This is a genomic window from Vibrio sp. 10N.261.52.C11 (genome assembly GCF_041471405.1).
Taxonomy (GTDB): Bacteria; Pseudomonadota; Gammaproteobacteria; order Enterobacterales; family Vibrionaceae; genus Vibrio; species Vibrio crassostreae_C.
This window is the reverse complement of sequence record NZ_JBFROI010000004.1, coordinates 57529-115185: the sequence shown is the minus strand read 5'-3', so window position 1 is coordinate 115185 and position 57657 is coordinate 57529. Positions and strand designations below refer to the sequence as shown.

Genomic DNA, 57657 nt, shown 5'->3' with positions numbered 1-57657 from the left:
GCTCTAAGCTCTAAGCTCTAAAAGCAAATAGCACACAAATAAAAAGGGAAGCATTCGCTTCCCTTTTTTGTTGTCTTGGTTTTCTAGATTACGGTTAGAAGATATATAGATTTATAGCTTCATAGATTTATAGATTTATAGCTTCAGTCATTCTTGTCTAACTCATCAAAGCTAACCAACACGTTTTAGTGGTTGCTTTTCCAGCTTGGATCCACTGCTGCCTGACTGAAGTCTAGAGAGTTAGGGCTTGCTTCTTTGTTATGCGTTGCTTGATCGCTGGGTGACCCTTGATTCGCAGCACCGCTTGGCGTCGCCTGCTGGCTGTAATCGACGTTAGAACCTTGCTCACTCGACGCTTTGGTCTCTAAATGACTACCATCGACATTTAACTCCTCACCTTCTTCATCAGACGCTTCTTTCACTTTCTTAGGGATCGGTATATTGCGCTTGTAGAGCTTATTGAGCGCTTTAATGATTGAATGCTTAGTGATCGCTTCTTGAGTCAACTTAGTCATGATCGGCTTAGTCAGAGCTTGTAAGCCCACGACGGCATCGACACCCAGTTCACCACCAACTTTATCCCGCAAATGCTTCGCTTCTGAGTAGCCAAAATGAGCAGACAAAAATAGCCAGATATAAGCAATCGCGTTGCCGTGTTCACCATGGTCAATCCAAGCTTCGCCAGCTCTAAACATGGCTTCTGCACTGTTCTTTTCTGCGGCAGTTTCAAACCAGTACACCGCTTCGCCGTGATTCGGTTCAACACCAACACCGTTCAAATAGCTCATACCCAGTTTGATCTTGCCGTCTAGGTTGTTTTTTTCAGCGGCCTTTTGGTACCACTCGACAGAGCTTTCAGCCGAGTAATCTGGATTCTCTTTATCTAGACACCAGTCACCGATAAACAGCATCGCTTCGGTATTACCACCAGCCGCAGACTCTTCAATATAGGTATAACCCTTAGGGATGTTCTTATCGGTTCCACGACCAAAGACGAGCGCTTTGCCCATCTCGAATTTCGCCGATACGTCATTGTCTAAAGCAGAGATTGCTAGCTGCCAAAAGTTGGCTTTCTCTCTTAAAATGAGGTCTTCTTTACGCTTCATGCTTAGGCGCACAATGCCGTACATGCCATTGATATTATCGAGTTGCGCCGCTTTGTCGTACCAATACAGAGCTTCCTTTATTTTGTTACGTTCAGCTTCTTTTGCCAAATACAGAATCGACGGTACATGACCGGTTTCGGCTTTGAAGTGACGCTCTTTTTGCTCTTGTATGCGCGCTTTTTCAATCGCTTTTCGGTAAGCGACAGCACGAGCCTTACGTTCTTGTTCCAAGCGCTGCTTTCTTAGCGATAAAGAGATCAGCCACACGGCGACAAGTATTAACGAAAGAGCCGTCGCACCAATTGCGATTCCCATTGTACTCATAAAATATTTAACCTAACTCGGCAGATACAAGACTCGACGTTGAGAGTGTGTTCTACCCATAGTGAATGTTATGTTTCGAATTACAGGGAAAAGTGCAGTTACTGGCACGTTCCGCCTTAAAATGAACTTAGTTCAGTATCTCAGGAATACATAGCGATAAAAAGTCTACTAAGACCTATCCTTATGCACTCCATAAATGGTGTGATCTTGCTTCAATAGAGTTCGATAATGAAGACCACCTTTGAGCAAAATAATCTTAAAAAACGACAACGAAATTGATGAATACCTATCAGCAATTTCATGTCGCTGTAGTTAGTTCAGTTGGCCGTATATGTAAGCCAGTTCAGCAACCGTTCTAGCAGAAAATTTCTTCATTAAACTCGCTCGGTGTACTTCTACCGTTCTCATTGCAATGCACAATTCATCGGCTATTTTCTGGTTACGCTTACCGTCGATAATTTGTTTGAGGATGTCTATCTCACGCTCGGTTAACGACGCGTACGCTTGGCGATACACATTCATGTGTAAGTGCTTTTCTGAAGCGTCCAAACCTTGCTTGATCGCCTCAGCTAACTCATTGCCTTTAACTGGCTTTTGAAAGAAATTCACCGCGCCGGCTTGTAAGGCTTCAACCGCCATTGGCACATCACCGTGCCCCGTCAGGTAAATCACCGACAGTGGGCTCTGCGCTTTTACCATCAACTCATGAACTTGCTGCCCTCTCATCTCTGGCATTCGGCTGTCTAAAACCACACAACCCGGCGCACTCAAGTCCACTGAGTCTAAAAAACTGGGGCCATCTTCAAAAGCTGACACAGTGAAATCATGCTCTTCTAATAAGAACACCAACGAATCGCGCATCGACTCATCGTCATCAACCACATAGACAGGAAGCCTTTGATGAAGTTCAGACATAACAAGATTCCTTATGAATCATTTGAAAGAGAGAAAGGCAGTGTCACCGCAACATGACATCCATGTGGGGTGAGTGACGTGATCGTCATTTGACCACTGTGATCTTCAATAACATCTTGGCAAATCGCGAGCCCAAGCCCCAAGCCATTTTCTTTGCTGCTCACAAAGGCTTGAGTCACTTCTTGTTCAGTGAAATCTAAGCCCGTTCCGTTATCGATAATCGACAACATTATTTTATCCGGTTGATACTCGGTAATCACTTTAATTGTCGATGGTTCGTTGTTTTTGTTACCAATATCAGACGTAGCGCTTTGTTCGCGATGCATCTGAGCATTACACGCATCAGTCGCATTGTTGATCAAATTTACAACCACCTGCTGCAATCCGACGGGGTCAACATGTAGCGTGATAGGTTTACCCACGACATAACGTTCAATGGTTATCTTGTGTTTCTGTAATCGAAATTGCAGTAGCTCGATGGTATCTATAAGAAGAGCTTCTATATCAGTTTGAGATTTATCTGATGAGCGTTTTTTGATCATGTTTCTTAAGCGCTGGATGATCGCATCAGCACGGTCCACTTGCGACTGGATCTTCTCAAATACAGGCTCTATGTCAGTCAGCGGTTTGTTCTTCGAAATCCGCAGTAAACCACCTTCGCTATAATTCCGAATAGCTGCCAAAGGCTGATTAATCTCGTGTGCCAAGCTACTTCCCAGTTCACCAACTACCGCGATTCGTTGTGAGTGCTCTAGCTGTTCACTCTTACTTTTCAGCTTATAAAGCGTCGCTTCTAGTTGCTTTTTGCTGCGACTGAATTTGTATTCTAGCCAGAAGTGGTAAGCATTCAGAGACACCACGAGAATAAAGAACGCCCATGCCCACTGTTGATTGTACTTGAGCCAGATTAACGCTTCTTTCCACCAAGGTTGTTGCAGTGGATGCATGTCGAGTTGTTGATATAGCTTGTCGATCGCCAGCAAGCTTGTCGGTGACGTCCAACCCGATGCATTCGCTGCAATGGCCGGTGCGCTGCTCTTAGGCATCGCAAATAATACCTGACTCATCTGTTTGGCCAGTGCCGAAGAAGCCCGCTCTGTTTTGGCGAACGACCAGTTGGGGTACAACGGCGTAGACACTTGGCATCGGAATCCTTCTGGCGCTTGATTCTCGATAATTCGATATTGCCCCGCCACCAGCAAACCTTCACTGATCATGTTCTCAACTAAACAGCTTGGTACGACAGCCGCTTCAATGTGCCCTTCACGTAGTTGATACAAGCTGGCGTCGATCGGGAAACCTAAAAATTGGGTGTTAGAGAAAAAGTGGTTGGGATTAAGCCCTTGTTGCATCACTTGGTAACGCATAGTGAGGTAACCACCAAAAGCATTTTCAGAGACAGCAGCAATCGGCTTTCCACTAAGTTGCTCAAACGAGATATACGGTGACATTCTTCTGACCACTAATGCAGAACCGATACTGCGCGTGCTGCTCACACCTTGATCGTCGTAATTGTGACTGGTCATGGTCGCCATCCAAGAGAGCGCGTATTGACGTCCTAAACGCACTGCTTGGCCGGGATTGGTGACAACAAAATCGACCGTGACATCTTTCACAGCTTCCGCCATCTCTTCTAAGTTGAAAGGCTTGAGAACAAAGTGTTTGCCGGGAATGCGCTCCGACAACCAATCCATCGTCGGCTGCCAACGCTGCTGCGCGGAAAGCTTGCCTCGAATAGCCAGCACACCGACCTCAATCACCTGTTCCGACTCAACAGTGTTTGATGTTGTAATCTCTTGCTCCGCTTGAGCGGCTAAACAGATTCCTGCAGTTAGACTCAACCAACAAAGGCTAACGATTGATATTAGGTTTCGGACTGTCACTAAAATCTCTTTCTCCACACTGATGGCATGTTCACACTCGAATAACGCATTGACGACACGTTAAATAGAGCCTTTAAACAAAGCATAACAGCTAGATTGGTAAAACCACATTTGTTCTAGATCAACTTTGATCTGGGTATGTGGAAATCCACAATACCTCGTGAACGGTCAAAAACTGACAATGAGCCTAACAGATCGAATACCCATTTATAGGTACCTCTATGGACTCATTGAAAAGACGGTTTCTCAGCCAATTCGGTAAAGTTTCCGCCGGCGCTGCGCTCATTCCCATTGCCGGAATCAACACCGCAGTCGCCAGCACAGCCATTCGCAATAACAACCAGCCTGACCGCAAGGGCGAAGTAGGTAAACGCTACGCCATGGCGATTGATTTGCGTAAGTGCGTTGGCTGTCAGGCATGCACTGTTGGCTGCAGCGTTGAAAACCAAGCACCAATTGGCCAATTCAGAACCACCGTAAAACAGTATGAAGTCTCCCTTGATGATGGTTCGACTGCTCAACAAGACGTGAAATCTTTCATGTTACCTCGTCTCTGTAATCACTGTGACAACGCTCCCTGCATCAAGGTTTGTCCAGTTCAAGCGACCTTCCAACGCGAAGACGGTATTGTCATGGTCGACAACGAACGCTGCGTAGCCTGTGCTTACTGTGTTCAAGCTTGTCCTTACGATGCTCGTTTCATTAATAACGACACCCTTACCGCAGACAAATGCACCTTCTGTGCACACCGCCTTGAAGACGGCTTACTGCCTGCTTGTGTAGAAACCTGTGTCGGTGGCGCGCGTGTCATTGGCGACCTTAAAGATCCAAACAGCGAGATCAACCGTCTGCTCAATGAAAACCAAGACGACATCAAGGTGCTTAAGCCAGAGCAGAATACCAACCCACATGTTTTCTATATCGGCATGAATGAGCGATTCGTTAGCCACATTGAAGGCCAACCTGCGATTTATGATCCAGCCGCCATCGATAACTCATCCTCTAGCAAACAAGAATTGGCAATCGCGACACAAGGCAAACAAGGAGAGACAGCATGAATATCACTGAGGTGTTAGTTCCCGCTCAAGAGATCGCTTGGCTACCGTGGGCGGTTCAATATTTCTTCTACATTGGTTCGGCTTACGCGGCCGCTATTCTGTTTTTGATTGCACTGATATTCAAGAACTCAACCAGCCACCAATTTCGTTCTGCCCTTGTGCTTGTGATGGCCATCGGCGCGATTGTTGGGCCATTAGCACTTACTGGTGACTTGCATCAACCCGGACGTGCGTGGCACTTCTATGCTCACATCACACCTTGGTCATGGATGTCATTGGGCTCTCTGTTTCTACCTTTGTTTTCTGGTCTGGCTGTTGCGACTGCTTGGGTTTACCTGCGTGATGACATCGCACAGCTCAAAGAGAGTGAAAACCCACTTCTAAAACGTTTGTCTTGGCTGACGCTAGGTAAATGGCAAATATCATCAAAGCTGATGATTGCACTCGCTGCTGTGACGGCTATTTCGGGCCTAAGCATCGCGCTTTATACAGGCGCAGAGATTGCGATTTTGGCGAGCCGACCGCTTTGGCATCAACCGGCTTCTCCACTACTTTGGTTCACGACCGCATTCTTTGCTGCAACGGGTTTAACGCTGTTGATTTGGGCTCTTCTGCCTTCAAGCAAGCCAAGCTTAAAACCAACAGACCTAGCTCTGATACAAAGAACCATTACCTTAACGGGTGGCCTTGCCATCATTTTCACGTCGATTTGGGCATCTAACCATGGTCACTTCAGCCTGTATGAGAATGACGCTTGGGCCATCAATTTAGGCATCATGACCACCAGCATTTTGCTGTGCATGATCTTGGTTCTACCACTGCAACGCCTATCGCAAAGTAAGCTAGGAATTATCTGTGTTGCGCTTGCGACCATAGTTTCTGCATGGGCGGTACGTTGGGTCACCATGATGGAAGTTCAAACCATTCCACGTTTCGATGTTGGCCCATTCCCTTATGAACTGCCGATGGGTAGCGCAGGATTACTCGGCATTGTTGGTATGTGTGGTCTTTGGTTAGCACTTGCGTTGTTCGCCTCTGAGATCGTGTCTACTGGTTCTACACGAACAACTGGTTCTGCACCAAAGACAACATCGAAGCCAAACCAAAATACACCTTCACCACTTAACCGCTCACATAGCTTGTAGTCTGAGGAATCATCATGGATAACAAACGTCGTCAATTTTTGAAAACAGGCCTTGCTGCCGGTGGTGCTGGAGCTTTTGCTGCAGGTTATGCGACAACCACAAAACACATGGTTCACGGTGCTATCGATGGCACCGCGGGTAAGAAAACCAACCACATCCATCACGGTAATTCGCTAGAGACGGAATACAGTGTTGATGAGCAAGGTAAGATCTCGCCGAATCCAAACCAACGCGTTGCACCATCAATGTGTTTTGGTTGCTGGACACTGTGTGGCTTGCGTGTACGTATCGATAATCGCAATGACGAGATCTTGCGTATCTCAGGTAATCCGTATCACCCACTATCAAGTGATCAGCAGATCCCGTTCAAAACACCGGTAAAAGACGCCTACATTGGCTTGTCTGGTGAGTCAGGCATCAATAACCGCTCGACAGCCTGTGCCCGTGGTAACGGCATGTTGGAGATTCAAAACAGCCCATACCGAATCACTCAACCGTTAAAACGTGTTGGTAAACGAGGTGAAGGCAAGTGGGAGCCGATCAGCTACGAACAACTTATCTCTGAGATCACCGAGGGTGGTGACTTATTCGGTGAAGGTAAAGTTGAGGGCTTACGATCGATTCGTGACATCGAAACACCACTCGATCCAAACAACCCTGAATACGGACCAAAAGCCAACCAACTGCTTGTGACCAATGCCGGTAATGAAGGCCGTGACGACATCTTGAAGCGCTTTGCATTTAACAGCTACGGCACACGCAACTTTGGTCACCACGGCTCTTACTGTGGTTACGCGTTCCGTGCGGGTTCAGGTGCGATCATGAACGATCTAGACAAGTTCTCGCACTTAAAACCAGATTTCAACAACGCAGAGTTCATTCTTTTCATCGGTATGTCTCCGGCTCAAGCGGGTAACCCGTTCAAGCGTCAAGCAAGACAATTGGCTGAGGCTCGTACCAACGGAAAACTCAGCTACACCATAGTGACACCAAGCCTTCCGGCAGGATCGTCAAGCCTTGCGGCGGGCGATCGCAATAACTGGCTACCGATCAAACCGGGCACCGATTCAGCATTAGTTCTTGGCATGATCCAATGGATCATCGAAAACCAACGATACAATCACGACTTCTTGTCTCGCCCAAGCGCACAAGCGATGCAAAAAGCAGGCACCACACACTGGTGTAATGCATCTCACCTTGTGATCAGTGACGAGTCGCACCCACAAAATGGGCGTATGCTTCGTGCATCGGATATAGGGTTGCTAGAAACAGGCGAACCGATGTCTGACGATGACGGATTCATCGCACTCAATGTGACAACTTCACTATTATCATCGCATATTCAGGTGAATGAAGCGGCTCTGTTCGTCGATCAAGATGTAGAAATCGATGGTCAGACTGTTCGCGTTAAATCTTCTCTGCAAAGATTGAAAGAAGAAGCCTTCAAATACGACCTTGCTTACTACAGTGAGCAGTGTGAGATCCCACAAGACCAGATTATTGCACTGGCAAAACGCTTCACCAGTTACGGTACAAAAGCAGTCGTGGATACTCACGGTGGAAACATGCACACCAACGGCTTCTACAACTCGTTCTCTATTCTGATGCTGAACGCGCTGATCGGTAACATCAACGCGAAAGGCGGTGCGATGGCGAAAGCGGGCGGCTACCCGACTTCGGTTGCTGGTCCACGTTACGACTTTACCAAGTTTAAAGGTAAGACTAAGCCTCAAGGTGTATTCTTGTCCCGCAGCAAGTTCCCGTATCAAAAAACTAGCGAATACAAACGTCGCGTTGCCGCAGGCGAGTCACCTTACCCGACCCGCGCGCCGTGGTACCCAATATCAGCTCCGCTTTTAACTGAGCACTTATCAGCTGCGATTGACGGTTACCCTTACCGTGCAAAGGCATGGATCAACCACATGGCGAACCCACTTTATGGTGTTCCGGGGTTAGATAACTTGTTGGGTGAAAAGCTTAAGGATCCAAAACAGCTTGGCTTGATCATCTCTATCGATGCCTTCATCAATGAGACCACAGCGTTATCGGATTACCTAGTGCCAGACACGGTGACCTACGAAAGCTGGGGCATGGCAACCCCGTGGCATGGCGTCGCGACCAAAGCGATCACCGCTCGCTGGCCGATTGTTGAGCCTAAAACCTCACGCACTCAAGACGGGCGCGCCATTAACCTAGAGAACTTCTTTATTGATCTGGCGAAAACACTGGGGTTAGGTGGCTTCGGCGACAACGTAATCAAAGACAATCAAGGTAACTGGCACGGTATTCATAGCGCTGAAGACTTCTACCTGCGCTCGGCTGCTAACTTAGCGTTCGTAAAAGGTGGCGTGCCGAATGTGGATGCGGAAGATATTGTTTGGTCTGGTCTTGAGCGCCTAGTGCCTGTGATGAACAAAACGCTCAAGCCTGAAGAGATGCTCAAAGTAGCGTACATTTTTGCGCGTGGCGGTCGTTTTGAAGACGCAACCAATGCCTACACCAATGAAACCATGAAGTACAAATGGACCAAACCTTTGGCTATCTGGAATGAGAAGCTGGGGACCTCTCGCAACACCATCAGTGGCGAACAGTACATGGGTTGCCCTACATGGTATCCACAAAAACTCGCGGACGGAACGCCACTAGCAGAGCAGTTCCCAGCAAAAGAGTGGCCGTTCACCCTAACCAACTTTAAATCCAACATTCACAGTGCGGTGTCTAACTTATCACCACGCTTAGAGTCGATCAAAGGAGTGAACCCAGTTTACATTCACCCGCAAGACGCCTCTTCTTCTGGTATCAAAACAGGCGACGTATTTGCCATTGAAACACCGAGTTCAACCACACACGCGTTGGCGATGGTGATTGATGGCATCAAACAAGGCACATTAGGCTTTGAACACGGCTTTGGACACAAAGAGCTCGGTGAACGCGCACACTGGATTGGTGACGCACAACAACCAGTGAAGATGAAGTCGAACGATGGCGTTAACATCAATGATATAGGCTTGATTGACCCGACGAGAGAAGGCAAAGGCGTCATGTTAGATTGGGTTGTAGGAGCAGCAGCCAGACAAGCGCTTCCGGCTAAGATCTACAAGGTCTAGCTTAAACTCAGCAAGCTATAACTTAATCACTGATCAAAACTCTTCCTTATCTGATTTGCAGATGAGAACACAACAGGGCAACTTCGTCATTCGAGGTTACCCTGTTTTTTCGTCCCCTTGATCTAGAAAAGCACCCTATTTGGATAAACGTCCAATCTACATAAAGTACCCAATCTACATAAAGCATCCGCTCTAGATAGAGTAATCAACCCAAAACCATTAGGTAATCTTCATTTCACCACAACTTTTTTAGCCCGCATCCATAAAGCAGCTATGCTTATACAATCGGTGCCATAAAAGAGCCTTAACAAGCAGTTATACCGAGGCGAACATGGCAGTTCCCTTGCATTTCATAAACGGCAGTTGGATCAACCTATAGAAGTTCACATCAATACCATTATGGTAACTGAGGTTATTAATGTGAGACTCACCTCAAGTTCCAAGTGAATTAATGTGGAAATCCACAATAGCGCGAACAACCAATTATGTCGAAAATGCGTGCATTACAACCAATAGCGACGCCTCATGACTAAGCTGACAATTAAAACTCAAACTGTAACGCTTTGCATCGCTGCTCTAGGAAGCCTTTCTTTATCCGCTTTTGCACAAGCAGCACCCAATCCAATGCCAGAAGCCGCAGAAACTTGTAGTGGCTGCCATCAAGCCGACGGTAAAGGCATGCCCAACATTGCCCCTATGCTTGCAGGGCTCAATGCTGACTATCTAGAACATCAACTGGTTCTGTTCTCAAGTGGTGAGCGTCAAAGCGCGATCATGAAGGGAATGGCTGACGGTGTATCTGATCCCGCAGTTCGTCGTGAGGTCGCAGAATACTTTGCATCACTACCTTCATACGAATTTACCGATTTAGAGCAGCGCGGCTCACAGGCTGATATCGATAACCCCTATCGTAAACTTGTATTCCAAGGCGATTGGGATAGAAACATTCCAGCCTGTGCAACCTGTCATGGGCCAAGCGGTATGGGCGTAGACAAATTCCCGCGCCTAGCAAGCCAGCATGCCGACTACATTCAGACTCAGCTCAATGCTTGGAAAAACGGCACTCGTAAGGGTGATGATTTAAACATGATGGGCAATATCGCCGGCAAGTTGACCGACGATGAGATCAAAAACCTCTCTTACTATTTCGCATCTTTCCGATACTAAAGGGCTCGCATGAAAACATTACTTCTAATTACCGCAACCCTTGCCTCTGGAATCGCTTATGCCGAAGGTGAGTTGCCCGATCGCCAAACCGAACTGCCCGCCGTTGAAAAACCACAAGATAATAAATATCTGGTGCCACGCGACTTGGTAGATATTCCTGATGGGGAATTTGGTGACAAAGTAAAACTGGGCTATTCCCTGTTTGTCGATTCACAACAGATGCGTGGTACGTTCGTCGGCAATGAACAAAACTGTGTCAACTGCCACATGCAAGCGGGCATGAAGCCTAACGCAGCACCTCTTTGGGGTGCGTACATGGCCTACCCTGCGTATCGTTCTAAGAATGACAAGGTAAACAGCTACGCAGAACGTATCCAAGGTTGCTTCACCTACTCAATGAATGGTCTGCCACCGGCTGAGGGTTCAAAAGAGATGGTCGCACTAACGGCGTATTCATACTGGCTGGCGATGGGCGGCATCTTAGACAAGAACGGCATGCAAGATACACCCGTTCCTGAGATTAGCGATGCCGACTTACAAGTCGGTGGTAAAGCGGAAAGCTTCCCTCTCCCTGAAGAGCTGTTAAGCAAATACCCAATCGATGGCCGCAGTAAGTTGGTAGGGCGTGGCTATCCTAAGATTGATAATCCTGAACAAGAGCCATCGATAGCGCGTGGTGAAAAGGTTTACCAAACCAACTGCCAAACCTGTCATGGTCAAAATGGTGAAGGTATTAAAGGGGCTGACGGACGTTCATACTTTCCACCATTGTGGGGCGAAAACGCGTATAACTGGGGCGCGGGTATGCACCGGGTGAACACCGCTGCCTATTTCATCTATGAAAACATGCCGCTTGGAAAGAGCCAGCAACTTTCGATTCAAGATGCATGGGATGTGGCTGCATTTGTGAATAGTCATGAACGCCCACAAGATCCTCGATACAAGGGTGATGTTGCTAGCAATGCTAAGCGCTACCACAATCACCAAGGTTACTATGGCAAAGAAGTTGATGGTAATGTACTGGGTTCAAAAGCTTATCCGAGTGGTAAAGAAGTGATTCATGAGCATTAATAGGTATTAGTGAATATGAGCCGTTCACGCCAGCTATAGCTAAGCTTTACATTGTAAATCAGTGATAGCCGGAGGAATAAAAAGGAGCCAGATCGTTCGACGTTCTGACTCCTTTTTTATGTTTGAACGATTAGAGATTCAGCTAATCTTGCTGCATCTTTTCCCAAATGGTCGGAGAGCCAATATAGTCTTGAACCGTAGTGATGAATTCTTTGACTAGTTTGGTTTGCTTACGGTGCGGATAGACAGCGTAGATTGCGGTATCAATCGTAGAGATCGGATAATCCGGCAGTAAAGTGACCAAGCCAAGTTCTTTCATTGAGGCATACAGGTTTGATTGATCAAGGAAGCCATAACCTAGACCATCTTTCACACAAGACACCATAGTACGAACATCACTCACCTTATAGTTGCCACGAATCGTTAGGCTCTGGAAGGTATTACCTCCCGGCTCTTCACTAATGCGCAGATGGTCGACCGTCATATCACCATTGGTATAAATCACCGCAGGTAGAGCGAGTAGATCTTGTGGCGTTTTCGGTTCACCGTGCTGCTTCACAAAATCGTTTGACGCGACCAACATGAAATTACTGTCGGCAATCTTCTTCGCAATCAAATTCGATTCAACAAGCTTACTGAAGCGAAACGCGATATCAAACTGCCCTGCAATGATATTGGCGATCTTATCGTCTAGTGAAAGTACGATCTGAACATCTGGGTACTTTCTCATGAACTGAGTGATGATAGGTTGCAAATATTGCTGCCCAAAATAGATCGGTGAAGTAATTCGTAGCACACCTTTGGGTTCAGACTGGTATGAATCTGCAATTCCTTGGATCTGATTGATAGTGTCTTTCAGCACATAGGTTTGTGCGAGAATATCTTCCCCGGCCGACGTCAACGAAAACGAGCGTGTAGAGCGGTTAAGCAGCTGAACACCTAAATCTTGCTCGAGCTTTTTGATCTGTTTAGAGAGTGATGAGTTGTCCATATCGTGCAAGGTTGCCGCTTTGGTAAACGACCCTTGTTGAACCACATCTAAGAACAATAACAACTGATTGGTATTTGGCACTGCGCCTCTCCTGAAATAAAACTCGACTAGCGTTCGTCTTTAGGGGTATCCATCACAACCATAGTCGTAATAGATTGCACCTGAGCACATTCCCCAAGCACATCGGCATGAAACTTCTTATAGCCCGGTAGATCTTTGGTTTCTACCCTTAGCAAGTACTCGTTGGCACCGGTAATGTTGTGGCACTCCACCACCTCTTTTTCCATACTGACATGCTGTTCAAACTCTAGTTGAGCCGCTTTGCTGTGGCTCGATAAACCAATCGAAACGTAAGCAATAAAGCCAACGCCCATCAGGCCATTATCCAGAACTGCACGGTAACCTTGAATGATCCCTTTACGCTCGAGATCTTGTACTCGCCTTAAGGTCGCTGAAGCCGACAAACCAATTCGTTCAGAAAGCTCAATATTGGAGATTCTGCCGTCCAATTTAAGCTCTTGCAATATCCTTTCGTCAAATCTATCCATAAGTACTTATTATTGTGCATTAAGTGATAATTGAGGAAATAAAAGCACATAATTGCCTCACTTTCCACCTACTATGTTTCTCAACACGTGAAAGTCATGACCGGTCAGTCACTTCGTTCATTTTACTGCTGGAGAACCATAATGCCTTTAGAACAACTTAGCGCACTTGCCTTGTTTGCGTTTGTCTCGACCTTCACACCAGGTCCAAATAACATCATGCTCATGACATCAGGAGCAAATGTTGGCTTTGCCCGTACTATTCCACACATGCTTGGCATTGCTCTAGGGTTTGCAGCCATGTTGCTGCTGGTTGGCTTCGGTTTAATGGGCATTTTCAACGCGTACCCAGTTACTCACCAAATACTGAAATACCTGAGCCTTGCTTACCTCGTGTACCTTGCAATCAAGATAGCATTGAGCGGCAAAGCGAAAAGTACTGAAGCTTTTAAACCAATGACCTTCCTCGGCGCTGCCAGTTTTCAGTGGGTGAACCCTAAAGGTTGGTCAATGGCGCTGACTGCGATTTCAGTTTATAGCAGCGGCAGTTCATGGTGGGAGCTTGCAATCATCGCAGGTATCTTCACGCTAGCCAACTTGCCTTCTGTGACCTTCTGGACGGCAGCAGGCAAGCAACTACAACACTGGTTAACAACACCAGTCCGCATTAAAAGCTTCAACTACGGTATGGCTGGCTTGCTTCTAGCATCGACCATTCCGATGCTCTAGTCGAATAACTTCTGTATTTTAACGGTTGGTACTCCTGTGCTAACCGTTATTCTCTTTATAAATAACCCACAAGTTCACTAAGCCAACGACCAAACATCGTCTGCCCGCTCGGCGTTAACGTCCACACAAACGCCGCAACATTCACTGCCACTGTCACCCAATATATGGCTCTGAACGGCTGCTTCTGCGTTTTATGACGCAGCTTATCTTGAGCAATCAACGCCCCTAGCCAGCCACCAGCAACAGAAAAAATATGCAGTGTTTTCTCTGGCACACGCCAATTGCCATTGATCGCTGCTCGCTTGTCCTTCGCGTACACAAAAAACGTCACGAAACCGATAACCAAATACCACACCAACAGCGCTTTAGAACTTTCCGCAAACAACACAGACACCGCCACCAGAACCAAATAGGTGATAACGATTTGAATAGATGAAGACAACATGACTCCTTTTGAGCAACAGCTCACATACTGTAGCAATTACGCCCTGTAGATTTTGATAAGGATGAGCAAGGCATATTGTAATTCGGTTAGCCTGCAAAGAATAAACAAGCCCTTTCATCCCTACATAACATGATGGAAGTTAAAGGAATTATAAATATGTACAACCAAAAGTACGCCATCTACCAAGTTTTTACGCGTTTATTTGGCAATAAAAACACCCAACATGTTCCATGGGGCACAATCGAGCAAAATGGCGTCGGTAAGTTCAGTGATTTTACCGACAAAGCGCTGTCTGAAATCCGCAAACTCGGTATGACTCATATTTGGTACACCGGAGTGCCACATCACGCCATCATCAATGATTACAAACACATCGGGATTTCAGACGATCACCCGAGCGTGGTAAAAGGCCGTGCAGGATCACCTTATGCGGTAAAAGATTACTACTCAGTCAATCCAGACCTCGCTGAGAATCCTGATCGCCGTTTGGAAGAGTTCGAGGCACTCATCAAAAGAAGTCACGACAATGGTTTAAAAGTGATTATCGATATCGTACCGAATCACGTTGCGCGTCATTATAAAGGCTTAAACAACCCAGAAGGTGTCAGTGACTTCGGCGCTCAAGATGACACAACGCTGGAATACCACAAAGACAATAACTTCTACTACATTCCCAACAGCACCTTTGAATTGCCAGACATAGAGCCCGCTTTTACGCCGCTAGGTGGTGAACAGCATCCCAACCTAAACTCCCCGTTTATAGAGACGCCCGCCAAATGGACAGGTAACGGCTCACGTTTAGCCAAGCCTAGTTTCGATGATTGGTATGAAACGGTGAAAATCAATTATGGCATGCGACCAGACGGTTCAAAAGACTTCCCTGAACTACCGAGTGACTATGCTCAACGCAATTACATGGATCATTTCCGTTTCTGGGAATCTGTTTATGTGCCTAACTCTTGGGCTAAATTCCGAGATATCGCCTTGTTTTGGTTGAATAAAGGTGTTGATGGGTTTCGCTACGATATGGCTGAGATGGTTCCAGTCGAATTTTGGAGCTACCTTAATTCATCTATAAAGATGAAAAACCAAGATGCCTTTTTAATGGCTGAGGTGTACCAACCGGACTTATATCGCGACTATATCCACTTAGGCAAAATGGACTACCTCTATGACAAAGTAGATCTGTACGACGGCCTCAAAGCCATCATGCAAGGCAAGGCTTCAACGGCAATCATCCCTGAAATCCAACATCAAATGCACGACATTGAACATCATATGCTGCATTTTTTGGATAACCATGACGAGCAACGAATCGCCTCACCAGAGTTTGTAGGCAATCCGAATATCGCGAAACCAGCAATGCTCGTCAGCGCGTTATTGAGCAGTTCTCCAACCATGATCTACTTTGGGCAAGAAGTCGGAGAACCGGGCGCGGAGAATGCAGGCTTTGGACAGCCCTCACGAACTTCCATATTTGACTACATCGGAGTCCCACAACACCAAAAGTGGATGAACCACGGCGCATTCGATGGCGGGCTATTAGACGAAAACGAAAAGCAGCTGCGTCACTTCTATCAAAAGGTAATGAACTTTTCGCTAGAGCACTCATCGATAACAGGTGATTACCAAGACTTACACCAGTGCTGTAACTTAAGTGATTCAGTCTACGCATTTCTGCGCTATGACAACCAAGAGTTGACAATAGTTGCTGCGAATTTCAGCCAACATGTCACCGAGAATATTCACTTAACCGTTCCAAGTGATGTTATACAAACGCTCACAATCGCTGATGACAGTTACTTGTTAGATGAACATATTGAAGGCATTCAACAACAGGTATTAAAAGTTGAGGAAAGTATTGGCCGTTTTAGTCTTGATCTAAAGCCACTAGCTTCGTTGGTTTGGGTATTTCCCTTATCTGAATAGGATATTTATTATTAATTCCCAAAAAGCCTGAGTTTTAATTAATTGATAAATAACTTAATTCCCACATTAAATTAACGTCACCTCAATTCGATACCTTCCTCACATTAATAAGGATGAGCTCTCATCCTTATTATCTACTCCCATCCTCTACGCCTTCTACTATTGATATTAAACATATGAGTTATTGATCCAATAAATTTAACTTAAACCAAATACAAAGCGTGATATTGACACTAGGTTTCCTATTTTTATATATTAAAAATAACTTTATACATAGCCATCACAAATAGTTGACCATCGTTAAGACTAGGATATTCATCTTCATAAAAAGTGAAATATGGATATTAAAACGTGAACAACATAAATATTAATAAAATTATCTCTCTACGAAATACCTTCAACAATACCAAAAAGAAGAGCTTCAAACGCTCTACATTGGCCAAAGCAATGTTACCGCTCTTCACCGCTACTTTGATCGCGGGTTGTGGTAGTGATAATGATAGCGACAACGGTACAGCCCCTGGCAACAGTGGTTTATACCCTGCAGCTGAAAACGAAGTCGTTATTTACTACAAACGCGATGTTGCCGCTGCCAGCTCATCTGGCTCAACTTACGACGGTTGGGGGCTTCACCTTTGGAATGGTGAAGGCTGTACCAGCACAGACTTAGTCGGCATGGGGTTGAGTGAAACCGGAACCGATTGGAACAGCCCTTACGAATACGATGGTATCAGCGATACTTACGGTGCCTATTATGTGTTGAAAGTTGACCCAGATGCCTCTGACCCACACAAATGCATGAACTTCATCTTGCACAATGGTGATGAGAAAGCATTTGGCAGTGCGAACTCAAAAGTCGAGTTAACTAAGCTTGGCGATTCACAAGGCGTATTTGGTTTCCATGGCAGCAGCGAGTTGTACTACGACCCTATTTCAGAGCGACCAGTCAATATTGATGGTCAAAAAGCACACTGGCTAGATGCAACCACAATTGGTTGGGAAGCGGCTAGCAATGCAGACTCTGTGAAGCTTTTCTATGCACTAGACAACAGCATCACAATGAACGATGACAAAGAGATTGTCGGTGGAACTGCAATTGAACTAAGCAAAGACGGAGAACTATCTTCTGAATTGAAAGAGCGTTTCCGACACCTTGCAAGCTTACCTGCCCTAGCTATCGATGTTGACGACAGCACACTTCGCACTATTTTAAAATCTCAGATAATTTTTGTTGCCTACAATGCCAATGGCGATGTTATCTCTTCAACTGAGGTTCAAAAACCTGGTGTGCTTGATGCGGTATTTGCTAGCGAAGATGCTGGTAATGCAATGGCTGAAGAACTAGGCGCAATTGTTGAAGGCAGTGCGGCGACCTTCAAGCTTTGGGCACCAACCGCGCAAGATGTAGAACTCGTTCTATACAGTGAAGATCTGCTAAGTTCACAAGTAATCCCGATGACGGAAAACACTGAGACAGGCATTTGGGCGACTGATGCCGTGTCTAATGCAGTGAACAGTTATTACCGTTACCAAGTGAAGGTTTATCACCCAACCACAGGCAATATCGAAACTCGCCTTGTGACAGACCCATACTCTCTCAGTTTGTCAAAGAACTCAGCATACTCTCAAGTGATTGACCTGAATGATTCAACCTTGAAACCAGCGAACTGGGACAACTACCAACGACCAACCGTAGAGAAAGACGAAGACCACGTACTTTACGAATCACACCTACGTGACTTTAGTTTCAGCGATAAGCTCGGCACAGCTAGCCTAAATGGCAAGTACCTCGCTCTTACAGAAGCCGATCGTGAGTCGGTCAAGCACCTACAAGCTCTGCAAGAAGCAGGTTTAACCACGCTGCATATCTTACCGGCATTTGATATCGCTACCGTTGATGAAGATACCGCCAGCCGTGTTGATATCACCGACACCGTTGGCAAACTGTGTGATGTAAAACCGACTGCTACCTTATGTGGAAACGAAGACGAAAATAAAGTCATCGAAGATGTACTCGATGGTTATGACCCTTCAACAGGCGATGCGCAAGCGCTAATGAACGACCTGCGCATGCTGGACAGCTTCAACTGGGGCTACGACCCATTCCATTACACGGTTCCAGAGGGCAGCTACGCGACAGATCCAAACGGTTCTCAGCGTATTCTCGAATTCCGTCAAATGGTGAAAGCCACGCACGACATGAATCTCAAGCTGATCATGGACGTGGTATATAACCATACCAACGCGTCTGGTGTGAACGATAAATCGGTACTGGATAAGATTGTCCCTGGGTATTATCACCGCCTTAACGTCAACACAGGTGGCGTCGAAAACTCGACTTGTTGTGACAACACTGCGACTGAAAACCTAATGATGGGTAAGTTAATGGTCGATTCACTTAAGGTGTGGGCTGACGACTATAAAGTGGATGGTTTCCGTTTTGACTTAATGGGCCACCAGCCAAAAGACGTGATGGTAGAAGCTCTTGCTGAAGTTCGTAAAATCGACGAGAACACACTGTTCTACGGTGAAGGTTGGGATTTCGGCGAAGTAGCGGATAACGCACGCTTCGATCAAGCGAACCAAATCAACATGGCAGGCACTGAGATCGGTACATTCTCAGACCGTCTGCGTGACGCCGTGCGTGGCGGTAGCCCGTTTGATGGTGGCGTCGATTCAGAAGGCAACCACCCACTTCGCTTTAACCAAGGCTTTGGTAACGCAGCGATTGCCAACGAAGAGACCAAAGTTGATCAAGATTCAATCAACGGTCGCTTACACAACCAAGATCTTGTTCGTTTAGGAATGGCAGGTAACCTCGCAGAATACGTATTGATTGATTACAAAGGCGACACCAAACTGGGTAAAAACGTGGATTACAACGGCGCGCCAGCTGGTTACACCAAGATGCCTTCAGAGAACATCTCTTACGTATCAAAACACGACAACCAAACACTATGGGACAACAACGCTTACAAGATCGCCACTGGTACTAGCTCTGCAGAGCGTGCTCGCATGCAGTCTGTATCACTCTCTACCGTGATGTTAGGCCAAGGCATACCATTCATCCATATGGGGTCTGAACTGCTACGTTCAAAGTCTATGCAGCGCGACTCTTACGATTCTGGTGACTGGTACAACCGCGTAATGTTTGATGGTACTAACAACAACTGGAATGTTGGCTTACCACGTGAAGACAAAGATGGTGCCAACTGGGATCTGATCAAAACTATCATTGCTGACAGTACGGCTAAACCAGACGCAGACGACATTGAGTTAACTAAGCAGCAATTCCTAGAGCTATTAAAGATCCGTAGCTCAAGCGAACTGTTCCGCTTAGATACAGCAGACGAAGTTATGAAGCGAGTCGACTTCCGTAACGTAGGCGAAGATCAAGTCGAAGGCCTGATTGTCATGTCGATCGATGATGGCGTGTCTGCGGGCGACGATCTTGACCCTGCAAATGATGCGATTGTGGCAGTTGTAAACTCAACTAATAAATCTCAATCATTCAAAATCACAGGAGCAACCGGCTTTACACTTCATGACGTTCAACAAAACTCGGCTGACGACACAGTGAAAGGTGCAAGCTTCGCCGCTGAAACCTTCACAGTCCCTGCACTAACGACAGCTGTGTTTGTACAAGCACAAAACGGTGCTCAAGGCGCTGGTTTGCCGGTTGATAACTCAGACAAGGATGTATCTAGCATTCCTCCGTACGGTCAAACAACCGTCTACGTTAAAGGTGACATGAATGGATGGGGCGCAACGGATGATTGGGCAATGAGCTTTGTCGCTAATGGTGTTTATTCTGTGACAGGCAACTTGGAAGCGGGTAACTATGGCTTCAAGTTTGCTGATGCTGATTGGGTATCACCTAACTTTGGTTGCGATTCTGTAGAGCTTGCAAGCGGGTCAATCGATATTGGCACAGGTGGCAATTGCCAATTGAGCGTAACGGAAGCGGGCAGCTACACCTTCACCTTGAATGCCATTCACGAGCTTGACGACAATGTAGACAAAGCTGTGGTATCTGTCACTAAGAATTAAGCTCCAAGCTTAGGTTCAAGTAACAGATAATAAAACAAGCGAAAGCTAGCCTTTGGGAGACGTCAGTCTCCCTTTTTTATCCTCAATAAACTCCAATCCCAATGCACCACACCATTGCTTTGCTTCCCATCGATAAATACTCACTGTTAAGTGACAGATGAACCAGTTAACCCTTAGTCCTTAGTCCTTAGTCCTTAGTCCTTAGTCCTTAGTAGAAAGGATAACAACCTCAAGTGAACTGTTAGTTTAATCGAGAGGAGATATCATGAATATAATTTAGAAGCAGTTAATGGAGCAGCAGGTAATCTATAGGATTCATATCTAGTTACTCGAGAACAATAAGAGGGGGGAGCGTATTTTATGTCAAAACCTAGTCATTCAAAGCTATAAATAGCCGGAAACTTCCACTTATATTGGTTATTTATAATTATGCGTAAGTCAGTGGTCACTTTAATTTCAATAATTAAGTGAATATATACTTGTTCATTTATCTCAAACAATAAAAAAGCTCCCTACTAGGAGCCCTTCTCTTTATATCAATCAGTATTTACGAACTAATCGACTACTTTTTATTGACAGATTTTACAAAGACTTCTTGTGCGCCTTCAATACCTAGTGCTTTTGCTTCATCTAATAACACTAACGCTTTATCAATCATCCCAACACTAACCGCACTTTCAATACTATTGAGATAAAAATTTTTCTGCTCTTGACTTAATACTTCATCATCTAAGTTATTTTTAGGTGAATTTGCAACCTTAGCTAAAAGAGCTGATTTTTTTGAGTACCCTTGTAGGGTCTTCGTTTGAACTTCGAGCGAAAATTGTCCAGAATTTGAAGAGGTATATGTTGGATTTGTTGCAATTGGCATAGGTTCCCCACTCTCTTGAGCTCGGAGTATTGCAGGGTGGGGCACTACGACTTTATTTCCGAACGATTTAGAGTCAGCATAAATCACAAAATATGGTGTTTCAATAGCGTTAATTTTAGCTTTAAATTCAAATCTATTTCTAGCAAAAGCATCCGAGAATAGAATATTGAAATCTTCTGGTTCAATAGTTTCAACCAACTCAAATTGGCTATTTAGTAGATCAACCCTTGGTATTACTACATGCCCATCTAACATATTACTTCGAATTAAAAGGTCTACATTTTTGGATTGCTCATTAAAGGCAAAAGCAGAAAAGTAGCTTTTACCTGACACAAATAATCCAACAGGGGAAGACTTATCGATAATAAAGTCTAAAGACTGTGTCCGATCCAGTCGCACCCAAGGATACTCTAGCTCTGAAGCACAACAAACCATGTCATTAATTGGGGCAATACTTGGAGCCTCTATGCTAGTAGAAGCACAACCAAATAAACCGATGCTCGATACGAGTAATAGACTATTTTTCACTTCAATTTCCTTCAGATAGCAATAAAGGCAACCATTGAGATTGCCTTTTAAAATCAAATATTAGGATTCTGTCAAATTAGAACCAAATCTCTGCTTCAATACCAACTCTTGTTTCATCACCTTTCGCGCTCTTAGACCAATCATAATTATCATCAGAAGAAGTCATGTAAGTGATGTAAGGTTTAATTTGTGGACGACCAAAATAATCAGCATTGACTGTAAAAACAGGAGCTAAAGTCGCAGCTATGAATGAAGTATCATCCTTTTCACGTCCCCAACTTGAGCCATCTGCTAACATTTCGTTAGCATAAGTCAGTACGGCTTCTAATCTAAAGTTTTCATTTATTTTGTACGATGGTGTTACACCAATAAATAAGCGTTGTACATCATCTTGTCCCCAAACTTGGCGATCATCTGAGTTATCAAGAGACCAATAGACAACTTCAGAACCAAGTTGAAGATTTTCAGTAATATTCAATACACCATAAGAGGTTAAGAATATAGATTCGTCACTTTCATCCCAACCTCCGTTCCAAGAACCAAAGTTAACACCTTTAGTTCCCGCAAGTCCTTTACCGTAAGTAAGGGCTGTCAGTGACCAACCATCAAAACCGTAATAATCTCTTGAGTATGTTACAGATAAACCAACACCATCTTCAGCAGCGGTACTGCTAGTAGTATCCACATTTTCACGCATCATATATTTAGCGTCAAAATCAAATTTACCACCAAGCGCTTCTACACCATAAAAGTATAGGTCAACAGAGGTCATTGTTTTACTACGACCTTCGTCATCTAAATTATCACCTTTACAATTGTAAGTACCGCTACCGTCTTTGTAGCAAGAACCATCGCCGGCGTCTGCAGAAACAATAGCTAACCCCATATTATTGTATTGAATACCACCACCTAAACCTGATGATTGCTTCCAAAACTCTTTAGTAATGATACCAGCTTGTCGATTAAGGTAACGTTGACCAGCCCAAATACTCGTACCTTCTTTAAAGAAAGAAAGATCACCTAACTCTACATAAGCTTCTTTAAATTCCAATTGGCCTGTTTGAAGATGGCCTTCGTTACCACCAGAAGATGTATAGAAACCTCTACCGCCACTTCCTTCGTGGTTACCATATTCAGTCTTTAAAACATACTTAGACCATGACCCGTTGTCATAGTTATCCCCACGACTTACCGTAAACTCAACTTGGTTTGGGTTTCCAGAGAATGCAGCACCCGCCGCACGATAGTCTCGTCTATGAGCCCATGTTTCACTAGTATCAAGAGATTCACCCACATTATATAAAAGGTGACCATACCCATTCACTTGCCAACCCTGTTGAACTTTATCTTCGGTAGCGAACGCAGAGCCAGCAGCTAGCGTAGTCGCCACTGCAACAGCAATCAAACTTACTTTTTTCATTCTTAACTCCATTAAGGACGATTTATTTTAGGTTTTTATATTTTTGCTCTCTTGCGGCAACCAAAGGCAGTAATGGTAGTCGTAAGATAGAGAGGTTTAGGGTTTCCCCTGATTCGTTTCAACGGAGCCAATATTAAGAGGGGATGACAAGTTTGACTTCCTCCGCCCTGAACTAAATTAAGGGGGATGAGAAGGGAGTAGAATTTATACAGAACGGTGTTTACAGGAGTTAGATCACTTAATCTAGGAGGAGTAGACAGCACACAGATCTAATTATTCAATATAAGTGGGATCTAGTTCAAATATATAATTTGAACCTAATCGGTAAATTATTTTTTTAACAATAATTATTCTGTGAAGTTGCTTGACCTTACTGTGACAAAGCTTTTTACTTATAGTTCACTGATGTCGATAAACGAACAAGAAATCAAGCAATGACTAGAACGCTCGCTCGCCCTTATCCACTAGGCGCAACGCTAGGTAACACTGGCTGTAACTTTTCAATTTATTCTCCTGACTGTAAATCACTCTCTCTCGCTCTTTTTGACGAGAACGACGAATTCACCACTTATAAATTAGAAAATGAATACGCTGATATCAGGTATGTCTTTATTGATGGTATTAAAGCGGGACAAAAATACGGCTTCATTGCCGAAACGGACAATGGCCCTATCCTGCTTTCAGACCCGTATGCCAAAGCAATAAGCGAACCGCTCGATTACGTCACGCCATATACCAATGAAAAAAGCTTTGCTATGGCGAAATGTGTCGTTGTTGATGACACCTTCGATTGGCAAGATGTAGAAAAGCCACGCATTAGCCGCGAAGATACCGTTCTTTTTGAAACGCATGTAAAAGGTCTATCTCAACTGCACCCAGAAGTGGCTGCCAATACTAAAGGACGCTACTTAGGGTTAGTGAGCCCTGAAATGCTTGCGTTCTACAAACAGCAAAATATCAACTCTCTACAGCTTTTGCCCATTGCCGCATGTATGCATGAGCCTCATCTCTTGGACATGGATAAAGTGAACTATTGGGGTTACAACCCATATTTGTTCATGGTGCCAGACCCTCGCTACGCAGAAAAAGACGCTGTTAATGAACTCAAAACTGCAATTCGTGAGCTGCATCGCAATGGCATCGAAGTCATTCTAGATGTCGTGTACAACCACACAGCAGAAGGTGGGGAAGGCGGAACCACCTTCAACCTAAAAGCACTCGATAGCCGCTACTACATTAAACATGGCTGCCATTATGCGAATTTCACGGGTTGTGGAAACACAGTAGATCTCACCCACCAGCCCGCACTCAACTTAGTGATGGATACGCTTCGTTACTGGGTGAGTGAATTCAAAGTCGACGGCTTCCGTTTTGACTTGGCAGCGACACTGGGGCGCGAAGGTGACAACTACAACCCTGAGGCTGCTTTTTTCAAAGCCGTTGCTCAAGATCCTGTGCTCAAAGAGACCAAGTTGATTGCAGAACCGTGGGATATTGGCCCTAACGGTTATCAAGTAGGTAACTTTCCACTAGGCTGGAATGAATGTAACGACAAACTGCGTGATATCACACGTAGCTTCTGGCGCGGTGATCAAGGCTATCTAAAAGAGTTTGCGACGCGCTTAATGGGATCTCGCGATATCTACAGCGCAGCACACTGGCCATACAGACTAACCGTAAACTACATCACGTATCACGACGGCTTCACAATGCAAGATCTTGTCTCTTACAAACACAAGCACAATGAAGATAACGGCGAGAACAACCGAGATGGACACGGTGATAACCGCTCTGATAACTACGGTGTTGAAGGGGAAACCGAAAACCTATTGGTTGTTGCCACACGCGAAAAACAGAAACGTAACTTCATGGCGAGTCTGTTGTTTGCCTTTGGCATTCCACATATTCTGACAGCTGATGTGTTATCTCACACTCAAAAAGGCAACAACAACGCTTACTGTCAAGATAGTGTAACTAGCTGGATTAACTGGGAAGATTCTGAGCGAAAAACTTATTTCAAGACTTGGTTAGCTGAAATGATCTCTGCACGTCAACAATATATGGTGCCTTTTATTAAGGCGTTCAGCGGAGAAAAACGCAACTCGAACCGCATCTTCTGGAGCCGTGTCGATGGCACACTCATGGAGCATGATGATTGGAATCGTTTAAGCTCTGTTGCGCTGCACTTAGGTATTGGCAAAGACGGTGACGAATTGATTTATTTGATAAACCAAACCAACGCACCCGCTCGATTCTCGTTACCGACTGATCGCGACCAAAACTGGGTCACCATTTGTGATACCAACTTACGAAATGTAAAACCAGGTCATGCAGAAGGTGAAATGCTGCTATCGCCGACTTCGATGGCAATTTTGCACTACTCGCCAGATAACACTGATTTGATTGAAGTAAAAGCTAAGCTAGCTTAATAAAACGCCAAAAAACCATAAAAGCCAGTTATATTTATAGCTGGTTTTTTTATTAGCTGAATATCACATAAATCATTCTTTTATATGGAATCATTTGCATTGATGTGATGGATGAAACTGTTTAGTATTGCCGTACTATAAAAATGAATCTATAACGTCTTGGATATCATGGCTTTACCTAAAACACTTATTCGGCTTTTCAAACCATACATACTCTTACTAACCGGAGGAATGCTTTATTTAGCTATCGCTCAACTAGAGAAAGTTGAAACTACAGCAACTAACCAATCATCATCAAATATTCGTATCGCTAGTTCCACTATTCGCTCAAATATCGAAGCCGTTTTCGGCAAGCTTTACTTTCTTGAGACCAGTTTAGGCTTACCTAAGGCATCCAGCTTTGATGACAAAAAATTTCGCGAAATCAGTGATAATATCCTAAAAAGAACACCAAATTTCTCCGATATCGTTCGATACCAACCTAACTCCCAACATTATGTCTCCACTCGTGGCCTTCCTCTTTCCAATGAACAAATCGCCACAATACAATGGCATTCAATAGACGGTGTTGTAGAAGATTTTTACATCTCTTCCGTTTACCAAAAAGCCGATGGACGATGGGTTTTCGCCGTTAAACACACTGCAGAAAAGCTCAACGAAGAAATATGGATTGAGTTTGATTTAATGCATACCACGCAAGGTTTAAGAGATTTAAAAACGCTTAATAATGGCTATGTATTTGTTGTAGACAGAGCAACAGAGCGACTGGTATTCCACCCGGTTCCACAGCGTATCGGTTCTAAATCCATCAGCTTCCATGCAGGGATAAGCCACCAACTATCTCAAGGTGAATTGGCGGGTAAACATGAATACTACTATCAAGATAACTTCAAAATATCGGTATTTGACGCAGACAACAGCTTAAATTGGGTGTTCATTGCGGGCACCGATCGCCACGATATCTTAACCAGCTCACACCAATTTACGCTAACTGGCTTGGTACTTGGTTCACTGCTTCTATTGTGGATTGGCGCAAACTATTTGGCTTATCGTTTGAACGTGTCCTTGTCACAACTGAATAAAGTCGATGACCTTGTAAGCTTTAAACGAGAATTAAAATCCATACTGGATAGTTTCACCTACCAAAAAGGCATTCAATTCTGTCTCTATCAGCCTGAGAACCACGCATTCAGTACCATCGACTATCACGGAAACAAATCAACGGTACATTGTGACAAAGCCCTTGCCGAACGATTTACACCGGACACCATGGCTTACCGAAGCGGAAAGTACGCAGACCCATTAGCTTGTAAACTCAAAATACACCAACGCCATTACTGTATTCCTTTGCACTCTCGGAAGCAGTTGATCGCAGTGTTGTACGTAAACGCAAACTTACCGATCAGCCAGAGTATTCTGCGTATGATCAGAGATTACACGGAAGTCTCACTGTCCAACTTACTGCTTCAGCACCAGTTGAGTAGCAAGGACTTGATGACGCAATTAGACAACAAAAGTAGCTTTAATATTGCACTGGAAAACTACGCCAACCAGCCTGAAACCTATATAGCTCTACTCGATATCGATAATTTTGACCACGTGAACCGTGCTTATGGTGAAGCTGTGGGTGACAAGATGATCAAGCTGACAGCAGAAGCACTACGCTCGTACTTTCCGAAGCCTAAAGGACTATGCCTTGCTCGTATTGGAGGCAAAGAGTTCGCAGTATTATTTAAAGCAAACGACGGCAACGACGCCAAGTTCCAACTAGACCAGTGCCGAATTGGCGTAGCAGAGAAAACTATTGTGACGCCAGACATCAGCCTCTCTTTAGGCGTGAGTGTCGGTTTTTCACAAATAGAGGGAGAGCCAGATACAGCTCTAGCACTGGCGGAGCAAGCAAAGTTGATTGCTCAACAGCTTGGAAAAAATCGAGTTGAAGGCCACATCAGGGCTGTTGCCAAAGCATCGTAAACCTATACTAACAATTCTGTAGCCACTACAAAGCACCTAGGATTCATACCCTAGGTGCTTTTGTTTTTATGGAAAGTCATTACAATGCGCGTTCAACACGACAATACCCCTTTTCTAACGACACGAGCCTTATGAAGCTAAGTAACCGACTGCAAACTCTCCATTCCCTTGTCAGCAATGACTACCAACATATTTGGGACTGTTGTTGTGATCACGGCTTCTTGGGTGTTCAACTGTTGTCGGATAACAAAGCACCTCAGCTTCACTTTGTCGATATTGTCCCGTCTCTTATGAGCGATTTGGAAAGCAAACTTACGCGTTACTTTCCGCAAGGTGCAATAGCAGAACAGAAAGTGACTAGCCAATGGCAAGTCTACTGTATGGATGTCGCCGCTATTCCGCTTGAGAAACATACAGGCAAACACCTAGTTATTATTGCGGGTGTCGGTGGCGATCTTACTCAAAAGCTCGTCGATGATATTCATCGTCAACACCCAGACAAAGCGATCGATTTCTTGCTTTGTCCGGTGCATCAGCAATTCGAGTTGAGAAGCCATTTAAAGGCGATCCATTTTGGTCTTATTGATGAAGTGTTGATTGAAGAGAACCGTCGTTACTACGAGATTTTATTGGTGAGTAATAGTCGCGGTGATTCAGAAAAGAGCCAAACCGTTAGCGAGATATCAAACGTCGGTGACAAGATCTGGACACCAAGTTGTGATGAACAAGTGAAGGTATCACAGCAATACAAAGCCAAAACATTGCAGCACTACTTACGTATCCATCAAGGACAAGAGAAGCAAGGCAAACCTAGCCAAGTAAAGCATATTATTGATGCTTACCAGGCGGTTAAGCCATAGTAAGTACTAACTTAATGGTTTGAATATTAAGAAAGTCAAATTAATAAAAAAGCCGATAGTTCAATGAGCTATCGGCTTTATTAATGCTATCGATTCAGTTTTAGCTTACTGTTCTTGTTTCTTATAAGCCACATCAGGCTCGTCAACTGTCTCTACCTCAGAAGGCTTATCAACCCCATAAACCGTATCAAGGTAGACGTCTTTCTCTTTCCACGTGCTGTTCAACCAATTGTGGAAGCGACGTTTAAAAGCCTTATCTTCAAAGTAATTACCGTTCACGTTCTCATCCATTGGATGCAATTTAATACGCACAACGACCTTAGTCATTTTGCCCTTCAGCATATCTTCAAACGGAGAGGTTTGGTTTTCAGGGTAAGCTAAGGTCACATCCACGATGCCATCCAAAATTGGGCCCATTGCAGATAAAGCAAATGCCACGCCCCCAGTTTTCGGCTTCAATAAGTGGCGATAAGGGGTCTTTGCTGACGCCAGTTTCTCGTGGTTTGCACGAGTCCCTTCAACAAAATTAACCAATGTTGTCGGTGCTAATTTGAACTTAGTACACGCTTTATTGATTGCATTAAAATCATCATTACGGCGTTCTGGGTTGCGTAATAGGAACTCACGAGAGTGGCGTCTCATGAATGGCATATCTAAGCCCCAGCAGGCCAAGCCAACAAATGGTACGTACAACAATTCATGTTTCAAGAAGTACTTCGTCATCGGCATTTTGTCTTTTAGGATTGAAGACAAAATCACAATATCTGCCCAGCTTAGGTGGTTAGACATCATCAAATACCACTGCTTGGTCGAAATATCTTCCCCCCCTTCCACTTGCCATTCGATATCGTTATTGGCGTTCAACATCCATAAATTAAGAGAAGCCCAACACCAGAATGTGAAGTTAGCTAAGCGAGTGCATGATTTTTGAACGACAGAAATTGGCAAAATAAGTTTGATTAGGGCAAACAGGCTCACAGCCAATGCGGTGAATGCAGTATTAATGGTCACGAACAATACGTTCAAGGCCATACGAAGATTATCAAGCATAAAACACAGTTATATTGAGAACGAAAGCCGCCATTATACGCATCTATAAATTATTCTCTTCAGTAATTGATTGAATATCCTAGGGGTCAAACCACTCAACCTATGTTAACGATGTTCAACCAGCTAAAGTCTATTAAAACGAAACCAAAAACACATGTGCGAGTCATTTGGACTCAAATAGTATATTGTCTTTTTGACAACATTCGACCCAATAATTAACCTTCAATCAGTATTGATAAGCATTCTCATTATTGGCGTGGTACATGCAACTCTAAAGTGTAAATAGTTGAGTATCCTTAATGAGATAACTTCTCTTCTTAAAGGTGGATGATATGACAGATATTCCTCATGGTTTAGTTACAGGCAAAGTCCTAAACAAAACAGAATGGACAGATCAATTGTTCTCACTCCAGGTTAGTGCACCTGTCTCTTCTTATCAGGCAGGTCAGTTTACTAAGCTTGGCTTGCTCAATAACGAAGGTGAGTTTGTGAGACGCGCTTATTCTATGGTGAATGCACCAGAGCATGAGCAAGGACATCAGCATCTAGAGTTTTTGATTATTAAGGATCAGAACGGTCAGCTCTCGCCTCAACTTCACGAATTGCAAGCTGATGATGACATCTTTGTCGGGAAAGACCCAAGTGGCTTTATGACATTAGATGAGATCCCAGAGATCGCCGACGATCTATGGATGCTTTCAACCGGAACCGCGGTAGGCCCATTTATCTCAATACTTGAGAGCATGCAGATACAGCAAAATGAGTTGGCTTCAGACAAAGCCTCTTCATTCAAGAATCTGGTTCTAGTGCATGCTGTAAGAACAGAGCAAGACCTGACTTATCGAGATCGTATCACTCAACTCGTTAATCACTTTCAAGGGAGACTTAAATATGTGCCAATTATTTCTAGAGAATCAGTTACCGGAACTTTGCGCGGACGAATCCCAAATTTGTTACTTGGAGGCGACCTCGAGCAAGCCGCGTCTGTCGCTTTCAATCAAACCCGCAGTTTTTTCTACCTTTGCGGCAATCCGCAAATGGTTCGTGACACAAGCGAAGCGCTAACTAGCTTAGGTTTCGAAAAGCACTTACGCAGAAAACCCGGTCAATTCAGCAGTGAGAACTACTGGTAAATAACAACCGCCACTCGTTAGACAGAAGCACAACTTTCAAAGAACAGTTAGAGAAGAGGTTTTATATGAGTCATTTACGTATTCCGTCACACTGGAAAATTCAACGTTCCACACCCGAAAGTAAGATTCATTCAATATTGATGAACTTATAAGCAAGCAACCTCGTAATGTGATTTTTAATGTTCAATAAGTGAAGACAAAAGATCAAATAACCATAGCAATTACAATGACTAATGGTGATAGACAAGAGAAAAAAACTCTAGCACACTGAACAGAGTTGTAGGGCATGTTGACCTATCGAGCTGATTTTTGCAGCCGTTTGTGGGTTATTTATACAAGGCAGAGAATTCGACGTGTAGCTCGCCTACATGAGAATTCGATAACGCTGTAGAAAGGAACCACAAACACTGCCCGAAGGGTTCGGCTAAAATCGTTTTACTCTTTGTTGAGAGGGTTTTGCTTAGAATGACTAGGCGGCAAACCTCTCGTCGCGATTAAAACGATTTTATCTCGAACAAAACTTAACCGCGAAAGGTCAACATGCCCTTGTTTTAATCCCGTTTCAGAGAATGAATCAGTGGGTTATTTATATTTTAGGTAAGAGAGGAAGCCATGCTCAACATTGCTTTTTTTAGCTCAAAATCATACGACGAAAAATCATTTGAACTTGCAAAAGGCGAACTCAACGCCGAGTTCCATTTTCACGATTTTCGACTCACTACAACAACAGCAAAAATGGCGCACGACAACGAAGTCGTTTGTGCGTTTGTAAACGATGACCTATCGCGAGATGTGCTAGAGATTCTAGCAAAAGGCGGCACTAAGCTGATTGCGATGCGCTGCGCGGGCTTTGATAAAGTCGACTTAGACGCAGCCAAAGAGTTTGGTCTGCAAGTCGTTCGTGTCCCTGCTTATTCTCCCGAGTCTGTAGCAGAACACACTGTCGGCATGATGATGTGTTTGAACCGTAAACTACACAAGGCATACCAACGCACTCGTGATGCGAACTTCTCTCTTGAGGGGTTAGTTGGCTTTAACTTCCACGGTAAAACGGTCGGTATGATTGGCTCGGGTAAGATTGGCCTAGCGACGATGCGAATTCTGAAGGGTTTAGGCATGAATATCCTATGCTATGACCCATATCCAAACCCGTTAGCTGTTGAGTTAGGCGCTAAATACGTTGAACTCGACGAACTTTACCAAGAGTCTGATGTGATTTCTCTGCACTGTCCGATGAGTAAAGAGAACTACCACCTATTAGATGCGACTGCGTTTGAGAAGATGAAAGACGGCGTGATGATTGTCAACACCAGCCGTGGTGAACTACTGGATTCCACAGCTGCTATCGAAGCGCTTAAACAGAGTAAGATTGGCGCACTTGGTCTTGATGTGTATGACAACGAGAAAGAGCTGTTCTTCCAAGACAAATCAAATGACGTGATTGTCGATGATGTGTTCCGCCGTCTATCTGCTTGTCACAACGTGCTGTTCACAGGTCACCAAGCTTTCTTAACCAAAGATGCTCTGTTCAATATCGCGAACACAACACTCACCAGTGTTGATGCTTTCTTTGCTGGCAACACCAGCGGCAACGAACTCGTTTAATAACAGATTGAGTTAACAGCAGGCTGAGTTAAAAACAAACTAGGTCTACAGATACAAAGCCACGCTATTCTGAAGTGAACAGCGTGGCTTCGTCGTTTATTCAGTATTCTAAAACCGTTCCTAGACGCAGAAATGACAATCTTCAGTGTCTAAACCATAAACGCCTTTTCTAATAGCAAGGTGCTCTTCACCGGCTTTGACGCCCATCTCGTAACCTGTATTAAGAGTACTTTGATCCATAGTTAAACGCTTAACCGCGAAGGCTTCAGGTGGCGCTATCACTTTAATAGTCGCATCTTTGGGTGGGTTACGAATGAACTCCAGAGACTGGTTGTAGTTTTCAGCACGTACCGCCATCGACTCAGCAATATTCGGGAATTTCTTTAATAGTTTCTTCAGCATCCATTGGTGCTTTTGAGGCTTCATTCGGTAGCTCAATGGGTGAGACAGAATCACGGTAATATCGCGTGCGCCACGGCGATATGCTTCACGAACCGGAATCGAATCGGCTACACCGCCATCGGTATAACAGCCACCAGAGAAACACGGAGTTTCACGGTAAGCGATAGGTAAAGCCGTTGTTGCTTCAACAACATTAGAAAGGTTTTCTGGCTTAATATGGTAGTAGTCTGCACTGCCCGTATCGACATTTGTGACAGCAGCAATGAGTGGGATACTTGAAAACAACTCACCACAATCGAGCGGATAACGTTGATTGGATTCGTTCCATAACCATTTAACATCTACCAAGTTACCGCCTTTGGCAAAGCGAGCAGGATTAAAGAAAGTTTTATCCGTCGCCATCGTGGTGATCACATCATAACTGCGTTTTGGTGCATGAGATAAGTAGCCAACCAGATTCGACACACCTGCAGATACGCCGATGGCAAAATCATAAGGACGGAAATCGTCTTGCATGAAGGCGTCTAAAACTCCAGCAGCAAAAATACCTCTCATTGCTCCACCTTCAACGATTAATGCGCTCTTATTCATCTCAAACTCTTCTACTTTATAAACTGATAGTCGTAGAATAATCCCATCACTCTTACAAAGATAATGGGATAGATTTATCAATTCGATAGGTAAAAACTATCAATGTGGATTGTTAGATTTTTCAATGACTTAGGATTGCTTGATATTCAGCGAGATCAAAAAAGGCCGTTGAGTGATTCACTCAACGGCCTTTCAATTAACGAATCAAGATGATTGATTACGACTTAAATTCGCTCACGTCGATTTCAAGCAGTTTACCAATGCCTTCACCGTATGCAGGGTCAGCTTTGTAACAGTGTCTTAGGTGACGCAATTGAATCTCTTTTGGCACGCCGCCTAGGTTGCGAGCAGTGTTATCAAAAAGAATCGCTTGCTTCTCTGGTGTCATTAGGCGGAACAAGTCACCCGGTTGCGAGAAGTAATCTTCATCTTCGCGGTGATCCCAGTGTGCTGCTGCGCCATCTAGGTTCAGTGCTGGTTCAGCGAAATCTGGTTGCTCAGCCCATTGACCTTCGTTGTTTGGCTCATAACCTAATGTGCCACCGAAGTTACCATCGACACGCATCGCGCCATCACGGTGGTAGCTGTGTACTGGGCAACGAGGCGCATTCACTGGAATGTGCTGATGGTTTACACCCAAACGGTAACGTTGTGCATCACCGTAAGCAAACAGACGACCTTGCAGCATCTTGTCTGGCGAGAAGCTGATACCTGGAACTACGTTCGCTGGGTTGAATGCTGACTGCTCTACTTCTGCGAAGAAGTTTTGCGGGTTACGATTTAGCTCAAATTCGCCCACTTCGATCAACGGGTAATCTGCATGAGGCCAGATCTTAGTCAAATCGAACGGGTTGTATGGAACCTTCGCTGCATCCGCTTCTGGCATCACTTGTACTTTCAACGTCCATTTCGGGAAATCTTGGTTATCGATGCTGTCTAGCAAATCACGTTGGTGGCTTTCGCGATCATCACCGATCACTTGTGCCGCTTCTGCATCAGAAAGGTTCTTAATACCTTGCTGAGATTTGAAGTGGAATTTCACCCAGAAACGTTCGTTATCAGCGTTGATGAAGCTGAACGTGTGGCTACCAAAGCCGTGCATGTGACGGTAAGTCGCAGGGATACCACGGTCACTCATTACGATAGTAATTTGGTGCAGAGCTTCCGGCAAAGAAGTCCAGAAATCCCAGTTGTTTTTCGCGCTACGCATGTTGGTGCGTGGGTCACGTTTCACCGCGTGGTTTAAGTCAGGGAACTTAAGAGGATCACGAAGGAAGAATACTGGCGTGTTGTTGCCCACCATATCCCAGTTGCCTTCTTCAGTATAAAACTTCAATGCAAAGCCACGAATATCACGTTCAGCATCGGCAGCACCGCGCTCACCCGCAACTGTTGTGAAACGTGCAAACAAGTCGGTTTTTTTACCTATTTCAGAGAACAATTTTGCCTTGGTGTATTTTGTGATGTCGTGTGTAACGGTAAATGTGCCGTAAGCACCTGAGCCTTTCGCGTGCATACGACGCTCTGGAATCACTTCACGATCAAAATGGGCCAATTTCTCCAAAAACCAAACATCTTGAAGAAGTTGTGGACCACGTTTGCCCGCCGTTTGAACATTCTGGTTATGAGCGACAGGACAACCCGCAGCTGTGGTCAGTTTTTTACTCATGGTCTATTCCTTAAGGTTAAAGATATCGCATCGTTGCCACATCTTAGATTTAAGTGGATTCAATACTTTAAAAACCACTAAAACAATATGGATAAAGAATAGACCTGAGTTGGCAGAAAATATAATCGTTTATATTTATCGTTGTTATCTATGAAACCTATTGAATTTCACTGCGAATAAGCCTATGTATAACTTCGGTTTATTTAAAAATGGCATGGCCTAACCTCAGAGTTGAGGCAATGTTCCTCGCCGTTCTGGTTAGGTTCAATTCAGCTTCTCGCAGTACTTGCTCGAGTGACTGAGGAGAGCGCACTGTACCAAACAAGCTGTTCATTTCACCATATAAGGCTTCGACTTCTGTACCTAAAGAACCTGCAATCCCTATGGTCGGAATGCCTTGTAAGCTCGCACGTTTGGCAATGCCATAAGGCGTCTTTCCTTGCAGAGTTTGATTGTCCATTTGCCCTTCACCGGTAATCACAAGATCTGCGCCTTTCAATACTTCATCGGCTTGCAAAACATCAAGCACCATCTCAATACCCGGTTTAATCTGCATGTTAAACAACAAACCAAGCCCCATTGGAGCACCACCAGCCGCGCCATAACCAGTACGCTTGTGAACGGGATCATCCCCACGAACACAACCTTGCGGTTCAACTACTTGATTGAGCAAAATTCTCAAGCGCCTTATCAAGCATCACAACTTGTTCTGGGCTTGCGCCTTTTTGTGGGCCGAATATATGGCTAGCACCGTTATCACCACACAACGGATTATCGACATCGCACGCCACAATTAACTCGATATCAGCATAGCGTGAATCTAAACCAGTAAGATCAATCGATGATAAATCAGCTAGTGCAACGCCACCTCGGTTAAGCTCTTGCCCTGCATTATCTAACAGTGTCCCACCTAATGCTTGAACAATACCTGCACCGCCATCATTAGTTGCACTGCCACCCAATCCAAGAATAATCGCTTGAGCGCCCTGCTCTATCGCCTCCAAAATCAATTGCCCCGTTCCGAATGAAGAAGCAATCAATGGATCACGCTGCTCTGGTTTCAACAAGTCCAAACCCGATGCAGCAGCAATTTCAACCAGTGCCGTTTTGTTCGGGTTGCTATTGGATGACTCAAGCATCGCCCATTCAGCATTAACTTGTTGCCCTAACGGCCCTTCGACTTGCCTATGTCGCTTTTCACCAACAAGCCCTTGGAGCAATACATCCACAGTCCCTTCACCACCATCAGCCAAAGGCAATGTTACGTATTCAGCGTCTGGGAAGATTTCACGAAAGCCCTTTTCAATACACGCCGCCACAGATACAGCCGATAGAGATTCTTTAAACGAATCTGGTGCAATAACAATTTTCATAGAAGTAAGCTCCAATGCTTAACGAATATCGACCAAGAAATAATTCCAAAACAACAAAACCACTATATAGAAGACTGCTCAACTGTACGGATTTCCCTCTCTAAATTTGACCCTTCGCTCAGATTTCAACGCCACTATTTTATATTCAGTAAAGTTACTGTTTGCTCGAATTCCATAATTTGACAAGTTTATTCCGCCGAACTTATCGAATTTCATTAGATTTAGTCTTAGAAACCAGATCCTGAACACGCTTTTTGTTTCGCATTACGGAATCATGAAATCTTTTTGTTTCACTTTTTAACCAGTTAACAGTTATCAGAGAAAAACTTAATAAGGAAATATTTCGCAACTTTGCTCACAGAATATTTTCGGAATAACAACAATAATTGATTCCGCATTATGGAATTTAACTTATCGGAGAGCACTGATGCCTTTAGTATCTACAGAGAAACTACAACAAGAATATGAACGAATCCTTTTGGCTAGAGACATGAAACCAGAGATGGCAAGCAAGCTTGCTGCAGGTTTTGTTGAAATGGCAAACGAAGGTACTTACTCACATGGCATCAACCGTTTTCCGGTATTCATTGACCAAGTAGATAAAGGTCAAATCAAATTAAATGCCGAGCCAGAATGTGTTAACAGCATGGGAGCACTAGAGCAATGGGATTGTAACTACGGACCTGGCGTTCTTAATGGTCTTATCTGTGCAGAACGTGCAATGGAATTAGCACGTGACTACGGTATCGGCATGGTCGGTATGCGTAATTCGAACCACTGGATGCGTGGCGGAGCTTACGTATTAAAAATGGCTCGTGAAGGTTTCGCAGGGATTGCATCGACAAACTCAATAGCAGTAATGCCAGCATGGGGTGGTAAAGATCACCGTGTCGGTTCAAACCCTCTAATCATGGCAGTAGCTGGCGATCCACCTGTTGTTGTTGATTGCTCAATGACTCAATTCTCTTACGGCCAACTTCAAAATTTCGTCCTTGCTGACAAAGAACTGCCTGTCGTCGGCGGCTTCGATGATAACGGCGAACTAACCAAAGACCCACATGTACTTTGGGAAAATAAACGTCTACTTCCAATGGGCTTTTGGAAAGGTTCATCAATGGCAATCGTGCTAGACATGATGCTAACTGCCATCACTGGCGGCCACTCAGTACCCGCACTAACTGAAGATATGGGTGGTGAGTTTGGTGTATCTCAATTCCTTATCGCTATCGACCTAAGCAAGACAATGGACCAAAGCACTTACGCACAAGAGATGAAGCGCATTCGTGACTACGTACTTGAATCAGAGCCTGCAGAAACTGGCTCAGTGATGATTGCTGGTTCTGAAATTGAAAACTTCATCAAGAAACACGAAGCAGCTGGCGGCATTGAAATCAATGATGGAATTTGGGAACAGATTACATCTCTGTAATTTGCCAAAGGTAGGGAAAGCTTTATGCAAAGTGTATTTAAGAGTATTTGGAAAAGTATCGATGTCATCATGGCGGTCATTCTGACTTGTATGATTATTCTCGTATTTACAAACGTAGTTTTACGCTACGGCTTTTCTTCTGGTCTTCGTCCCTCTGTAGAACTATCTCGCCTTGGTCTTGTATGGATTGTCATGCTTGGTGCAGCCGTTGTGCTGCGCCGAGGTGAGCACCTCGCGGTTTCGGAATTCTCTGAACGACTATTCCCTAAAGCAGTACCCGTACTAAGACGAATTTGTTGGGTAATTGTATTGATATCAGTTGGCATGCTTTACGTTGGTTCATACCGTCAAATGATGTCCAACTGGTCAGATATTTCTCAACTAACAGGGCTTCCTTCAGCATTATTTTACTTAGCTGGCGTGGTATCAGGCGCGTTAATGGGTGTGATTGCCTTTGTACGAATCTTCAAACCAGACTGGCAGCTAGATAGCTTAGAAGAGGAGAAAGAATAATGACGTTAGCCATTTTCTTATCGGTATTGATTGTCTCAATCTTACTTGGTCTTCCTGTCGCATTTGCACTGTTGTTGTCTTCAATGGCGTTGATGCTTCATATGGACTTCTTTAGTGCAGACATTCTTGCGCAGTCTTTAATTAATGGTGTCGACAGCTTTACTTTGCTTGCCATCCCATTCTTCCTTATTGCAGGAGAAGTAATGGCATCGGGTGGTTTGTCACAGCGTATTGTCCGCTTAGCGACCACTTACGTTGGGCATCGTCAAGGTGGTTTAGGTTACGTCGCAATCATGACGTCGGTATTACTTGCTGGCCTTTCAGGTTCCGCTGTAGCAGATGCCGCAGCCTTGGTAAGTATTCTTTACCCAATGATGAAAGCAGCGAAATACCCAGAAGCACCTTCAATGGGTCTATTGGCATCCGGCGGTATCATCGCACCTGTTATCCCACCTTCAATACCTTTGATTTTGGTTGGTGTTGCTGGCGGTATCTCAATTAAAAACCTATTCCTAGGCGGCATTGTTCCAGGCCTGTTGATGGGTATGACATTGATGTTTGTTTGGCGTTGGACGGTTCGTAAAGAAAATCTAGCGACCTCAGAAAAAGCGACAAAAGCAGAAAAGCGCGCAGCACTGAAAGATGGTGTTTGGGCATTGATGCTGCCAGTCATCATCATTGTTGGTATTCGCTTTGGTATTTTCACCCCAACAGAAGCGGCAGTCGTTGCGGCGGCATACGCAATCTTTATCTCTACGTTTGTGTACAAAGAACTCACCATTAAGAAGTTCTATCACATCGTACTGAACGCAGGTCGTTCGACCGCAATGGTAATGTTCTTAGTAGGTTGTGCAATGGTTGCAGCTTGGCTAATTACTGTTGCTCAACTTCCTCAACAACTCGCAGAAATGTTAGGTCCACTAGTGGATAGCCCTCGTCTACTCATGGCAGTGATTATGTTGCTTGTGCTGTGTGTTGGCATGGTTATGGACTTGAGCCCAACAATTCTGATTCTTGTACCTCTATTAATGCCTGTCATCAAGATGGCTGGGATTGACCCAACGTACTTCGGACTCTTGTTCGTTATTAACTGTTCAATTGGTCTGATTACGCCTCCTGTAGGCACCGTACTGAACGTAGTGTGTGGTGTAGCTAGAGTTCCTATGTCAACGGCTGTGAAAGGTGTATTGCCATTCATCGCTGCGTACATGGCTCTGCTCACACTGTTTGTCATCTTCCCAAGCATTATCACTGTGCCAATGTCGTTTGTCATTGGTTAATCCTCGACGGAGAAAATAATAATGAAATCCCTACTAAAACTTACGTTACTTGCTTCAACGATTGCATTGAGCTCAAACGCGCTTGCAACAACCACTCTAAAACTGGCGCACGCTGCACCAGAGTCAGATTTGCAACAAGACCTATCTTTGTTCTTTAAGAAAGAAGTAGAAGCTCGTTCAAACGGCGAAATCAAAGTAAACGTATACCCACAAGGTCAACTGGGCAGTGATAAGCAAATGATCGATGGCTCACGCGCTGGCATCGTTGATTTAGCGATGGTTGGCCTAAACAACTACAACGGTCTAATGCCTGAATCAGCAGCATTCACACTCCCATTCATGTTTCCAGATCGTCAAACAGCCTACAAAGTACTAGACGGCGAACCGGGTAAAGAAGTGCTAGCGAACTTCGAGAAATTCGGTCTTAAAGGCCTTGGTTTCCCAGAAAATGGTTACCGCAACATGACCAACAACGAGAAGCCGATTCGTCTACCTTCAGATGTAAAAGGCCTACAAATGCGTGTTAACGGCTCGAAAGCACTGAATGACATGTTCAATGAACTAGGGGCTAACCCGCAGCAACTTCCAGTATCTGAACTTTATACTGCACTTGAAACAGGCGTTGTTGACTCTCAAGACCACCCAATTTCTGTAACGCTGTCTTTCAAATTTGATGAAGTACAAAAATACCTAAGCCTTACACAACACGCATACTCGCCACTGGTTCTTACTATGAACCTACGTAAGTTCGACAAGCTAACTGAGGAAGAGCAAAAAATCATCGAAGAGGTTTCTGCTGAAGCCGTGGCAATGCAGCGAGAGCTAAGCATCCAGAAAGAAGACAAGATGATTGCTCAGCTAGAAGCGAACGGTATGCAAGTAAACCGTGATGTTGATGGCGCAGCTTTCCAACAAGCAATTCAGCCAGTATGGAGCGCTTACATCGAGAAAAATGGCGATGTCATGATCAACAAGATCAAGCTAGCCACTAAGTAACGCGATTGAGTGCGATTGCCTAGCGCGTTTTTGGCTAAGAATTTAGCTAGGCAATCAACTCGTACTTCAACTCAATACAACATAGGCAAATACCATGTCTCAAGAACCAAACGCGTATCAAGAATTAAAAGAACGAGTGTTCGCAGCAAACTTACAACTTCCTAAATATGGCTTAGTTACTTTCACATGGGGCAATGTCTCTGAGATTGACCGCGAACGCGGCGTTATTGCCATCAAACCATCTGGTGTGGAATACGATGTAATGACGGCAGACGACATTGTGGTACTGGATTTAGAAGGCAACCGTATTGAAGGCAAGCTAAACCCTTCAAGTGACACAGCAACCCACGTTGAGCTTTACAAAGCCTTCCCAAACATTGGCGGCATTGTTCATACGCACTCTCGCAACGCGACCATTTGGGCACAAGCAGGCCGAGATATTCCAGCACTAGGCACAACACACGCCGATTACTTCTACGGCGATGTCCCTTGTACTCGATTACTCACTAAATCTGAAATTGAGTCTGAGTACGAGAAAAATACGGGCTTAGTGATCATTGAAGAATTCAACCAACGTGATATCGACCCACAAGCAATGCCAGGCGTGATCATCGCGGGCCATGCGCCATTCACATGGGGCAAAGATGGTTCAGACGCAGTGCACAACGCGGTAGTAATGGAAGAGATTGCAGCTATGGCAACCGCCACTCGCTCAATCAGCCCAGAAGTCGCTATTCAACCAGAACTGCTCGATAAGCACTACAACCGTAAGCACGGTAAGAACTCATACTACGGACAGAAGTAAGGTTTCACACATGGATCAGCTGTTTACGCATCAGTCATCTAAGCACAAGCTATTGGCACTCGATCTCGATGGTACCGTTCTTAATTCACAGCACACGATTAGCCAAGAGTTAGTCGAGACGATCAAACAGATCGCTCAGCACACTCATGTGGTTATCGTTACCGGGCGCCACCATGTTGCGGCGAAGCCTTATTACAACCAGCTTGGCTTATCGACCCCAATAATTTGTTGCAACGGCACTTACATCTTTGATTATCAGAACGATACTGTCATTCAAGAAAACGCCATAGACAAGGCCATCGCAGCCGAATTTATTACGCTTTCTCAAGCACATAACTTAAAGATGGTGATGTACGTTCGTGATGCCATGCTCTATTCAAGAGCTCGTCCAATTGAATACATGGAAGCCCTGTTGACGTGGTCTCAAACCTTCCCGGAAAGCCAACGCCCCAATATTCAAAAAGTCGACGATTTCCAGTATGAGGCTCAAAGCTCTGACTATGTGTGGAAATTTGTTGTGGAAGGCGAAGTAAACACGTTTGCCGAGGTTCCTTTCGTAAAAGAGAACTTCAATGGCGAACGGTCTTGGATTGACCGGGTCGATTTCGCCGCAACGGGAAACAGCAAAGGTAATGCGTTGACTCGCTACATCGAACCTCTAGGGATCGATCTAGATGAGTGCATCGCCGTAGGAGACAACCATAACGATATCTCAATGCTTAAGGTCGTTGGGCTCGGCGTCGCGATGCAAAATGCCGACGACACGGTAAAGGGTGCTGCGAACCTGATCACACAAAAAAATAACGATGATGAGACAGGGCTCGCTGAACTCTTACACCGCTTATTTACCTAACCCTGCTCGTTTCTTGATAGCCGTTTATTTTATAAGAGAATTTTATGTTAGTCGGAAATACTCAACTTACTCAAATCAGTAAATCGTATCCTGTCGTTATTCAAAACGTGCTTGAGTACTTGAACAGCATCGACAAAGAACAACTCGCTCTAGGTCGCCATGAACTGCCAGGTTTTGATTCAAAACAGGCATGGTTTGTTGTACTGGAATATGACAAAGAGCCACTAGGTAACTTCCAACCTGAAGTCCATAAATACCATTCTGATCTGCAGATCATTCTGGAAGGTTCTGAGGTGATGGCTTGGGCAATCGATACAGGCGAACACAGCAACGCGCAGCCTTATAACCAAGAACGTGATCTTCAATTCTACGAATATCCGGGAATTGAACTGAGCTTCATCCATGCAAAACGCAATCAATTTTATTTGTTCACGCCAAATATCGTGCACATCACCAATATTGAAAATGATGACAGCCAACCAGTAAGAAAACTGGTGGTGAAGATTCACAACGATTTACTGGAAGCCAAGTAATGAATTACTACATTGGAATTGATTCTGGCGGCACTTTTATGAAAGCCGCGTTGTTTAACGAAAAAGGTGAGCAACAAGGCCTTGCGCGCGTATCGGCGAGCGTCATTAACGAGAAGCAAGGCTGGGTAGAACGCGATCTTGATGCCTTATGGGGAAACGCGGTCGACGTCATTAAACAGCTTCTAGATACCACAAAAGTCGATCCATTAGACATCAAAGGCTTAAGTATTTCAGCCCAAGGCAAAGGCGTTTATCTGCTTGATAAAACGGGACAAAACCTTGGTCATGGCATTATGTCTTCAGACTCGCGTTCGCTACCTATTGTTAAAGAGTGGCTCGAACAAGGCAAAGCACAAGAGATCTACCCAACCACACTGCAAACACTTTGGACAGGTCACCCGGTTTCTATCATTCGTTGGATCAAAGACAACGATGCAGAACGCTATAACAACATTGGCGCAGTGATGATGTCTCACGACTATCTTCGCTATCGTCTAACGGGCGAAGTGGCCGCGGAACTAACCAATATTTCAGAAAGTAACTTTTTCAACTCCATCACTGGTGAGTATGACAAAGCCCTTTTAAAAACATTTGGTATCGAAGAAGTTTGGGATGCGCTCCCTCCGGTTGTGAAACCTCAGCAACAAGCAGGAAAAATCACCGCGGCAGTCGCAACAGAGACAGGTCTTGCACTTGGAACTCCTGTATTTGGCGGGTTGTTTGATGTGGTATCAACCGCGATTTGTTCTGGAATCAACTCTTCTGAAGACACTCTGAATTACGTAATGGGTACTTGGGCGGTCACGTCTGGCATCTCAAAGCAAGTCACTCAAGAGACGCACAACTTTGTCTATGGCCATTACGCTGTCGATGGTGAATACATCATTCATGAAGCAAGCCCTACCTCAGCGGGCAATTACGAATGGTTCGCCGATTACCTTGGTGACAATGGTCAACTCGACCACCAGCAAAACCAAGCATTAGTTGAAGCATTAGACACGGCATCAAGCAGCCTCTATTTCGTGCCATTTCTTTACGGTTCTAACCAAGGTCTCGGCTTGAAGTCAGGCTTCTACGGGCTGCAATCGCACCATACAAAAGGTCACCTGATTCAAGCGATTTGGGAAGGTATTTTGTTCTGTCACAACATACATCTTGAACGTATGCGCCAGCGTTTTCCGAAAGCAAACGTATTGAAAGTGACCGGCGGCCCTGCGTCTAGTCCTGTATGGATGCAAATGCTGGCTGACCTAACCGGTATGACGGTTGAAATATCAGACGTTGATGAAACGGGCTCATTAGGCGCAGCCATGATGGCGATGGTGGGAGCAGGCGAATTCACATCACTAGAAGAATGCACGCAAGCCATTACCAATTCTGCATCACGTGTTGAACCAAATCCTGAACATTACGACCTATACCAAACAAAATATAAGCACTATCAAAGACTGGTGCAGTTGTTCAAACAATTTGAGGATGAAATGAATGTCTAAGCCCTTATTACAAATGGCACTTGATGCCAATGATATCGACACTGCATTAGCCTCAATAGAGCATGTTGCAGATAAGTTAGATGTGATTGAAATCGGGACGATTTTAGCCTTCGCCCACGGCGTAGATAGCGTAAGAATCCTACGAGAAAAATACCCAAGCCACATCATTGTGTGTGATATGAAAATCACCGATGCCAGCGCTATTTTAACGCGTCTAGCAATGGAAGCGGGGGCCAACTGGGTAACCGTGAGTGCAGCGGCTCATATCGAAACAATACGTTCAGCCAAAAAAGTGACTGACGAATTTGGTGGCGAGGTACAAATTGAGCTCTATGGACACTGGACTCTAGACGACGCAAGAGCATGGGTCGACATGGGTATTAAACAAGCAATTTATCACCGCTCACGTGATGCTGAGCTCGCAGGTGTGAGCTGGACCGAAGAAGATTTGATAAAAATGCAGAAATTATCGGATATTGGAATTGAACTATCCATAACTGGTGGTATTGTGCCAGACGATCTGCATTTGTTTAAGAATCTGTCTGCAAAGTCATTTATTGCTGGTCGTGCATTAGCCGGTAGCAATGGCCGTGACATCGCAGAAAACTTCCATACTGAAATAGGTAAACACTGGTAGCACATATATGAGTGAGCAAATTAAATCGTTGTCTAAAGCACTGACTGTATTGGAATTCCTTGGGAACTACCCGAATGGAGTTTCTCTACAAAAAGTGTCTGAAGGGACAGGCTTCAACAAGTCTTCTGTCCACCGTATTTTAGCGACGTTTGAAGCCTCTGGTTATGTTGCTCAAATGTGTTCAGGTAAAGAATATCGCTTAACAATGAAGTTGGTTCAGCTAGGACATGCTGCTATCAACTCTGATGTCACTGGCACGGTTAAGCCATATCTATCTGAACTGCTCGACGATGTGAATGAAACGGTTAACTTTCTCTCTTTTGATGCTGACAACATCATTTTTAAAGACAAGTTCGAACCCGTTAACTCTGCCTTTAGAACTCGAACCTACGTCGGGCTGCATTCACCAATGTACTGCTCTGCTGCAGGTAAATGTTACCTCGCATTCAGCTCAGAGAGCGTTCGAGAAACCTACTGGCAACGCAATGTCAGCACGATGAAGCCGTTAACTGAGAATACGATTCTCGATAAGTCTCAGTTTTTTGATGTTCTCGATAAAATCAAAGCGCGTGGTTATGCGCTTGATGATGAAGAGAACGAAGCGGGTATCTCTTGTGTTGCTGTTCCTATTTTTGACAAGAACAAATCTCCTGTATACGCGGTAAGTGTCTCGTCGCTTACGCCCAAAATGAAAGCACTCGGCTACGAAGAAATTGCTAGCAGAATTCAAGACATTACAACGCGTATAGAACAACAACTCTTTTAAGGAAAAAGAATGTTTGATTCTAAAAACAAATTCAGATTAGGTATTTACGAAAAAGCGATGCCAACTTCCCTTACTTGGGAAGAGCGCCTGATTCACGCGAAAGAAGCGGGCTTCGACTTTGTGGAAATTTCTGTCGATGAGACCGATGAGCGACGCGCTCGTTTGGATTGGTCTGATGAAGAAATTTACGAGCTTCGTCGCCTTTGTGAAAAGCACCAAGTGCCTTTCCAATCGATGTGTTTAAGCGCGCACCGTAAATTCCCATTTGGTTCTATGGATGAAGCTATTCGCACGGAATCGCTGATCATCATGGAGAAAGCGATTTCATTAGCATACAAACTGGGTATTCGTTGTATTCAAATGGCGGGCTACGACGTGTATTACGAGCCGCAATCCGCTGAAACTCACGCTCGCTTCATTGAAGGCATGCAACAAGCCACCAAAATGGCGGAGCGTGCAGGCATCATGTTAGGTGTGGAGATCATGGATACCCCGTACCTTAACTCTCTGAGCAAATTTGAAGTACTTAAGCGTGAAATCCCATCACCTTACTTCATGGCTTACCCAGACGTAGGTAATATTTCTGGTTGGAACTACGACGTGTGTACCGAGCTAAAATTGAGCCGCGATCACCTAGTACAAGTTCACCTTAAAGACACGTTACGAGTTTCAGAAACCTGTAAAGGTCAGTTCAGAGATCTGGTGATTGGTGAAGGCCAAGTCGACTTCCCTGCTATTTTCAAAACACTCGCTGAAATTGATTACAGCGCACCATTAGTGATTGAAATGTGGGCTCAAAATGACAACTGGTTAGACGATATCAAACAAGCAAAAGCAACGTTGAAATCTATCGCTAACCAATCTGGCTTTGAACTGTAAGGAAACGACCATGACAATTTTTCGCACCGCTTTTTTCGAAGCTGATTTAACTGAAGAACAAAAACAAGACTTCTACCAATACATGGAAAACGAAGTCGCGCCTATTATTCGCACGTTTCCGAATAACCAAGGGTTAACGCTGAATAAGCCTGAAGCGATTGAAGCTGAAAGCCATAAGAACCTGCTGCTTATGATGCAACACAGTTACGAGAACGAGTCAGCAATGGCTGCTGCTTTAGATTCTGAGCAACGAATCAAAAGTATGCATGCGACCAAAGTGATAATTGAGAAATACAATATTCATGTTCATCACATCAATTTTGTTCGTGATTAACGGCTGAATAGGCAATACACCGTAAAGTCTCAATCGAAAAGCAGAAGATCATCTTCTGCTTTTTTTATCGCTATTGATAAGGAATCACTATGAAAGTATTCCCGTTAAAAGATGCCCCACTGGTTTTGCTGTCTCTGATATTTTTTATCTGGGGACTCATTACCGTTTCAAGTAACTCCCTCATTCCCTATTACAAAGAAGCTTTCTCTCTCGATTATAAAATGGCGATGCTCTTCCCCATGGCCTTTTTTATAACGCGAATAACAGTTTCGCTTCCAACGTCATTTGTGATGGCGAAAGTGGGTTATAGAAGTACATTGAAGTTCTGCTTGATGTGGTGCCTTTTCGGCTGCCTAACGATGGCATATTTGGTCCGAGGAGAACAACTGGTTACAACCCTGCTTGGTATCTTGTTGATGGCTTCAGGAGTATCGGCCATTCAAGTTGTGAGTTCACCTTACGTATCACTACTCTCGACACCTGATAAGAGCGTTATACGTCAAAGTGTGGCGACAGCATCGAACTCCGTTGGCACTGTGCTTGGCCCGTTAGTACTTACCGCAGTGATCCTCGTGGCGACAAGTTTTAACGTCGACAACACCGCCCATCAAGTGTCGTATCTGTTCTTACTCATCGCCCTGTTCTTTTTCGGCTTGTTGGTATTTTTTAGCAAAATGACGCTTCCAGATATCAAACCAAAACAGATGACCGGCTTTTGGCGAGGGTTAACACTTCTAATTAAAAATCAGCAATTTATGAAGTTAGCGTTGGTACTCTTGCTGTACATAGGTGTCGAGGTCAGTTTTGGAACCTTTACTATTACGTACCTTGCCGATCAGCAATATGGCGGCCTTGGTTTGGTATCCGCAACACAGATCATCGCTCTTTATTGGGTATTCATGTTTGTTGGCAGAGTGCTATTCGCAAAGTTCGGCAATACAGTAAACAAACATTATCTATTCTCACTGTCTTGCGTAATTGCAGCTTTGATTAGTGCCATTGCGATGTATCAAAATCATGTTTGGATAGGCTATTTAATGCTTTTCATCGGGCTATGTAATTCAGCTCTCTACCCTATCATTTACGCACAAGCGCTACATGCGTCCGGTAAGCAAAGCTCACAAGGGGCAGCGATTCTAATCATGTGTTCCATTGGAGGGGTTATTTTGCCATTCGCACAGGCGAGCTTAAAACATCGTATTTGAACCATCGGTTTGATACGTCGCTTGGCTTGAAGAAGTAAAGAAGTTTAGGGGGCAATCGATAGCGAGAAATTCGGCCTGAATGGCCTAGAGGTGAGAAAAAAGATACAGAGAATGGATGTAATGCTTCTGATATTAATTTGTGTCAGTGAGTGGCTAATCACCACCACTGATCACACTTAACGCAGGTTTATTTAAGAAATTAAACCCAAGCAGAAGCAACAAGTAGGATAATTGCACCCATGATAACGGTAGACTTAGCAAAAAATAGAACTTCATTCATTACTGAAGGTTTTGCTAGTGATGCGTTGTTTTCATTTGTGATTACTGTAGCGTTCATACTGTGTTCTCATCGTTGTGTGATCTGAGGTCAATTTTGCGCCATTATGTGACCAAAGTCAATAATAACTGTAGTTTTATTACACAACAATCTAAACTCCAATTGAAGAGCACACCAACCAAACAACGCCTCGAAACCTCTGCTTACTCCACGTAATTTTTCATTCAATCAACATCCATTAGATACAAAAAAAAGCCCGAAGCCTGATACACAGAACACTTCGAGCCTTTGTACGGCAATAGGTACACAACTTAATTCAATTGAGCCAACTCCGAGCGCATTGAACCGATGACTTGTCCATAATCTTCACTATCAAAAATAGCCGAGCCAGCAACAAACATATCCGCACCCGCTTCAGCAATCTCTTTTATGTTGTTAACTTTCACACCGCCATCGACTTCTAAGCGAATATCACGCCCAGATTCATTAATGCGTGATCGGATTGAACGTAGCTTATCAAGCGTAGCTGGGATGAAAGATTGACCGCCGAAGCCAGGGTTCACCGACATCACTAATATCAGGTCAACTTTATCTATGATGTAATCAAGATGACTCAACGGCGTTGCAGGGTTTAATACAACTCCGGCTTGGCACCCGTGCTCTTTAATTAACTGTAAAGTACGGTCAACATGCTCTGACGCTTCTACATGAAACGTAATCATCGTCGCACCCGCTTCAGCAAATTGAGGCACCAGTTGATCAACAGGCTTTGCCATTAAATGCACGTCAATCGGCGCTGTAATTCCAAAATCTCGTAGTGCTTTTAATACTGGCGCACCAAAAGTCAGGTTGGGTACATAGTGGTTATCCATAACATCAAAATGAATAACATCAGCCCCAGCCGCGAGAACACGTTCTACGTCCTCACCAAGGCGAGCCAAATCAGCAGAAAGAATCGAAGGTGCGATAAGATATTGTTTCATTGTTTTCCTAGTTATTTTTGTATCGTTAAATTCTGTTTAGCTAGCTGGAACAAACTGGGTTATGCGCCCATCCTCGACCATATAACAATCCATACCTGCAGCCGTTGCAGCGTGTTGCCCAATGATCGTATCTTCAAATACCACACAATCCGTCGGATCAAGTTCTAGCTGCCTTGCGACTTTCAAGAAAGTATCTGGGTTAGGTTTATGATTTTTTACGTCATCCGAAGTCACTATTGTGCGTATCATTGAAGGGATGTCCGTCGTCTTGAGAATCGCCCTCGCATGCTTTGCCTGCGCACCAGTGCCAATTCCAATTTTTTTCAATTGATACTGTTGCTGCAAGAGCGCATAAGTTTCAGGGATAACATCGCCTTTGTGCTCAATGGCTTCGAAGTTGGCGATTTTATCCGATGTGATTTCCTGGGCATCCAATGTTAGGTCGTAACGCTTTAGGAGCTCTTGCGTGACTTTTCTCGATGGCATTCCACCAAGTTGATCTAACCATTCTTTGTCGTAGGGAATGCCGAACTTCTCACAAGTTTGTTGCCATGCATGAGCATGTGCCACCATAGAATTGACCAGAGTCCCATCGAGATCAAAAATAATTCCTTTATATTTATCTAACTTTGGCATCGTCAATCTCTCATCTGTTTTGAGACTCATAGTACTAATCGCACTAGATAAAACCTATTCATGATCTTCTTAATATGATCTTATTCAACAATCCGACAATTAACCGAAGTGATGCAATAAAAGCCGTTGTTTTACTATTGAAATCATATTTTGAGCACATCTCACCCATTTTTACTTAAACGAACTAGAGATGCATAAATTGAAGATGATATAGTCCACCAAAATCAAATACCTTGGACATGACCATGCATTCTAGCGACATCATCAAATTGGCAAATTTAGGCGTTAATATCGAAATTTCAAAAGACTCTTCCTTGCATCCCTCTGATGCGTTAGAAGTGGTAAAGATTGTTGCTGAAATCGGTAGCCAAATCGTCATCAAAAAGAAGTACCACACAGACTACCTGATTCAGATGGCTGAAGTGGGCCGTGATCATGTGACTATTGCTGTTTAAGAACAGCCACTATTTCGAAATTGACATAACCTCAGCTTCAACAGTTTAGAGCGACATGTTGATATAAAAATGCAGCATATTGGGGGGCAATATGCTGCATTTTCTCTTTTCGTTAGGAGCACCGAGAACGCAAAGAGAAACTAGTTAATAATTCTAAGTAGAGTTAGTGGTCAAACAACATCGGAACACCCGTTTGCACACAAACATCATTCAGTCGTTTTTGTGCCGTAAGTATATTCTCTTTCCAACGTTCATCTTGAGCCCACATCTCAATCACGAGTGGTACGACGCACTCAGTCTCTTTCAACGTTTCAAAAATGGCATTAAAGTCGACTTCACCATCACCAATCACTAAGTCTCGAAATTGACCTTTGTATTCGTCAGTCACTTTATAAGTGTCTTTGAGGTGGATCTGAGTGATATGAGGCTTGCTCAACTTTAGTTCCGTCACTATGTCGTAATTCCAACCGGAGATATTACCCACATCTGGATACGCCGTGAAATACGGTGAATTGACTTCACGACTCAGCACTTCAAACTTGCTCAAAGAGTTCAAGTAATCGGTATCCATGATCTCCACAGCGAGCATAACGCCCGACCTTTCCGCCAACTGCGCAGAAAGCTTCATGCCTTCAATGAACCTCTGGTGAGTCACCCTATCCGCAGGCTCGTAGTAAACGTCATACCCAGCCAATTGGATGGTACGAATACCCAATTTGTAAGCGAGTGAGATCGCTTTTTCCATATGGATAGCCGCTTGTTCACGAATCACCGGATCTGCAGATCCAAATGGGAACTTGCGATGCGCGCTTAAACACATGGATTGCAGCGGTACACCATGCTTTTCACACAGGCGACGTAAGACATACACTTCATCGTCATTCCAATCCAAACGGCTACGGCGCTCGTCTGATTCATCTACCGATATCTCAAGAAAATCAAAGCCGAGCTCTTTGGTTGTTGCCAGTTTGTCTTCCCAGCTGAGTTCGTTAGGTAGGGCCTTCTCATAAAGCCCTACTCGGTGGCGTGATAAGTTTTGGTACATAACGCCTCCTAATTCCAGTAACGGTCGATCTGAGCTTTTAGTGCTTCTGCTGTTTCTTTACCTTTTTCACCCGCAAGTGCGCGACCTGCAATAAAGGTTTTTGCTTTAATGCCTTCAAATAGGTAAAGGTCTTCAGGCACGATGCCACCTGTGATAGAAAGCTCGATGCCCATTTCAGACAATGCACGCATCTTCACAAGATCTTCTTCAGTCCAGCCCACACCAGCTAATTCAGCGTCACGAGAACGGTGATAGATAGCTTGAGAGATACCTAGGTCGACCCAAGATTGAGCATCGTCCATTGTCCAATTGCCGTAAATTTCGATTTGTATTTCACCGTTAAATTCGTCAGCGACTTTCTTACACGCACCAATGGTTGCGATGTGTGCAGCCGCAGAAACGGTTATCCAATCAGCACCCGCTTCGAATGCCATTCGAGCCAAAATTGCGCCGCCATCGGTGGTTTTCATATCGCACACAAGGATATGGTCTGGGTGGTTTTTACGAAGGGTAGAAACCGCTGTCATCCCTTCAGCAAAAGCCAAAATAGTGCCCACTTCAATCACATCAACAAAGCTTTCAACGTTGTTTGCCACTTCAATTGCGGCAGGAAGATTTGTTTGGTCTAGGGCGATCTGAATCATTGGTTTAGTCATGTTGTTATCCTTTAATTTGTTCACGTATTAGACGGGCTAAGCCATCATGGTTGTTATCTGTTGAGCACACGCGTTGAACGTGTGATTTGACGATGTCATCAGCATTGAGCATCGCTACACCGAATCCGGCGTACTTAATCATGGATATGTCGTTGTGGTTATCACCGACGGCAATGACGTCATCGGCGTGATAACCGAGTTCTGCGATGTATTCAGCAAGGCGTAGGCCCTTACTGTTACCTTTTGCAGCAAAGTCGATTCGGTTTGACCAAGAACGCTCACCGTTGAAGTTCTCTCCTATCCATGGGTGTTGCATCAAACGGTCGACGGAATCTTGGCTCCCCTCTACCACAAACTTCCAAACGTGTTCAGCTTGTTGAGCTGTTTCTATGAATGATTCCACTTGGTAAATTTGTGGGCGATGTTGCTCTGGTGCCGTTTCAGCCCAGCTTTCCAATGCCAACATGTAGGCAAATGGGTTGTACTGTGAGTACGTCATGGCATGAGTTATATACATCACCATCTTGAGCTGAAACTCGTCAGCCATGTTAATGAAAGTAAGTGCCTTATCTTTCTCTATGGCGCTTTGAGTCAATACCGTTTCAGTTTGATAGTCATAAACATAAGTGCCGTTACAGCAGATGATTGGAGTATCTAGCCCCAATTCGTAATAGTAAGGTCGTGCTGCTGTGTGGTGTCGGCCAGTAACAATCATGACGTGACAACTTTGTTTGGCTTCTTGAATCGCCTTTTTTACTTCTGGATGAATCGTGTGATCATCCTTTAACACGGTTCCATCGAGATCTAACGCCAGCACTTTATACATAGAGTCCTCTACTTATTCCCTGAAGTCGGGCCTAATCAATATTGAAGCTACTTAGAGTCGAAGCTCGTAACGGCTTACTTAAACGGCTTATTTAAACAAAAAGCCGATTTACTGTTGGCCGTAATAAGCATTTTCACCGTGCTTACGTAAGTAGTGTTTGTCGGATAGTTCTGGCTGAATTTTGATGCCGCTATTCAAGGTGCGCGTTGCCAACGCCATTGCCGACACTTCTTCTAATACCACCGCGTTATGAACGGCGTCGTTGGCATCTTTGCCCCAAGAGAACGGCGCATGTCCTGCAACAATCACACTTGGAACGGCCATTGGATCGATTCGACGTTGCTTGAACTCTTCAATAATCACCAAGCCAGTATTTTTCTCGTACTCTTCAGAAATTTCAGAGTGAGACAATCGACGTGTACATGGGATGTCACCGTAGAAATAATCAGCGTGAGTGGTGCCTAAGGCTGGGATGTCGATACCCGCTTGTGCCCAAATGGTGGCACTGCGTGAATGCGTGTGAACAATGCCACTCACTTCAGGGAAAGCTTTATAGAGCTCTAAGTGCGTTGCGGTATCGCTTGAAGGATTGAGTTTCCCTTCAACAACCTTGCCTTCGAGATCGACGACCACCATGTCTTCAGCCGTCATATCACTGTATTCGACACCTGATGGTTTAATCGCTATCACTCCGTTAACACGGTCAAACTCAGAGACATTACCCCAAGTAAATGTCACCAAACCGTATTTCGGAAGTTGCAAATTGGCTTCTAAAACACGTTGTTTCAATTGGCTATATTTAGACATCGTTGCCTCCTTACGCCGCTTCCGCTTGAAGCAATGCAGCATCAATTAAACGCGCCACTTCTTCTGGGCTTTTGCACGCGCGAAGTTTTGAGAAGTCTTCATCGAATTCAATCAAGTTCGCCACTTGCATGGTGCCTTCGATGTGCTCTTCTGAGTCCTTACCCGCTAGTGTTATCAGCACATCTACAGGCTCATCAACACCTTCAAACGTAATTGGCGTTTCAAGCACGGTTAGCGCAAACCCAGTACGAATAACACCGTCTTCAGGGCGGCAATGTGGCAGTGCGAACGCATCGTGAATACAGATATAAGGGCCTTCTTCACCAATCGCTTTGGTAATCGCGTCGTAGTAACGCTCTTCTGCAATACCCGCTTTCACCAATGCATCAGTCCCAAGCTTGATCGCCGCTTTCCAGTCAGCTGCTTTTGCGTTCAGTAGGATAGAGTTATTCTTGATAAGAGATTCTTTTAAGTTCATGTTATTGCTCACTTATATAATTGTTTTTATTGGCTCAGCAGTGCGACACCACTGAGCCGTTTTTAATTATTTATGGAAGTTGTTCTCGATGATGGAAACAAGTTCGTCGCCGAAAGTTTTCACCATAATCATGTTCTTAACCGCTAACTGTTGCTTACCTTCCGGCAGACCCGTGATCTTCGCTGCAAGAGCAACCGAAGTAACGATGATGTCGAATGAACCAAGGTGTGATTTGTAATCAGTGATGGCGCTGTTAAAGGTCGAGCTTGGGATGCCTTTCTTGTCCAAATACTCTTTGATTTTCTTAGAGCACATCATTGAAGAACCTTGTCCTGAGCCACAGCACACTAAGACACGAACCGGTTTCTGGTCAGCGGCTGGTGAGATTCGAGTTTCTGATGTTGTAGAAGCTGCCGTTGTTGAAACAGATGGTGCTTCAGCGGTTGCTGTCGATTGTTGTGGAACCGCGACTTCAACCTCAATACCTTCAGGCGTTACTGCGGTCATTGTTTCAGCAGCAGCTTCTGCGTCTTCTTCAGCTCGTAGTTGCTTAGAAGCGAAGTACATGTAGATGCCAGCCAAAGCCAAAATCACAAAGAAGAACATGCTAGAGCTTGAGATACCTTGCATGATTGGTGGGAATACCAGAGCCCAGTCAGCCATGCCCATCCAGCCATTAAACTCAGTACCTGATTGAGCGAAGATATGGATTGCCCACGCAGAGCCAACCACTTCGATGATGCCCATCACGAAACAGATCTTCATCACCGCTTTCCAGCCACCAAAGTGGTTAGCAAACACACCGATAGTGGCGTTCGAGAAGAACATTGGGATAAAGCCAGGAATGATCATGATTGGTGCGTCAAACGCTAGCATTGCAAGAACAGCGGTGAATTGACCCACTGCGCCCCACATGAAACCAAATACCATTGCGTTAGGAGAGTAGGCGTAAATAGCAGCACAATCGATTGCTAAAACAGCGTTAGGAATAAGGCGTTGAGAAATACCGTTAAATGCCTCGGACAGTTCCGCAACGAACATGCGAACACCAGTAACGATGACTTGAATGGCAACAGCGAATTTCAAACCAGTTTCAAAAATGTAGATAAACCAGTGCGTTTTACCTGCCATGTCCTGAAGGTTATCAAGACCGAACGAAAGAAGAATAATGCCGAAGAAGCCAGTCATTACTAACGTTGTTGCAGCGATACTGTCGTGGAAAATGTGTAACCACTTAGGCAGTTTGATGTGGTCAACACTGTCGTTCTTGTCGCCAAGCTTCGGTGCAACCTTGGTGGCTACCCATGAAGCAAACTGTTGTTGGTGACCAATCGAGAAACCCGCACCACCAGTGACTTCTTGAGTCGGCTTGAACATGATGTTTGAGGAGATACCCCAGTACAACGCCATCAATATTGCTGAATAAATAATGGTTTCCCACATACCTGCACCAAGCACGAAGTAGAAAACAGCAATGAGGCCAGCTTGCTGGAACATGATATGCCCAGTCAGCATGATGGTTCTGATACCCGTAATACGTCGGAAGGCAACAAGTAGAATGTTTAGCCCAAGAGCCAGTAATACTGCATACCCAACCCAAGAGTAGTTGTCGCCCATGGTTTCCATGGTGGACATCATGGAGGTGTACGGGTCAATTACCGATCCCGTTAATCCATGTATTTCACTCATTTTTTCAATAACCGGTTTAAAACCCGCTACCAATGTTCCTGCACCTACCTGCACTATCATGAAACCAACGATGGTTTTAATAGAGCCGGAGATAACAGTTGTTGCGTCACGTTTTAGAAGGATGTAGCCGAGACAAGTAACAAGACCGAGTAGCAACGGTGCTTTGGTCATTACCTGACTGTAAAAAATATAGAAAATATCGTATAAGAATTCCATATCTTTACCCCTGATTGATTTTTAATTTTAATGATTTGTAGGATGTGATGATTCTAGTTTTGCTCACGAACTAGACTTTATCAATCAAAAGTAATCATTCAATGCTCACTTGTGATTACTTTGATTTATATCAATTAACCACACCCAGAATGTGCTTAATTGAGCTTTAGATCACACGAAAAAATAATAAATACAATAAAATCAGCTACTTATAAAACATTGTGATTAATGTCTGGTTTTTATAGCGATGTGGTTTGACAATCATGATGGTGATTATTAGAATCAAAACAAATCAAAAGTAATCATTAAATTGTCACAACGACAAAAAGAGTGATAAATATGAATGAAGTACAAAGACATAACGGCATCTTGTCGCTGTTAGAAGATATGCAGACAATCAACGTCTCTCATATTATTGATAAATTTAGCGTTTCTCCTGCTACTGCTAGGCGCGATATCGCTAAGTTAGATGAAGTTGGCCGACTTAGAAAAATTCGAAATGGTGCGGAACGAGTAGAAACTCAGAAGAGAAAGTGGTCACCACTGAATATCAACAGCACTGAGTTCTATGAAGAGAAATCAGAGATTGCTCAAGCAGCTGCAGGGCTTTGTCAGGCTGGCGATACAGTCGTGATCAACTGTGGTTCGACGGCTTTCCTACTCGGTCAGCAATTATGTGGCGATGACGTTCAAATCGTAACGAACTACTTTCCACTCGCAAGCTACTTGATCAACGAAGATCATGACGATGTCATCATCATTGGTGGTCAATACAACAAAGCGCAGAACATCTTTCTAAACCCTGCCCCTAATTCATTAGGCGGCTATGCGGGAAACTGGATGTTCACCTCAGGTAAAGGCTTAACCGATGCCGGGCTGTACAAAGCCGACATGTTAACGGCCGTAGCCGAACAACAAATGCTCGAACAGGTCGATAAGCTTGTCGTCGTGGTCGATAGCTCAAAAGTTGGACAACGTACCGGAATGCTCTTTTGCAGCACCAAGCAAATAGACATCGTCATCACCGGTAAAGACGCCAATCCCGAAGTCGTAAAACTGATTGAAGCTCAAGGGACGCAAGTCATCCTAGTTTAAATCGCAGGGCTAACTAGCCCACCAATAATAATAAATTTAGCTCAGTGCCTTAATCCAAATTAAGGCGCTCGGCTCCCTACATCCAAAATTAATCAAATTATTGAAATAAAAGGTATTATCATGAGCAATGTAAACGAAATCACTCGCGAGTCTTGGATCCTAAATACATTCCCTGAGTGGGGCACATGGTTAAATGAAGAGATTGAACAAACAGTTGTGCAACCGGGTACGTTTTCTATGTGGTGGCTAGGTTGTACAGGTATTTGGCTAAAATCAGAAGAAGGTGCAAACCTATCAATGGACTTCTGGTGTGGTACTGGTAAAAAAACACAAGCCGTTCAAAAAATGAAAAACCAGCACCAAATGATGCGTATGGGCGGTGTGGAAGCACTTCAACCAAA

48 protein-coding genes and 2 pseudogenes (1 of these 50 only partly in view) are annotated in these 57657 nt (G+C 44.4%); 29 read left to right on the top strand and 21 right to left on the bottom strand.

Annotation, left to right across the window (positions count from 1 at the left end; all coding sequences use genetic code 11):
* Positions 1-185: 185 nt before the first annotated feature.
* The 3 genes from AB4323_RS00555 to AB4323_RS00545 all read right to left on the bottom strand — a co-directional run bounded on the left by AB4323_RS00555 (position 186) and on the right by AB4323_RS00545 (position 4228).
* Positions 186-1421 (bottom strand): tetratricopeptide repeat protein, encoded by a 1236-nt coding sequence (locus AB4323_RS00555; RefSeq protein WP_372151409.1) that lies wholly within the window; start codon positions 1419-1421, stop codon positions 186-188.
* Positions 1422-1742: 321 nt separating this feature from the next.
* Positions 1743-2345: a response regulator transcription factor gene (locus AB4323_RS00550; RefSeq protein ID WP_372134726.1), complete on the bottom strand. Its 603-nt coding sequence runs from the start codon at positions 2343-2345 to the stop codon at positions 1743-1745.
* 11 nt (positions 2346-2356) lie between these two features.
* Positions 2357-4228 (bottom strand): PhnD/SsuA/transferrin family substrate-binding protein, encoded by a 1872-nt coding sequence (locus AB4323_RS00545; RefSeq protein WP_372151376.1) that lies wholly within the window; start codon positions 4226-4228, stop codon positions 2357-2359.
* A gap of 221 nt (positions 4229-4449) precedes the next feature.
* Here AB4323_RS00545 and dsrO point away from each other — a divergent pair, with 221 nt between their 5' ends.
* The 5 genes from dsrO to AB4323_RS00520 all read left to right on the top strand — a co-directional run bounded on the left by dsrO (position 4450) and on the right by AB4323_RS00520 (position 11776).
* Complete coding sequence (gene dsrO, locus AB4323_RS00540) at positions 4450-5286, top strand: sulfate reduction electron transfer complex DsrMKJOP subunit DsrO (protein ID WP_017064229.1); 837 nt, start codon at positions 4450-4452, stop codon at positions 5284-5286.
* Positions 5283-6431 (top strand): NrfD/PsrC family molybdoenzyme membrane anchor subunit, encoded by a 1149-nt coding sequence (nrfD, locus tag AB4323_RS00535; RefSeq protein WP_372151374.1) that lies wholly within the window; start codon positions 5283-5285, stop codon positions 6429-6431. Before dsrO ends, nrfD begins: the two co-directional genes overlap by 4 nt.
* 14 nt (positions 6432-6445) lie before the next feature.
* A complete protein-coding gene (locus AB4323_RS00530; RefSeq protein ID WP_372151373.1) occupies positions 6446-9538 on the top strand; it encodes a tetrathionate reductase subunit A in 3093 nt (1030 codons plus the stop codon).
* A 525-nt stretch (positions 9539-10063) separates the two neighbouring features.
* Positions 10064-10705, top strand: coding sequence for a cytochrome c (locus AB4323_RS00525; RefSeq protein WP_372083007.1), 642 nt, complete (start codon positions 10064-10066; stop codon positions 10703-10705).
* Between the two features lie 9 nt (positions 10706-10714).
* Positions 10715-11776, top strand: a complete 1062-nt coding sequence (locus tag AB4323_RS00520) for a c-type cytochrome (RefSeq protein WP_372151371.1) — start codon at positions 10715-10717, stop codon at positions 11774-11776.
* A gap of 142 nt (positions 11777-11918) precedes the next feature.
* Here AB4323_RS00520 and AB4323_RS00515 read toward each other — a convergent pair whose 3' ends face one another.
* Positions 11919-12848, bottom strand: a complete 930-nt coding sequence (locus AB4323_RS00515) for a LysR family transcriptional regulator (protein WP_017064224.1) — start codon at positions 12846-12848, stop codon at positions 11919-11921.
* Between the two features lie 26 nt (positions 12849-12874).
* Positions 12875-13315, bottom strand: coding sequence for an Lrp/AsnC family transcriptional regulator (locus AB4323_RS00510; RefSeq protein WP_009845852.1), 441 nt, complete (start codon positions 13313-13315; stop codon positions 12875-12877).
* Between the two features lie 141 nt (positions 13316-13456).
* Here AB4323_RS00510 and AB4323_RS00505 point away from each other — a divergent pair, with 141 nt between their 5' ends.
* Positions 13457-14041, top strand: a complete 585-nt coding sequence (locus tag AB4323_RS00505) for a LysE family translocator (protein ID WP_017064223.1) — start codon at positions 13457-13459, stop codon at positions 14039-14041.
* A gap of 55 nt (positions 14042-14096) precedes the next feature.
* On the opposite strand, the gene AB4323_RS00500 is transcribed toward AB4323_RS00505, so the two are convergent.
* Complete coding sequence (locus AB4323_RS00500) at positions 14097-14486, bottom strand: DUF1294 domain-containing protein (protein WP_017064222.1); 390 nt, start codon at positions 14484-14486, stop codon at positions 14097-14099.
* A gap of 156 nt (positions 14487-14642) precedes the next feature.
* Between AB4323_RS00500 and AB4323_RS00495 the strand changes: the two genes are divergently transcribed.
* Both AB4323_RS00495 and pulA read left to right on the top strand, forming a co-directional pair.
* Positions 14643-16415, top strand: a complete 1773-nt coding sequence (locus AB4323_RS00495; protein ID WP_372151369.1) for an alpha-amylase family glycosyl hydrolase — start codon at positions 14643-14645, stop codon at positions 16413-16415.
* A gap of 351 nt (positions 16416-16766) precedes the next feature.
* Positions 16767-20465 (top strand): pullulanase-type alpha-1,6-glucosidase, encoded by a 3699-nt coding sequence (gene pulA, locus AB4323_RS00490; RefSeq protein WP_372151367.1) that lies wholly within the window; start codon positions 16767-16769, stop codon positions 20463-20465.
* 562 nt (positions 20466-21027) lie between these two features.
* Here the strand turns inward: pulA and AB4323_RS00485 are convergent.
* A complete protein-coding gene (locus AB4323_RS00485; protein ID WP_372151365.1) occupies positions 21028-21864 on the bottom strand; it encodes a MalM family protein in 837 nt (278 codons plus the stop codon).
* A 76-nt stretch (positions 21865-21940) separates the two neighbouring features.
* Positions 21941-23284, bottom strand: a complete 1344-nt coding sequence (locus tag AB4323_RS00480) for a carbohydrate porin (protein ID WP_372151363.1) — start codon at positions 23282-23284, stop codon at positions 21941-21943.
* Positions 23285-23718: 434 nt separating this feature from the next.
* Between AB4323_RS00480 and glgX the strand changes: the two genes are divergently transcribed.
* The 3 genes from glgX (at position 23719) to AB4323_RS00465 (ending at position 28547) form a co-directional block, all read left to right on the top strand.
* On the top strand, positions 23719-25713 hold the full coding sequence (gene glgX / locus AB4323_RS00475) for a glycogen debranching protein GlgX (protein ID WP_372104673.1): 1995 nt from the start codon (positions 23719-23721) through the stop codon (positions 25711-25713).
* Positions 25714-25944: 231 nt separating this feature from the next.
* Complete coding sequence (locus tag AB4323_RS00470; protein WP_372151361.1) at positions 25945-27687, top strand: diguanylate cyclase domain-containing protein; 1743 nt, start codon at positions 25945-25947, stop codon at positions 27685-27687.
* Between the two features lie 131 nt (positions 27688-27818).
* Positions 27819-28547, top strand: coding sequence for a tRNA (adenine(22)-N(1))-methyltransferase TrmK (locus AB4323_RS00465; RefSeq protein WP_017069730.1), 729 nt, complete (start codon positions 27819-27821; stop codon positions 28545-28547).
* Between the two features lie 105 nt (positions 28548-28652).
* On the opposite strand, the gene AB4323_RS00460 is transcribed toward AB4323_RS00465, so the two are convergent.
* Complete coding sequence (locus AB4323_RS00460) at positions 28653-29597, bottom strand: acyltransferase (RefSeq protein WP_017063993.1); 945 nt, start codon at positions 29595-29597, stop codon at positions 28653-28655.
* A gap of 332 nt (positions 29598-29929) precedes the next feature.
* On the opposite strand from AB4323_RS00460, the gene AB4323_RS00455 reads away from it, so the two are divergent.
* Positions 29930-30730: a ferredoxin--NADP reductase gene (locus AB4323_RS00455; protein WP_372151360.1), complete on the top strand. Its 801-nt coding sequence runs from the start codon at positions 29930-29932 to the stop codon at positions 30728-30730.
* A gap of 612 nt (positions 30731-31342) precedes the next feature.
* A complete protein-coding gene (locus AB4323_RS00450) occupies positions 31343-32335 on the top strand; it encodes a 2-hydroxyacid dehydrogenase (RefSeq protein ID WP_372151358.1) in 993 nt (330 codons plus the stop codon).
* Between the two features lie 120 nt (positions 32336-32455).
* Here the strand turns inward: AB4323_RS00450 and AB4323_RS00445 are convergent, their stop codons facing one another.
* From AB4323_RS00445 to AB4323_RS00435, 3 genes and pseudogenes are all read right to left on the bottom strand, one after another.
* Positions 32456-33328, bottom strand: coding sequence for a patatin family protein (locus AB4323_RS00445; protein ID WP_065583767.1), 873 nt, complete (start codon positions 33326-33328; stop codon positions 32456-32458).
* A 217-nt stretch (positions 33329-33545) separates the two neighbouring features.
* Complete coding sequence (locus AB4323_RS00440; RefSeq protein WP_017066332.1) at positions 33546-34997, bottom strand: catalase; 1452 nt, start codon at positions 34995-34997, stop codon at positions 33546-33548.
* Positions 34998-35196: 199 nt separating this feature from the next.
* Positions 35197-36370, bottom strand: a pseudogene (locus tag AB4323_RS00435) (glycerate kinase).
* A 427-nt stretch (positions 36371-36797) separates the two neighbouring features.
* Between AB4323_RS00435 and yiaK the strand changes: the two are divergent.
* The 13 genes and pseudogenes from yiaK to AB4323_RS00370 all read left to right on the top strand — a co-directional run.
* On the top strand, positions 36798-37799 hold the full coding sequence (yiaK, locus tag AB4323_RS00430) for a 3-dehydro-L-gulonate 2-dehydrogenase (protein WP_017058863.1): 1002 nt from the start codon (positions 36798-36800) through the stop codon (positions 37797-37799).
* A gap of 24 nt (positions 37800-37823) precedes the next feature.
* Positions 37824-38312: a TRAP transporter small permease gene (locus AB4323_RS00425; protein ID WP_017058864.1), complete on the top strand. Its 489-nt coding sequence runs from the start codon at positions 37824-37826 to the stop codon at positions 38310-38312.
* On the top strand, positions 38312-39592 hold the full coding sequence (locus AB4323_RS00420; RefSeq protein WP_017058865.1) for a TRAP transporter large permease subunit: 1281 nt from the start codon (positions 38312-38314) through the stop codon (positions 39590-39592). Before AB4323_RS00425 ends, AB4323_RS00420 begins: the two co-directional genes overlap by 1 nt.
* Before the next feature lie 21 nt (positions 39593-39613).
* The gene (locus AB4323_RS00415; protein ID WP_017058866.1) at positions 39614-40588 is read left to right on the top strand and encodes a DctP family TRAP transporter solute-binding subunit; all 975 of its coding nucleotides are present in this window, start codon (positions 39614-39616) and stop codon (positions 40586-40588) included.
* A 94-nt stretch (positions 40589-40682) separates the two neighbouring features.
* Positions 40683-41393, top strand: coding sequence for an L-ribulose-5-phosphate 4-epimerase (locus tag AB4323_RS00410; RefSeq protein WP_017058867.1), 711 nt, complete (start codon positions 40683-40685; stop codon positions 41391-41393).
* 10 nt (positions 41394-41403) lie between these two features.
* On the top strand, positions 41404-42246 hold the full coding sequence (locus AB4323_RS00405; protein ID WP_372100604.1) for a Cof-type HAD-IIB family hydrolase: 843 nt from the start codon (positions 41404-41406) through the stop codon (positions 42244-42246).
* Between the two features lie 44 nt (positions 42247-42290).
* Complete coding sequence (locus tag AB4323_RS00400; RefSeq protein WP_017058869.1) at positions 42291-42779, top strand: YhcH/YjgK/YiaL family protein; 489 nt, start codon at positions 42291-42293, stop codon at positions 42777-42779.
* Positions 42779-44272 (top strand): FGGY-family carbohydrate kinase, encoded by a 1494-nt coding sequence (locus AB4323_RS00395; protein ID WP_017058870.1) that lies wholly within the window; start codon positions 42779-42781, stop codon positions 44270-44272. The genes AB4323_RS00400 and AB4323_RS00395 overlap by 1 nt, the downstream gene beginning before the upstream one ends.
* The gene (locus AB4323_RS00390; RefSeq protein ID WP_017058871.1) at positions 44265-44909 is read left to right on the top strand and encodes a 3-keto-L-gulonate-6-phosphate decarboxylase UlaD; all 645 of its coding nucleotides are present in this window, start codon (positions 44265-44267) and stop codon (positions 44907-44909) included. Before AB4323_RS00395 ends, AB4323_RS00390 begins: the two co-directional genes overlap by 8 nt.
* 7 nt (positions 44910-44916) lie before the next feature.
* Positions 44917-45675 carry an IclR family transcriptional regulator gene (locus tag AB4323_RS00385; protein ID WP_017058872.1) on the top strand — a complete coding sequence of 253 codons (759 nt, stop codon included), beginning with the start codon at positions 44917-44919 and terminating at the stop codon, positions 45673-45675.
* Between the two features lie 9 nt (positions 45676-45684).
* Positions 45685-46554, top strand: coding sequence for an L-ribulose-5-phosphate 3-epimerase (locus AB4323_RS00380; protein ID WP_372151356.1), 870 nt, complete (start codon positions 45685-45687; stop codon positions 46552-46554).
* Between the two features lie 10 nt (positions 46555-46564).
* Entirely contained in the window at positions 46565-46888 is a 324-nt protein-coding gene (locus AB4323_RS00375; RefSeq protein ID WP_009845890.1) for a hypothetical protein, read from the top strand.
* 89 nt (positions 46889-46977) lie between these two features.
* Positions 46978-48078, top strand: a pseudogene (locus AB4323_RS00370) (MFS transporter); the annotation flags it as partial.
* A 214-nt stretch (positions 48079-48292) separates the two neighbouring features.
* Here AB4323_RS00370 and AB4323_RS00365 read toward each other — a convergent pair.
* From AB4323_RS00365 to AB4323_RS00355, 3 genes are all read right to left on the bottom strand, one after another.
* Positions 48293-48430 (bottom strand): hypothetical protein, encoded by a 138-nt coding sequence (locus AB4323_RS00365; RefSeq protein WP_009845892.1) that lies wholly within the window; start codon positions 48428-48430, stop codon positions 48293-48295.
* 251 nt (positions 48431-48681) lie between these two features.
* Positions 48682-49353 (bottom strand): ribulose-phosphate 3-epimerase, encoded by a 672-nt coding sequence (gene rpe, locus AB4323_RS00360; RefSeq protein WP_102332372.1) that lies wholly within the window; start codon positions 49351-49353, stop codon positions 48682-48684.
* A gap of 36 nt (positions 49354-49389) precedes the next feature.
* Positions 49390-49989 (bottom strand): HAD family hydrolase, encoded by a 600-nt coding sequence (locus AB4323_RS00355; protein WP_372151354.1) that lies wholly within the window; start codon positions 49987-49989, stop codon positions 49390-49392.
* Positions 49990-50234: 245 nt separating this feature from the next.
* Here AB4323_RS00355 and AB4323_RS00350 point away from each other — a divergent pair, with 245 nt between their 5' ends.
* Positions 50235-50444 (top strand): hypothetical protein, encoded by a 210-nt coding sequence (locus AB4323_RS00350; RefSeq protein ID WP_009845895.1) that lies wholly within the window; start codon positions 50235-50237, stop codon positions 50442-50444.
* 163 nt (positions 50445-50607) lie between these two features.
* Here the strand turns inward: AB4323_RS00350 and AB4323_RS00345 are convergent, their stop codons facing one another.
* The 6 genes from AB4323_RS00345 to AB4323_RS00320 form a co-directional block, all read right to left on the bottom strand.
* Positions 50608-51489 (bottom strand): L-ribulose-5-phosphate 3-epimerase, encoded by an 882-nt coding sequence (locus AB4323_RS00345; RefSeq protein ID WP_372151352.1) that lies wholly within the window; start codon positions 51487-51489, stop codon positions 50608-50610.
* Between the two features lie 8 nt (positions 51490-51497).
* Positions 51498-52145, bottom strand: coding sequence for a 3-keto-L-gulonate-6-phosphate decarboxylase UlaD (locus tag AB4323_RS00340; protein WP_017064001.1), 648 nt, complete (start codon positions 52143-52145; stop codon positions 51498-51500).
* A gap of 4 nt (positions 52146-52149) precedes the next feature.
* Positions 52150-52971, bottom strand: a complete 822-nt coding sequence (locus tag AB4323_RS00335) for a Cof-type HAD-IIB family hydrolase (protein WP_108117666.1) — start codon at positions 52969-52971, stop codon at positions 52150-52152.
* Between the two features lie 108 nt (positions 52972-53079).
* Positions 53080-53778 (bottom strand): L-ribulose-5-phosphate 4-epimerase, encoded by a 699-nt coding sequence (locus tag AB4323_RS00330; protein ID WP_017064003.1) that lies wholly within the window; start codon positions 53776-53778, stop codon positions 53080-53082.
* A gap of 10 nt (positions 53779-53788) precedes the next feature.
* Positions 53789-54256, bottom strand: a complete 468-nt coding sequence (locus tag AB4323_RS00325; RefSeq protein ID WP_017064004.1) for a PTS sugar transporter subunit IIA — start codon at positions 54254-54256, stop codon at positions 53789-53791.
* Between the two features lie 66 nt (positions 54257-54322).
* On the bottom strand, positions 54323-56161 hold the full coding sequence (locus AB4323_RS00320; RefSeq protein ID WP_017060920.1) for a PTS ascorbate-specific subunit IIBC: 1839 nt from the start codon (positions 56159-56161) through the stop codon (positions 54323-54325).
* Between the two features lie 339 nt (positions 56162-56500).
* On the opposite strand from AB4323_RS00320, the gene ulaR reads away from it, so the two are divergent.
* Both ulaR and ulaG read left to right on the top strand, forming a co-directional pair.
* Positions 56501-57256 (top strand): HTH-type transcriptional regulator UlaR, encoded by a 756-nt coding sequence (gene ulaR, locus AB4323_RS00315; RefSeq protein ID WP_017064005.1) that lies wholly within the window; start codon positions 56501-56503, stop codon positions 57254-57256.
* A gap of 120 nt (positions 57257-57376) precedes the next feature.
* On the top strand, positions 57377-57657 hold the start of the coding sequence (gene ulaG, locus AB4323_RS00310; RefSeq protein ID WP_017060922.1) for an L-ascorbate 6-phosphate lactonase. The gene runs 787 nt beyond the window's last position; 281 of the gene's 1068 nt are visible here — the first part of the coding sequence; the start codon lies at positions 57377-57379; the stop codon falls past the right edge of the window.

Coding starts and splice junctions, on each gene's coding strand:
- AB4323_RS00555 (WP_372151409.1), bottom strand. CDS start 1,421: ATGGGAATCGCAATTGGTGCGACGGCTCTTTCGTTAATACTTGTCGCC.
- AB4323_RS00550 (WP_372134726.1), bottom strand. CDS start 2,345: ATGTCTGAACTTCATCAAAGGCTTCCTGTCTATGTGGTTGATGACGAT.
- dsrO (WP_017064229.1), top strand. CDS start 4,450: ATGGACTCATTGAAAAGACGGTTTCTCAGCCAATTCGGTAAAGTTTCC.
- nrfD (WP_372151374.1), top strand. CDS start 5,283: ATGAATATCACTGAGGTGTTAGTTCCCGCTCAAGAGATCGCTTGGCTA.
- AB4323_RS00530 (WP_372151373.1), top strand. CDS start 6,446: ATGGATAACAAACGTCGTCAATTTTTGAAAACAGGCCTTGCTGCCGGT.
- AB4323_RS00525 (WP_372083007.1), top strand. CDS start 10,064: ATGACTAAGCTGACAATTAAAACTCAAACTGTAACGCTTTGCATCGCT.
- AB4323_RS00520 (WP_372151371.1), top strand. CDS start 10,715: ATGAAAACATTACTTCTAATTACCGCAACCCTTGCCTCTGGAATCGCT.
- AB4323_RS00510 (WP_009845852.1), bottom strand. CDS start 13,315: ATGGATAGATTTGACGAAAGGATATTGCAAGAGCTTAAATTGGACGGC.
- AB4323_RS00505 (WP_017064223.1), top strand. CDS start 13,457: ATGCCTTTAGAACAACTTAGCGCACTTGCCTTGTTTGCGTTTGTCTCG.
- AB4323_RS00500 (WP_017064222.1), bottom strand. CDS start 14,486: ATGTTGTCTTCATCTATTCAAATCGTTATCACCTATTTGGTTCTGGTG.
- AB4323_RS00495 (WP_372151369.1), top strand. CDS start 14,643: ATGTACAACCAAAAGTACGCCATCTACCAAGTTTTTACGCGTTTATTT.
- AB4323_RS00480 (WP_372151363.1), bottom strand. CDS start 23,284: ATGAAAAAAGTAAGTTTGATTGCTGTTGCAGTGGCGACTACGCTAGCT.
- glgX (WP_372104673.1), top strand. CDS start 23,719: ATGACTAGAACGCTCGCTCGCCCTTATCCACTAGGCGCAACGCTAGGT.
- AB4323_RS00470 (WP_372151361.1), top strand. CDS start 25,945: ATGCTTTATTTAGCTATCGCTCAACTAGAGAAAGTTGAAACTACAGCA.
- AB4323_RS00465 (WP_017069730.1), top strand. CDS start 27,819: ATGAAGCTAAGTAACCGACTGCAAACTCTCCATTCCCTTGTCAGCAAT.
- AB4323_RS00460 (WP_017063993.1), bottom strand. CDS start 29,597: ATGCTTGATAATCTTCGTATGGCCTTGAACGTATTGTTCGTGACCATT.
- AB4323_RS00455 (WP_372151360.1), top strand. CDS start 29,930: ATGACAGATATTCCTCATGGTTTAGTTACAGGCAAAGTCCTAAACAAA.
- AB4323_RS00450 (WP_372151358.1), top strand. CDS start 31,343: ATGCTCAACATTGCTTTTTTTAGCTCAAAATCATACGACGAAAAATCA.
- AB4323_RS00445 (WP_065583767.1), bottom strand. CDS start 33,328: ATGAATAAGAGCGCATTAATCGTTGAAGGTGGAGCAATGAGAGGTATT.
- AB4323_RS00440 (WP_017066332.1), bottom strand. CDS start 34,997: ATGAGTAAAAAACTGACCACAGCTGCGGGTTGTCCTGTCGCTCATAAC.
- yiaK (WP_017058863.1), top strand. CDS start 36,798: ATGCCTTTAGTATCTACAGAGAAACTACAACAAGAATATGAACGAATC.
- AB4323_RS00425 (WP_017058864.1), top strand. CDS start 37,824: ATGCAAAGTGTATTTAAGAGTATTTGGAAAAGTATCGATGTCATCATG.
- AB4323_RS00420 (WP_017058865.1), top strand. CDS start 38,312: ATGACGTTAGCCATTTTCTTATCGGTATTGATTGTCTCAATCTTACTT.
- AB4323_RS00415 (WP_017058866.1), top strand. CDS start 39,614: ATGAAATCCCTACTAAAACTTACGTTACTTGCTTCAACGATTGCATTG.
- AB4323_RS00410 (WP_017058867.1), top strand. CDS start 40,683: ATGTCTCAAGAACCAAACGCGTATCAAGAATTAAAAGAACGAGTGTTC.
- AB4323_RS00405 (WP_372100604.1), top strand. CDS start 41,404: ATGGATCAGCTGTTTACGCATCAGTCATCTAAGCACAAGCTATTGGCA.
- AB4323_RS00400 (WP_017058869.1), top strand. CDS start 42,291: ATGTTAGTCGGAAATACTCAACTTACTCAAATCAGTAAATCGTATCCT.
- AB4323_RS00395 (WP_017058870.1), top strand. CDS start 42,779: ATGAATTACTACATTGGAATTGATTCTGGCGGCACTTTTATGAAAGCC.
- AB4323_RS00390 (WP_017058871.1), top strand. CDS start 44,265: ATGTCTAAGCCCTTATTACAAATGGCACTTGATGCCAATGATATCGAC.
- AB4323_RS00385 (WP_017058872.1), top strand. CDS start 44,917: ATGAGTGAGCAAATTAAATCGTTGTCTAAAGCACTGACTGTATTGGAA.
- AB4323_RS00380 (WP_372151356.1), top strand. CDS start 45,685: ATGTTTGATTCTAAAAACAAATTCAGATTAGGTATTTACGAAAAAGCG.
- AB4323_RS00375 (WP_009845890.1), top strand. CDS start 46,565: ATGACAATTTTTCGCACCGCTTTTTTCGAAGCTGATTTAACTGAAGAA.
- AB4323_RS00365 (WP_009845892.1), bottom strand. CDS start 48,430: ATGAACGCTACAGTAATCACAAATGAAAACAACGCATCACTAGCAAAA.
- rpe (WP_102332372.1), bottom strand. CDS start 49,353: ATGAAACAATATCTTATCGCACCTTCGATTCTTTCTGCTGATTTGGCT.
- AB4323_RS00355 (WP_372151354.1), bottom strand. CDS start 49,989: ATGCCAAAGTTAGATAAATATAAAGGAATTATTTTTGATCTCGATGGG.
- AB4323_RS00350 (WP_009845895.1), top strand. CDS start 50,235: ATGCATTCTAGCGACATCATCAAATTGGCAAATTTAGGCGTTAATATC.
- AB4323_RS00345 (WP_372151352.1), bottom strand. CDS start 51,489: ATGTACCAAAACTTATCACGCCACCGAGTAGGGCTTTATGAGAAGGCC.
- AB4323_RS00340 (WP_017064001.1), bottom strand. CDS start 52,145: ATGACTAAACCAATGATTCAGATCGCCCTAGACCAAACAAATCTTCCT.
- AB4323_RS00335 (WP_108117666.1), bottom strand. CDS start 52,971: ATGTATAAAGTGCTGGCGTTAGATCTCGATGGAACCGTGTTAAAGGAT.
- AB4323_RS00330 (WP_017064003.1), bottom strand. CDS start 53,778: ATGTCTAAATATAGCCAATTGAAACAACGTGTTTTAGAAGCCAATTTG.
- AB4323_RS00325 (WP_017064004.1), bottom strand. CDS start 54,256: ATGAACTTAAAAGAATCTCTTATCAAGAATAACTCTATCCTACTGAAC.
- AB4323_RS00320 (WP_017060920.1), bottom strand. CDS start 56,161: ATGGAATTCTTATACGATATTTTCTATATTTTTTACAGTCAGGTAATG.
- ulaR (WP_017064005.1), top strand. CDS start 56,501: ATGAATGAAGTACAAAGACATAACGGCATCTTGTCGCTGTTAGAAGAT.